This is a genomic window from Carnobacterium sp. 1290_CSPC (assembly GCF_001053265.1).
Taxonomy (GTDB): Bacteria; Bacillota; Bacilli; order Lactobacillales; family Aerococcaceae; genus Aerococcus; species Aerococcus urinaeequi.
Window position 1 is genome coordinate 1 of the sequence record NZ_JVVG01000068.1, and the last position, 44,353, is coordinate 44,353.

Here is a 44,353-nt window from a genome sequence, read left to right on the forward strand (position 1 = left end):
AAAATAAACGAAAGTGGGACTACTTTTTTCGCAAAAGTAGTTTTGTCCCAGCCTCTTTTTTACACTTCTATTCATTGTACTAGAGGTAATTTAAATGTAATATACAAACAAATATTTAATTATAGTCATAACTTAAGACTAATGATCAAGGATTAATAAACATTACCTAATCACTTTTTGCCATATTCATTTCTTATAACTATAGGTTGCAACATAAATCTTAACGAAAGATATGGGCTTGACTGAACTTGTAAAAGAAGCACTTTAAAAACAATTAAAATTAGTGGGCATTAATAAGGGATTTATAGGTGATCTAAAGGATAATTTGTTGTCTTTGGTTTCTAAATTAATCTACGTGTTTATTATGGAATCGCTTTTTAAATATTGATGAGATAATAAAAACAACGATAAGTCTTCATTTGTAATTGATAAAAATCAAAGTGTTTGACAATGATAAGGGGTAATTATAAACTACATGTAAGTTCATTCAGCTACATTTGTAGATAAAGGTGGTATCACCAAAAGGAGAGAAATCGTGTGAAAAAAACAATTATAAGTAGTCTTTTATCTGTAGCATTATTAAGTTCTTATCCACTAGTGAATAAGGTAGGCGCGAATACACTTGATGATGCAGATAATGCTGCTCAAACTGGCTCGAAAACGGTGGCTAGCAAAACAACGGATAAATCTCAAACAGGCCACGAAGGTATGGAACATGGTGAATCTGGGGAAGAAGTACAAGACTCAAGCCAATTTTGGAGAGCGCGTACAGTAGAAGAAGTACAAGCAGATGTTTCCCAATACGATACATTAGAAGAACTTCAAAATTACGAAGTGGTTTGGGGAGATACTCTCTGGGCGATTTCTCAAAGTACTAATTTTTCAGTAGACGATTTAACTGAAGCATTTAATATTAAAAACGCTGATTTAATATTTGCTAACTACACACTTGAAAATCAACCATCATTAGAAGATAGCTATGAGAACCAGATAATTAGCGAGTCCAAAAAAACAAGAGATATGGATAATATGGGAGATATGAAGCATGATGAGTCGGGAGAAATTCCAGAAGGCTTGGAAGAAGCTGAAAATCCGATGTACGAAGTAGGAGAATCTGTTATTCTTCAGCGCGATCATATGCCTGGAATGGAAGGTGCCGAAGCAACTGTTTCTGGCGTATTTGCTACGACGGCTTATGAAGTTTCTTTCAATCCAACCAATGGTGGAGAACGAGAGGAAAATCATCGCTGGGTTATCCACGAAGACATTTCTGAGTCAACCAAAGGCGCATTTGAACCTGGAGAAGAAGTGACATTAGAAGCCGACCATATGGAAGGTATGGAAGGAGCAACTGCAATAATTGATGACGCTGTAACTACGAATGTTTATATGGTGGATTACCAACCAACAGATGGCGGAGCAGTTGTTCGTAATCATAAATGGTTTGTTGAAGAAGAATTAGCTCAATAATCACTAGTGGTACATTAAAATACCTACCAAACTTAAAGTTTAAGAAATACTAAAAAAGGACGGATACTTATGAATAAATACCTAAAATTTGCCCTCATGATTTTAACTTCAACAGTCATTATGTACTTTCTAATGTTTGTGAATGTCAATGAATTTGCGCACATTTACTTTAGTCAAACCCGTGTTTATATGGCTATTTTTATGGGCGCAGTCATGGCTATCATTATGATGGGTTTTATGTGGAAAATGTATGATAATAAAAAATTAAACGCCGTTATAATGGGGCTTTCAGTCTTACTCGTGCTGGGATCGTTTGGGCTTATTCAAAACCAAGTTGGCGTAGACGATACTGCTTGGATGAGAGCCATGATTCCACACCACTCTACCGCTATTATGACTAGTGAAAATGCCAATCTCACAGATCCACGAGTACAGCAATTAAGCGAAGAAATTATACAAGCACAAGAAGAAGAAATTGTTAAGATGGAACAATTAATTGAAGATATAGAAGAAAACGGAGAAGAATAAACATTCAATAAATTTAAAAAGTAAAAAGATCCCTATACACAAGAAGTCTATGGTAACTTCAATGTGTATAGGGATTTTATGTTCCTTATTAAATTAAAATAATAGGTAATAAATCAATAACAATATCAGAAGGAATTATTATAATTCACTTGTTCATTTATATAACTTATATCAGATATTTTAAGAATCTCGAAAACTTGTCAGAGTAAGATCATAAAAAAATGCTATTTCAAAAAAACTCTTGACAATAAGAGTTTACTAATGTAGACTCAAGTCAGCTCATGGTTTACACGCGTAGACGTAGAGGAGGGGTTAATGTTAAACTTTGGCTGCTAATTAAGGATAACCAGCACATATTCATTAAGAAAAATAGTACATAATTAAAAAATTAAATGGAGGAATATAATGACTACTAAAATAGCAATTAATGGATTTGGTCGTATTGGACGCTTAGCATTTCGCCGTATTAAAGAGTTGAGGGACTCAGAACTACAGGTTGTTGCAGTAAATGATTTAACAAATAATGAGGATTTAGCCTACTCTTTAAAATACGATACTGCATATGGGATTTTCCCTTATGATATCGAGGCAAGAGGCGATTCAATTCTGGTTGATGGCAAAGAAGTTAAAACATTCGAAGAAAAGGATGCCAAAAAACTACCATGGTCCGATTTGGACATTGATATCGTTTTGGAATGTACAGGCTTTTACACAACTAATGAAAAAGCACAGGCACACATAGACGCTGGAGCTAAAAAAGTAATTATTTCAGCACCAACTAAAGATGAAGAAACGAAAGTTGTTGTCTTTGGTGTCAACCAAGAAATTTTGAGTCCAAGTGACAAAATTATTTCCGCCGCTTCCTGTACGACAAATGGTTTAGCCTTAATGACAAAAGTATTAGTGGACGAGTTTGGGATTCAACGAGGCCTGATGACAGGATCGCGTGCCTATACAGCGACACAAAACTTGCAAGATGCTCCCGGGGGACGTAAAAGTCGCGCAGGTGCTCAAAATGTTATTCCTGTTACGACTGGCGCTGCCAACGCATTAGGAAAAGTCATTCCAGAGGTTAAAGGGATCATTACGGGTACCACCACACGGGTTCCTGTCATTACTGCGGGCTTTGTAGAACTGTTCTCGGTGTTGGATAGAGAGGTAACCGTTGATCAGATTAACGAAGTGATGAAGGCAGCCGCGAATGATTCATATGGGTACACTGAGGATGAAATTGTTTCCTCCGATGTCGTGGGGGTTACACATGGATCCGTTTTTGATGCAACGTTAACAGAAGTATTAGATGCAAATGGGGGACAATTGGTTAAAACAGTTGCTTGGTACGATAACGAATATGGTTTTGTTTCTAATTTGGTGCGTTTAACAGAATATGTTTCTCGATTAAATAAATAATTAAAAAATATGCATAAGGCTCAAATTTGTAATAAAAATGAAATCGGCGGTATAGGGTGAAAATTTTTAATAAACTAATTAGTGAAGGATAACTATGGGAATTTCAGAAAATCTATGGAGGGGAATTTATCAATGAATCAAGAACATTTTGATACTATAAAGAATAAAGACGGCTTTATCGCGGCACTTGATCAAAGCGGTGGTAGTACACCAAAAGCTCTGAATGCTTATGGGGTCAGTGAAGACCAGTATTCAAATGACGATGAAATGTTTGATCTTGTTCACAAAATGCGTACACGAATCATCACATCTCCATCTTTTACTCCGGATAAAATTATTGGCGCGATTTTATTTGAACATACGATGAATAATAGGATAGAAGGTCAGTATGCTGGAGATTATTTAAGCGATAAAGGAATTGTTCCGTTTATTAAAATAGATCAAGGACTTGCAGATGAAGAACATGGCGTACAATTAATGAAGCCAATTCCAGGACTTAATAATTTACTTAAACAAGCAAAAAAACAAAATATGTTTGGTACAAAAATGCGTTCAAACATTCTTTCATATAATGAAAAAGGCATCGATGATGTAGTCACCCAGCAGTTTCAAGTTGCTCAAGAAATAATTGATGCTGGCTTAGTTCCTATCGTTGAACCTGAAGTGAATATTCATTCTGAAGATAAAGAACAAATTGAGGAATATTTAAACCAATCCATTAAAAACCATTTAGATGCATTAGCTACTGATGATTATGTGATGTTGAAATTAACTATCCCAACGAAAGCTAATTTATATCAAGAATTAGCCGATCATTCACAAGTTTTACGTGTTGTTGCTTTATCAGGTGGTTATGAAACAGACGAAGCGAACGAAATACTTAGTCAAAATGACAATGTTATAGCAAGTTTTTCACGGGCGCTTACGCAGGACTTATCTGTTAATCAAAGTGATGCAGACTTTGATGCAAAACTAAAAGAAGCAGTGGATTCTATTTATGAAGCTTCTGTTGTAAAAAACTAAATCTTTGCAAAAAAACTTCCAATATTCATATACCAGAACTTACATTCGAGTTATAGTATAGACAGAGAGTAGCATATCATTCTCCTAGATTTTAAGATGGTACTCCCCAATGAGCTACTCATACAATTATAGTCCGATAAAGACGCAAAAAGGCAGGGCTCTCACCTTGCTTTTTTTGTGTTTAAAGCTGAAATAGTTTGTAGATGAATAATTTGCGATGCTGTGACCCCTTGAGCCTGTTAGGCTCAAATTTGTAATCAAAATGAAATCGGGGGATAGAAAACCCGTACAGTGGGATGTCTATCCGCCGACATTCTAAAAAAGCTTATTTTCGGTGTTTTTTTAAAAGAGAAGTGTCCGACGAACCAATCCCTAATTAATGAACTAAAACACAATCCATATTTTCGTCAGGCGTGTCTCATCGAAACGAAAGTTAAAAAGTTATAAAAAATAATACATCACAAATTATTCATTTACATAAACTCTTGACAATAATCGTTTACTAGTGTAAACTATATTTAGTATTAATGCTTACGCGCGTAAACGAAAGGGGGAGAGAATATGAGTACTATAGCTGTAGACCCTCATATAACCGATGCTGAATGGGAAGTTATGCGAGTAGTCTGGGCGAATGGTCGAGTGACTAGTAAAGAAGTCATCTCCATATTGAAAGAAAAAATGGACTGGAAACAAGCCACTATCAAAACGCTCTTAGGTCGACTGGTTGAAAAAGGCGCACTGAATACAGAACAAGAAGGTAGAAAATATATTTATTCGACAAATATCGAAGAGAAAGAAGCGGTAAGAAGTTTTACAAACGATATTTTCGATCGTATTTGTCGAAAGAATGTCGGGAATGTAGTAGGGAGTATCATTGAAGATCATGTCTTAAGCTTCGATGATATCCAGCGACTAGAAGAAATATTAGAGATGAAAAAAGCTTTCGCAGTAGAAGAAGTGGATTGTCAGTGTACAGAAGGGCAATGCGAGTGCCATTTACATCATCATGGAGAATAAGGAGCGAAAAAATTGGAGAATAAATCGTTTGCCATAGAAGGTATGACCTGTGCGTCTTGTGCGCAGACAGTAGAAAAAGCGGCAAAAAAGGTACGTGGGGTCACACAGGCTTCCGTGAACCTAGCAACAGAGAAGTTAAGTATAGAGTACGATGAACCAACTTTTTCAGTAGAAAATCTACAAAAAGCAGTGGATAATTCAGGGTATGAACTGATTGCCCAAGAAGGAACGACGCAAACCTTTGCAATTGAAGGTATGACCTGCGCATCCTGTGCACAGACAATTGAAAAAGCCGTCGGAAAGTTGTCGGGCGTAGATAAAGCTTCCGTCAATTTAGCGACAGAAAAAATGCAAGTTTCCTATAACCCGTCAGCAATTTCAGTATCTGATGTGACTGGTGCTGTATCCAATAGTGGTTATGCAGCCGTATTAGAAACAACTGAGACTCAAGATAATTCACGAGCAGAGAAGCGTGAGAAAAAAGAAAAAAGAATGAAGCAACTTTCAAATCGTTTTGGGATATCCATTATATTTACAATCCCTTTACTAATTATATCCATGGGTCCAATGGTCGGTATGCCTCTACCAAATATCGTTGACCCAATGATAAATGCATTTAATTTTTCTCTTTTACAACTTATTCTGACTTTGCCGATAATGGTAGTAAGCTGGGAATATTTCCAGAAGGGATTCAAAACCTTATTTAAAGGTCACCCAAATATGGATTCCCTGATTGCCCTTGGTACCGCGGCCGCTTTTGTATACAGTCTGGCAGCGACGATCGGGGCTGGCTTAGGTTACGGGAACTTTTCAGATTTACTTTACTATGAAGTGACTGGAGTTATCTTAACTCTTCATACGTTAGGGTTATTTTTAGAAGAGCGATCAAAGGGGCAAATGTCCTCAGCGATTGAAAAATTAGTCAACTTGGTTCCTAAAACAGCTCGAGTGATACGTAATGGTGTGGAACAAGAGATTACTGTGGATGAAGTCGCTTTAGGAGATGTTATTCGAGTTCGTCCGGGAGAAAGTATGCCTGTAGATGGTGTTGTTGTTGAGGGACGCACTTCAGTCGATGAATCAATGCTGACAGGAGAAAGTATCCCCGTGGAAAAGGAAAGTGGAGACGAGGTTATTGGGGCTAGTATCAATAAAAATGGTTCCATTGATTACCGCGCGACTCGAGTGGGAAGTGATACAACTCTATCTCAAATCATAAAATTAGTAGAAGATGCTCAAGGGTCTAAAGCACCCATTGCTCGAATGGCCGATATCATTACCAGATATTTCGTACCGATTGTTATAGCATTAGCCGTTTTAGCAGGGATTGCTTGGTTAATTGCAGGTCAATCTGGAATATTTATTTTATCCGTTATCATAACAACCCTTGTCATTGCTTGTCCATGTGCCTTAGGTTTGGCGACTCCAACAAGTATTATGGTTGGAACCGGAAAAGGGGCAGAACATGGTGTCTTGATAAAAAGTGGTGAGGCGTTAGAAACCACTCATAATTTAGACACGATTGTATTTGATAAAACAGGGACACTGACAGAAGGTAAACCTATCGTGACGGATATTTTGGTAACTCCTCTTATTACTAAAGAAAATCTTTTATATTATGCAGCTTCTGGTGAAACAGGTTCTGAACACCCATTAGGCGAAGCCATCGTACAAAAATCAAAAGAAGAGAACATGACATTAGCTAAACCAGATCATTTTGAAGCGATTCCTGGACACGGGATTCGAGTTGAAATTGAGGGCAAAGATATGTACATTGGAAACCGTAAACTGATGCTAGAGCAAAAAATTGATTTATCAAGTGTGGAAAAAGAATCCGATCGTTTAGCAGACGAAGGAAAAACACCGATGTATCTCTCTGTTGATGGAGAACTAGCTGGAATTATCGCAGTAGCTGACACACTCAAGGAAAATAGTATGAAGGCTGTTAAAGAACTTAGAAGACGCGGTGTTGAAGTAATCATGATTACTGGAGATAACAAACGTACAGCCAAAGCGATTGCTAAGCAAGTGGGTATAGACAGTGTATTAAGTGAAGTATTACCTGAAGATAAAGCAGAGGAAGTCAAAAAACTACAAGAGGCAGGCAAGAAGGTAGCGATGGTTGGAGACGGCATTAACGATGCACCCGCATTAGCTCAAGCAGATATCGGTATTGCAGTTGGATCAGGTGCAGACGTGGCGATTGAATCGGCTGATATTGTCCTTATGCGTAATGATTTAACCGCTGTATTGACTGCGATTGATTTAAGTCATGCAACGCTACGAAACATTAAACAAAACTTGTTCTGGGCTTTTGCTTACAACCTTGTAGGTATTCCAGTTGCGATGGGTCTCTTGCATATTTTTGGCGGACCATTGATGAGTCCAATGTTTGCGGCAGTCGCCATGAGTTTCAGCTCCGTATCGGTCTTGCTCAATGCTTTACGGTTAAGACGATTCAAACCAGCAGTTGTTTAGAAAACACGTAGCTTATCTGGGATTTAAACTTCTTCCTATTCTATATACTATTCTATATAATAGGAGAAGATAAAAAAAAAAAAGGGGAATAAAATAATGAAAAAAGAAGTTTTATTAGATGGCGTAAAATGTGCAGGTTGTGCGAATACGGTACAAGAAAGATTTTCAGCTATTGAAGGGGTTGAATCTGTAGAGGTTGATTTAGCGACTAAAAAAGCAGTACTTGAAAGTCAAACAGAGATTGATACCGAAACGCTCAATGCTGCTTTAGCAGAAACTAACTATTCAGTATTAAGTGCATAAAGTACGAATACCATTTATTCATAGATAGTAGATAGAGATAAAGTATAGAACCCTTTTCATGAGAATTATATGCAGTGTTAGATGAGAAAGTTCTAAAACTTTAAAATCAGTCTCTAATATAATAAGGAGGAATTAAAAATGAAGAATAACAAAAAACATTCGTCACATAGTCATCATAATCACGGCGACATGGATCACAGCAAGATGGACCATAGTCAGATGGATCACAGCAAGATGGACCATAGTCAGATGGATCACAGCAAGATGGACCATAGTGCGATGGATCACAGTGAAATGGATCATGGCGCAATGGGAGGGCATGCCCACCACCATCACGGTAGCTTTAAGGAGATTTTCTTGAAGTCACTCCCATTAGGAATTGCAATCTTACTCATTACTCCTATGATGGATATTCAGTTGCCTTTCCAAATTATCTTTCCTTATGCAGACGTTGTAGCAGCTGTATTGGCAACAATTCTATACATTTATGGCGGAAAACCATTCTACATGGGTGCGAAAGATGAGTTTAATTCAAAAGCTCCAGGCATGATGTCCTTGATTACTTTGGGAATAACGGTTTCTTATGTCTATAGTGTTTACGCAGTGGCCGCTCGATATGTAACTGGAGAACATGTCATGGACTTCTTCTTTGAGTTTGCAACGTTAATTTTAATCATGTTATTAGGACACTGGATTGAAATGAAGGCATTGGGTGAAGCAGGGGACGCGCAAAAAGCATTGGCTGAGTTGGTGCCGAAAGATGCTCATGTTGTTTTAGAAGACGATTCGATTGAGACTCGCCCTGTGTCTGAACTTCAGATTGGAGATGTTATCCGTGTTCAAGCAGGAGAAAATGTTCCAGCAGATGGAACGATCCAGCGTGGCGAATCACGTGTAAACGAAGCGCTTGTGACTGGGGAATCGAAACCAATTGAAAAAAATCCCGGAGATGAGGTCATCGGTGGATCAACCAATGGTGGCGGAGTCCTCTATGTGGAAATAAAGCAGACGGGCGATAAGTCCTTCATTTCTCAGGTTCAGGCATTAATCAGTCAAGCTCAAGGCCAATCTTCTCGAGCAGAAAATCTTGCGCAAAAAGTTGCAGGATGGCTCTTTTATATTGCGGTTATTGTAGCGCTTATTGCCCTTGTCATATGGATGGTTATAGCTGATGTACCAACGGCAGTTATTTTTACAGTCACCACATTAGTTATTGCTTGTCCGCATGCCCTGGGTCTGGCTATTCCATTGGTGACTGCTCGTAGTACCAGCTTAGGGGCCAGTCGGGGATTATTAGTGAAAGACCGGGACGCTTTGGAGTTGACTACAAACGCAGATGTTATAGTTTTAGATAAAACGGGAACTTTAACAACTGGTGAGTTTAAAGTATTAGATGTTGAACTCTTTAATGATAAATATACGAAAGATGAAATCGTTGCCTTATTGTCAGGTATCGAAGGCGGATCTAGTCACCCTATCGCTCAGTCAATTATTAGTTACGCAGAACAGCAAGGGATACGTCCAGTAAGTTTTGATTCGATTGATGTTATTTCTGGCGCTGGTGTAGAAGGTCAAGCTAACGGACATCGTTATCAATTAATCAGTCAAAAATCATATGGACGTAATCTGGATATGGATATTCCAAAAGGAGCAACCCTCAGTGTCTTAGTAGAAAACGACGAAGCAATCGGTGCTGTAGCTTTAGGAGATGAATTAAAACCGACTAGTAAAGACTTAATACAAGCCCTTAAAAAGAACAAGATTCAGCCGATTATGGCAACGGGTGACAATGAAAAAGCGGCTCAAGGAGCTGCAGAAATTTTAGGTATTGATTATCTAGCTAATCAATCTCCTCAAGACAAATATGAATTAATTGAAAAACTTAAAGCAGAAGGAAAGAAAGTTATCATGGTCGGTGACGGGGTCAACGATGCACCTTCTCTTGCATTAGCAGACGTTGGTATAGCTGTTGGTGCCGGAACTCAAGTAGCATTGGATTCAGCCGATGTCATCTTGACACAGTCAGACCCTGGCGACATTGAATCCTTTATCGAGTTGGCTCAGAAGACCACACGTAAGATGAAAGAAAATCTTATTTGGGGAGCAGGGTATAACTTTATCGCGATCCCAATAGCTGCAGGAATACTAGCACCAATTGGCATAACATTAAGTCCAGCATTCGGTGCCGTCTTGATGTCACTTTCGACTGTAATTGTTGCCATCAATGCTATGACATTGAAATTAGAGCCGAAATAAAAGGAAGCAGGAACGAAAAAAGCACTGCCTGGTTTGACCCCCTTCCAGAATCGGGTCAGACCAGCCAGTATGCTGTATAAGGAAAATTATATTGGTGTCTTTTAACGCCTAAATTATTTGTGATTTAATGATATAAAATCCTGATTATTCTAAAAAAGGGACAGTGATAGAAAAATGGCTATATCTATTAAAGTGGATGAGGCAGTACAGGAATGGATGAAGAAGAAAGGTCGTACGATAATAACTGTTTCACTTAGAGCAACTCGCACTTGTTGCGTGGGTGCAGTAGATGTGGATATTTCATATAAAAACCCTCAAAATAACAACTACATGTTGATTCAACACAATGGCCTTTTTATTTATCTTGATAAACGCTTACCTTTGAGGAAGAACGAGCTACATTTATCTATGATGGGCAAATCTATTTTTTCCTCTATACATATAGAGGGCTTAATGGTTCAGTGATACTTTACTGATATCCAGCGATGCAAAAATAATATGTAGAGGCTATTCCATCTAAGTGAATCCACGACTTTTAAATCACTAACAAATACGCTTGGAAAATAAGTAATAAGTTTTCAAAATTTGAAATTTTGATGATACGACTGAGTACATCTTGTTTCTTCTTAATGTTGGTTTTGACACTACAATTATAGAGTGATTTCTAGGTGTAATCTTTTTGTTTAATCAACTTAATAGCACAATTAATTCTTTTGATAAAAATACTTGTAATAAATTCGTACGCAGAGAAACCAGTGTAAAAGACTCCTTGATATATTCAAGGAGTCTTTTTTTCGTATTTTACCCATTGTTTCTTTGAAATGAAATACCCTATTATAAACAAAAATTCGATTACTCCAAATGCCAATATAAAACTATGCATAAAGAATGCTTCGGGTAAAGCTAATATAATCGGATCGGTGCTAGGATTGAATAACCAAGCATCATTGTTAAAGAATACCTGATGGAATAGCACAAACAGCACATCAAAGTTGATCAATAGAGCCAAAACAACACCCAGCGGAAGCAAGATTCCCCACTGGAAGTATCGAAGAAGTCGCCAGTATTGCCCTTCTCTGTTTAGATACTGCATAAACCAGAAGGAGCCTATCCCTGAAGTAATCAGAATCAGGTAGTCCAGCATAAACAACTTCTTCACTTCAGTGAAGTGGAATAACCCGCTAACTGAGCTAGGGAAATCCGGCATATCCAGTTTCGCTATCCATGGGGTATTCAGGTAATCTAGCAGAATACGATAGTTCATTAAGATTTGCTCTTTCGGCATGCCTACATATTCCGATATATTCAAGTAACCAATATCAAACGAGTAGAGGAAGGTAAAGTTGATGGTTGCTGCGACCGAAAGGGATAAGATGAAAAAGGTAATGAAAATAAACCCTGAAATTTGAATGATTTTCTGCTTCAATGTGGAATTGCCCTCACAATTCATTTTGATTTATTTTTGATTTTACTACGTTCAATTCCTCTTTTAACCGTTTGTTTTCAATTTCCAACTTTTTCTTATCTTCCGATTCGGGATCCGCGTGACCATGTCCTTTATGGTTATGACCGCCATGCATACCAGGCATGAGAAACATCATGAGCATGTGTCCAACCACCATCAGTACCACAAATATAATTGTTTCCATCTTCAACACTCCTCTTTTATTTTTATGCCAATGCTACAAACGAAATAGATTGTGAATGGCAAACCCTGAAACAAGTAAAAATCAAACCAAATGAGTGATAACAAAGATTATTTCTCATCTTCTAGATAAGAATAACAAAAAATTATGTGATTCTTATGGAGATGGGGCAACTCCATAAAATCTACATAATTCATTGGTATAGTCAATAAAAGTAAGAAAGGAGGTTCCTGTCTCATATAGTTGTAACGGTATAATGATTGAAATAACAGGCAACATTCGTTAACATTCGTCACCTGGCCTGAAACTAGGAGGACACATGGACAGAAAGCAGCTTGTCAAATTTATAAGTATCCCACTCTTATCGAGTTTGCTCATTCTTCCTATGGATGTAAATGCACGAAGTATTGAAGACCTGACACAAGAGAAAGATCAGCTTGAGAAGCAACTGCAGGAATTAGATGGAGAAAGCACCAGCCAACAAGTAAAGTTGGATGGTTTAGAAGCAAGGAAGGAGCAGTTGCGAACAGGGACCATCGCACTTCAAGAAAAAATTGATGCGCTCACCTTACAAATAGCAGGGCAACAAGTGACCCAGGGGCAAAAACTGGGCATCATGGGAACCACCGGAGATTCTACGGGCGTCCATCTTCACTTTGAAGTATACGAAAACGGAATCCAGGTCGATCCAGCGCCTTATTTGGGCTTATAACTATCGAACGGGATACAGAATGAAAATCAGTAAGGAGTAAGTTATGAAATCAATTGTCGGAACAATCGACCGCGTCGCGTTTTCCTTTGGCCCATTCACCGTCTACTGGTATGGGATTATCATTGGGGCTGCTATGTTGCTTGCCATCACACTTGCCTCTAAGGAAGGAAAGAAAAGAGGCTTGGGCGAAGAGGACATTACAGATATGGCAATGTGGGCTATCCCCCTTGGACTTATCGGAGCAAGAATTTATTACGTTCTTTTTCAATGGGAGTATTATATCAAGAAACCGCTTGAAATCATCGCCATTTGGCAAGGCGGCATCGCCATTTATGGCGGTTTGATTGCAGGGGGGCTGGCCGTGTACTGGTTCACGAAGAAAAAAGGGATCCCTTTTTCATTGATGCTCGATATACTGGCGCCCTATGTTCTGTTGGCGCAGTCCATTGGCCGATGGGGGAACTTTATCAACCAGGAGGCCCATGGGGAAGTAGTGACCCGCACCTTTTTGGAGAACCTTTACCTGCCAAAGTTTATTATTGATCAAATGCAAATTAATGGCACCTACTACCATCCGACATTCCTGTACGAGTCCTTGTGGAGCCTCTTAGGCTTTGTCATCATTATCATGTTGAGGAATCGGAAAAACTTGTTGCGACGAGGCGAAGTGGCCCTCAGCTATGTTATTTGGTATTCGGTGGGGCGCTTCTTTATCGAAGGTATGCGCACCGACAGTTTATGGATGGGTGATTTTTTAAGGGTGTCCCAAGGGTTGTCCCTCCTCTTGTTCGTTGGCGCCATCGCCATTTGGATTTACCGTAGACGGGATTATCCGCCAAAAGCCTACTATCTAGAAGGATGGAAGCTGAAGGAAGAGCACTAAATCACATGGGCCACGTCTAAAATATAGAGAGGAGCGTTTTTATCATGATGGAATATTGGAACAGCTTGACATGGGGCGGAATGGGGTACATGATGTTTATGGGAATATTTTGGATCATCCTAGTGATTATTGTGGTGTATCTTTTCATTAAACTTGTTTCCGATAAGGGGAATCGGACGGTTGAAAAAGAAACGCCTTTGGAGGTCCTACAAAAAGAGTTTGCCAAAGGAAACCTGACAGAAGAGGAATACCTGAAGCGTAAAAAGCACTTGGAGTAAACTGCTGACGAGAAGATAAATAAAAAAAGGAGGAAAAATAATGATAACGAAGTACATAAGAATGGTAAAACCCTTTGATGTCGTTATTATCTTCCCCCTTATTGTTTTGTCTTTTTTACCGACGGCTATCTTTGCAGTCCAACAGACGAATAATGATAATAACAATGTTTACGCGGTTATCTCGATTAATGGCGAAGAGGTAGATCGTTTCCTACTGACAGGAAATGAGGAACACAGACTCATTACCTACTATCCGGCACCCGGTAAATACAATATTGTCTAGATAGACGGCGAACGGATTCGAAATAAGGAAGACAACAGTCCGTACCAGATTGCGGTGCGAAGAGATTGGATTCAATCTCCTGGGGAGACGAGTCTCAATCTACCTCACCGATTATTAATTGAAATTGTAACTGAAAATCCAGAAGAGTCAGACATAGATGTGATGGCTCAGTGAAAAAAGCAGAACCTTGCCAAACAAAATGTATCAAACTGCCAACAAATAGGGAAAAAAGAGGCACTCCACCATAATGGGAGTGCCTCTTTTATGCTTTTATGTGGCTTTCTAGCGGAAGACTGACAACAAAAGTCGTCCCTTTTCCGTATGTGCTTTCGACAGAGATGGTCCCATGGTGGGCGTTCACAATTCCTTTAACAATCGATAAACCAATCCCTTGGCCACCCAGTTTCCTGTTCCTAGAGGGTTCAGCCATATAGAACCTTTCAAAAACTTGATTGATTTCATTTGGAGGGATTCCTTGACCGGTATCGGTTATCTTAAAGGAAGCTACGCCACTAATTTGGGAAACCTGAAGATTAATGTGGCCACCGGAAGGGGTAAATTTAATTGCATTGTACAAGAGATTAGTTACCACTTGATGAATCTTATCTCGATCAGCAGAAATTAAAACCGCTTCTCCGTTAATGGCACATTCAATGCCCTTCTCAATCAACAAAGCTTGAAAGGTGCCGGCAACTTGTTGCGTAAGTTCTAGCAAATCAAAGGATGACTTCTGCAGCTGGCTTTCATGGCTTTCAATTTCATTGATCCGATCAATTTGTCCGATCAGGCGGGCAATGCGGTTGACTTCCTCGTAACAGTGGTAGAGGCGTTCTTCCGATACTTCCCAGACCCCGTCAATCATGGCCTCAATATTGCCTTTCAAAGTCGTCAATGGTGTCCTGATTTCATGTGCGATGTCAGAGGAAAGGCGGTTACGAATCTCTTGTTGGCGTTGGAGTTGCCCAGACAATTCATCCACGGAATCCAAGAGGCTGTCAATTTCCTGAATCCCTGTTTCCTCAATCGCCAGGTGACTGTAGTGACCCTTCGCAATTTCCGTCGTAAAATTCTGTATTCTGACGATTGGTGAACTCAATTTTTTGGCAATCAATAACGCGAAAAAAAAGGAGATAATTAGGGACCCAATCGCTACAAAAATCAAGTTGTTCCTCATATCGGCAAGGAATAACGCATCATGTTCCGTGTAAGCGAAAGGTCCAACGGATTGCACTTCGAGAGAACCGATTGGGTCTGTTTCGCTACCGAGGGGAACGATTGTCTGCACGTAGCCACTCTCTATATCGCCCATTATCTGCTCCATATTTAGGAGGTGGGTTTGAATCCTATTTTTTGACTCTTCTTCCTCTGAGGGAGAGGGGCCCCATACTTGGTTGCCAGCATGGTCATATACTTTTAGGATAATGCCTTTCTGGAGAGCATCGCGTCCAATATTTTGGATTGTTGGAGGGGCATCTGCCCAAGTACCCGTTTTCCGATAGAAGTTTTCTAACTCAGTCTGGTATGCTGTTAACTCTGATTCTTGCCTTTCGCGCACATAGTCTTCGAAGTGGCTTTCCATTAAGTTTAGTGTTATCCAGCTGAGGGTCCCCACTAAGATAAAGGACAGAGAAACAAACGAGAGCAAGAGTTGCCATTTAATGGTTCGCTTCATTTTTGACCACCAAATCGATACCCCGTTCCATATGCGGTTAAGATGAAGTAGGGGTTGCGCGTGTCGTCCTCAATTTTTTGACGGATATTTTTGATGTGGGTATCGATCACCCGATCCGTTCCATCAAAATCGAGTCCTTTCACAGCGTCCAGCAGCTGTTCCCGTGAAAATAGGCGCTTTGGATGTGAGGCCAGAAGGGCTAATAAAGCATACTCGGTCGGGGTCAAAATGATTTCTTCAGCTTGTTTGAATACTTGTTTTCGATCCGGGTAGATAACCAGCAAACCTTCTTCGAAAGACCACTTTTCTTCTCGGTATTCTGGTTGGACACGGCGTAAAACGGTTTCGACCCGAGCAACCAGCTCTTTCGGGCTGAATGGTTTTGTGATGTAGTCATCAGCCCCCAGGCTTAACCCTTCCAAGATATCTTTTTCGGCTGTTTTCGCAGTCAACATGATAATCGGTACAGTGGAGGAGTCCCTTATTTTTTTACAGACTTCGAGGCCAGATAAACCAGGCAGCATGAGATCCAACACAATCAAGTCAGGTTGGACAACATCAACCTTTGTTAAAGCCTCGTTTCCGCTCAAAGCGCGAAACACTTGATAGCCTTTTGCACTCAAATAGGCTTCCACGATATCCAGAATGCTTGCTTCGTCGTCCACAATTAAAATCTTCACGTAATCTTTCTCCTCCAATTTCGTTGGTATCTTCATTCTACTAAAACTTGACCCATCATGCCATTGTCTTCGTGCTCTAGGATATGGCAATGGTAAATAAAAAATCCCCTTTTCTGGGAATGTGACTTCAATCCTAACGCTATCGCCTGGATAAAGTGCGATGGTGTCTTTCCAACCTTGTTCATTGGCTGGTGGGGCGTTGCCATTCCGGATTATCACCTTGAACTGGACGCCATGCAGGTGGAAAGGATGGATCATGCCACCCATCATGTCCCGTGTGTTTTTAATCTCCCAAACTTCCTTTTCCCCGACCTTAGCGCGTAAATCGATCCGGTCCATGTCGAACTGTTTGCCGTCAATGGCGACCATGTTCCCCATGCTACTAAAGGTCATCACTTTGTCAGGCGTAGTAGAATCTTCTGCTTTTGGGATGTTGTCTAAAGTCTTAACTTATGAATACGTTTTTTTATTTTTAGATATTTTTATAGTTGTCACTTTAGGAGTTATCTTGCATCTGTTTTAAGCGTTATCTTGCACTATAAGTTAATATTGCAATTTACGAATATAAAAAAAGCCCAATTTCTCAGCATTAAAATGAGAAATTGGGCTTTGCTCGTTACTCCGAAAGCGTCCTCTAATGGAATAATAAATACAATCAAATGGTCATTTGACTATAATGTTTGAGTAGATCACAATAATAACCAAGTGGAGTTGATAGGCTCCCTTAAAGTACAAGCAAGACACTTGAAGAAGAAAAATGTATTATACTTGACCGCGTACTATGGTACGCGGTTTATTATTATTTAGGGGTGAACTATGTGAGTTATCGTATTACTGCATTTGCAGAAAAATGTGGGGTAAATAAAGAGACGATTAGATATTACGAACAAAAAAATTTATTACAAGAACCTTCCCGAACGAAAGCTGGTTATCGGATATATTCATATGATGACGTTAAGCGTGTTGGGTTTATTAAACGAATACAGAGACTTGGATTTTCTTTAAACGAGATTTATAAATTATTTGGTGTTGTAGATAAAGTTGAAGTTCGTTGTCAAGATATGTTCGAATTTGTTTCTAAAAAACAAAAGGAAGTTCAAAAACAAATAGAGGATTTAAAACGAATTGAAACTATGTTAGACGACTTAAAACAACGATGTCCAGATGAAAAAAGTTTACATGCTTGTCCGATAATTGAAACCCTAATTGAGGAAGAATGAAAGGAATTTTGAAATGAAACATAAAAAGACCTTTATTGCAGGGCTTATAGGTACATTTTTGGTTTTGTTATGTTGGGCTACGCCTATTTTAGTTATTTTATTAGGTACGCTTGGATTAGGTGCAATAACAGGCTATTTAGATTTTGTTCTGATTCCTGTTTTAGCTGTTTTTCTTGGTTTAACTTTTTATGCTTATTCTAAATATGAAAAATCATATAAAAATAAGAAGATGTAAAAAATGAAAGAAAGAGTTGTTGCAATTGCTTCGATGTTTTCAGCTTTTTTAGCAAGTCTTTGTTGAATTGGCTTAGCGATCTTAATACCACTTGGTCTAAGTGGTTTAGCTGGAACACTTGCCGTTACGTTTGCGCCATATCGAATTTGGTTTATTGTTATCACTGTTATTATGCTTTCTTTTGCTCATTTACTTGTATGGAAACAAAAAAATAGTTCAAAGAAAACGAAGAAGTTGTTATGGGTTAGTACAATCGTTTCTGGGGTAATGCTTATCTATACATTGTTCAGTCAGGGGATATAAGGCATGATGAAATATTTAATATATCTATTCATTATATTTGGATTGGTTGTTGTCCTTTCTGGGTGTGGTCAAAAAGCAGTTGAAGAAGGTTCAAAAACAAGTGAGGTTCCATCAGAAAACTTAGAATCTGTTTCGTTTAAAATAGATGGTTTTACTTGAGTATCTTGCGCTTTTACGGTGAGTTCCGCCGTTTCTAATTTAGAGGGTATTCAAGATATAGAAGTTGAAGGATCAGGAGAAACCTAACTTACATTTGATAAATCGAAAACTAGTTTAGAAGAAATTGAAGAAATAATTACTGATTTAGGGTATGAAATAAGGAAATAGGAAAATTTAAGATAAAACAGGAGGTTGAGTTAATGAATAAATTAAAGATAAATATTCAAGGAATGACTTGTACAGGTTGTGAAGAACATGTAGCCGTAGCACTTGAAAATGTGGGAGCTAAGAACATTGAAGCTAGTTTTCGTCGTGGTGAAGCAGTATTTGAATTACCCGATGATATTGGAGTGGAAAGTGCAAAAAAGGCAATTGATGAAGCAAAATACCAGCCTGGAGAAATAGAAGAAGTACAATCTGAAGAAAAAATAGTTTTAGGTGATGAGGGAGACTATGACTTACTTATCATTGGTTCTGGCGGGGCTGCTTTTTCGGCTGCGATTAAATCGGTTGAATATGGGGCAAAAGTAGCTATGATTGAGCGTGGAACCGTTGGGGGAACATGTGTAAATATTGGTTGTGTGCCATCAAAAACACTTCTTAGAGCTGGGGAAATCAATCATTTGGCAAAAGTCAACCCATTTATAGGTTTACAAACATCTGCTGGAAAAGTGGAATTAGCTCCTTTAGTAAAGCATAAAGATGAGTTAGTAAGCGAACTTCGGAATCAAAAATATGTCAATTTAATTGATGAATATGGCTTTGAGTTAATTGAAGGTGAAGCAATATTTGTTGATGAAAATACAGTTGAAGTTAACGGGAAGAAACTTTCTGCAAAGCGTTTCTTAATTGCAACGGGCGTTTCTCCTTCCTTACCGCCGATTTCAGGACTTGAAAAAGTGGATTATCTAACAAGTACAACATTACTTGAATTAAAAACGGTACCAAAACGATTAACGGTTATTGGTTCAGGATATATCGGAATGGAACTTGGGCAATTGTTTCATAATTTAGGTTCAGAAGTCACGCTTATGCAAAGAAGTGAGCGACTTTTAAAAGAATATGATCAAGAAATTTCAGAAGCCGTAGAAAAAGCGTTAATTGAACAAGGTATTAACCTTGTAAAAGGGGCAACTTTTGAGCGTGTAGAACAAGAGGGGCAAATCAAAAAGGTTCATGTAACAGTAGATGGTAAGAAAAAAGTGGTGGAATCAGAGCAGTTACTTGTTGCAACAGGAAGAAAACCAAATACAGATGCTTTGAAATTAAGTGCCGCAGGGGTTGAAGTTGGAAAACGAAAAGAAATCCTGATAAATGACTACGCTAGGACAAGTAATGAAAAGATTTATGCTGCAGGCGATGTAACATTAGGACCTCAATTCGTTTATGTAGCAGCATATGAAGGTGGAATTGTTGCCGATAATGCGATTGGCGGATTAAATAAAAAATTAGATTTATCCGTTGTTCCTGGCGTAATTTTTACAAATCCTTCGATTGCAACGGTTGGTTTAACAGAAGAACAAGCAAAAGAAAAAGGCTATGAAGTAAAAAAATCTGTATTGCCTTTAGATGCAGTTCCAAGAGCAATAGTAAATCGTGAAACAACAGGCGTTTTTAAGCTTGTTGCCGATGCAAAAACTTCAAAATTACTAGGGGTTCATATCGTATCTGAAAATGCAGGAGATGTGATATATGCGGCGACATTAGCCGTTAAGTTTGGATTAACAGTCGAGGATTTAAAAGACAGCCTTGCACCATATTTAACAATGGCAGAAGGATTAAAATTAGCTGCTCTTACCTTTGATAAGGATGTTTCGAAATTATCTTGTTGTGCAGGGTAAGCTCTTATTTATAGTAGCTTAACTATGTGAAGAAAATACACTCAAACTATCCGGTGGCTATAATTGAGAAAGCCAATCTAAAAAAGTCGGTTCCTTAGCGTACAGGAATTCGACTTTTTTAGGTTGAAATTCCCTTAACGTACAAAATTTCCGAAATGTTGGCGGTACCCCTAACTATAGGTTGCAATATAAATCTTAACGAAAGATATGGGTAAAAATACTTTTTAGCTCAGTAACGTGAATAAGTGACTCACTTTTAAATATGAAATTGGCTCAAAATGCGTTATTTTTTCTTACTCTTTATATATCGATAGAGAGTAGCTTTACTGATACCAGTCATTTCTGTAATCTCTTTGCCACTATACGCTTTGCTCTCATACAGTTTCACGGCTCGTTCAATATCACGTTTGTTCACACGTGGTCTTCCGCCTATCCGACCTCGGGCACGGGCACTCTGGAGCCCCTCTTTCGTCCGCTCCACAATCAAATCACGCTCGAATTGGCTGAAGGCCTGGAAAACGGTCATCATGAGCCTCCCCTGCGGGGTGGTTGTATCGAAGTTCTCCTTCAGGCTGACCAGCTTCACGTCCTGCTCCTCGAAGTAGGTGACCAGGTCAATCAGATCCTTGGTGCTTCGTCCCAAGCGGGAGAAGCTCTCCACCACCACCGTGTCCCCAGGTCGCAATTTATCCTTTAGACGGTTCAACTCAGGACGATTGCTCTTCGTCCCTGTCATTTTCTCCGTCAAGATTTCGTTGCAATTTTGTTTCGCTAGCAAGTCTAGCTGCCGATTCAGATCCTGGTGTTGCGTGCTGACGCGCGCGTATCCGTAGATATATCCGCTCACAGTTCTAACCCCCTTTGTTACCCTCATTGTATCACAAAGGGTTGTTAAAGATACATAGATATTGATACAACTTTTGAGACTAAAAAAGAGCGCTTTTAGAGAAGAAAGAGTCGCTTCTCAAAACAGTCTCATAATCGATTGTTTTTGAGACAAAGTAATTTATAAAAAATATGCCTCTAACGTTTTTAGAACGTTAAAGGCATATTAACTTCAGACAGTTATTACTATACCCTAGCTTTATGGGTTTTGATAGAATTAATTAGATTTTAATAAACGAAGTCCATTCAGAATAACGACCAACGTACTTCCTTCATGAATAATGACACTAATTGCAATATCCGTCAAACCTAAGAAACTAGCAATAATTAAAAAGGCTACGACTGCCATTGAAAAAAGGATGTTTTGCCATATGACACGATTCATTTTAGAAGAAATTCCATGAGCTTTAACCAATTTAGATAAGTCATCCTGCATTAAAACTAAATCAGACACCTCTACTGCTACATCGGTTCCGTCTCCCATGGCAATCCCTACATTTGCATTCACAAGGGCTGGGGCATCATTTACACCATCACCCACCATTGCTGTTACGCCGTATTTCTCTTTTTGCTCGTCTATAATTCGAGATTTATCTTCTGGCATGACATTCGCGATTACTTCATCTATTCCTAATTGTTCAGCAACTGCTTTTCCTGTCATTTCTGAGTCGCCAGTGATTAGAGTGGTGTGTATGCCTTGTTCTTTAAAGTATTTAATAGTTTCCTTTGCATGTTCACTTGGAACGTCCATGAGAGCTATAAGTCCAATGACATTCTCATCTTCTGCTACATATACGACTGTCTTACCTTCTGATGCCCACTCATTATTTAAACGAATATATTCATTTGCAACCTCGTCAAATGAAGTTGGTTTTCCGATCCGATAATTTTTGCCGTTGTAATCTCCTGTCAACCCTTTACCAATCTGATTTTCTACTTCAATAGTCAGTTGATTTTTTTGTTCAAACTTTCTTAGAATGGCATCTGCTAAGGGGTGATTGGATTCTTTTTCAAGAGCTACCACGATATCAATCATATTTTCTTCGTTCACGGAATCAGCAAAATAATAATTGGTTACTTCAGGTTTTCCTTTGGTCAAAGTTCCGGTCTTATCAAATGCAATGGCTTGAGTATCGGCTAATTGAGACAGGTAAGAACTACCTTTTGAAAGGACGCCTTTTTTGGCCAAGTTAGAAGTCGTCGATAAAGTTACCGATACAGTAGCTGCTGCTAAAGCACAGGGTGAAGCTGCCACTAAAAGGACCAATCCTCTATAGATACTTTGTGACCATGTCCAGTCTAGGAGAAAAGGAGCCAATAACATGAATAACGGAATGGCAATTAAAACAACTGTAACGTATTTCGGTTCAAATTTTTGGATTATACTCGCAGCTTTTGTTTGGTTGTCTTGGTTCTGGTTTACTAACTGTAAAATTTTTGAAAATACTGTATCTTTATTTTCTTTAGTGACTTCCATTGTGAAAGTACCTGTTCCATTGATTGTACTTCCGAAAACGTCGTCTCCTTTGGACTTCTCTTTTGGGATACTTTCTCCATTAATAGACGACTCATCAATGGACGTAGAGCCTGACAAAATGACGCCATCAATGGGGACTTGATCGCCATTCAATACTTGAAGTTGATCTCCCACTTTTAATTCACTGACGTCAACATTTTTTGTACTGCCATCAGGCTGGATTAACCGGGCAGTCGTTGGATTCATTTCGAGTAATTTCGTGATTTCTCGTTTACTTCTTCCTTCAGCGTAATCTTCCAGGAAATGTGCGCCTGAAAAAATGAGAATCAACAACGTTCCTTCCCAAAAATTCCCTATCGCTGAAGCTCCTATAGCCGCTAATCCCATTAAAATATGAGAATTAGGCGTAAACTTATTATTTGCTTTTGTATTCTCAATTGTCTCTCCAAGACCTTCCAGAACAATGACATGATAGCCCGCACTAATTGTGGCGAGTGAGAACATGATGTTTTTAATTAATTGATATTCTCCACTTAAGAACAATGCAACAATTGCCAATGCCAAACCAATAAAGTATAAAACGATTGGCATTTTCCCGTGATCATGGTCGTGGTTGTGATTATGTTTTTCTTGAGATTGTTGTTCTTCGATAGTTTCCATTTTTATCACCTTCCTATATAATTCCTTTGATTTCCATTCATTTACTTATTAAATCACACAAATTCCCACTAAAAGAAGAGAAGTATTCATGTAATTTCCATTGTCTCTGACTCCTTTCAGTTGTCCCATATGTAAATCGGAATCTTTACGTTTTACATATGAATAACAAATCATATGTCTATGCGTTCATTTTATAGTGCTCTATAAGTTTTGTCAAGACAAGATGCTTCTTATTCAAATGGACTACTATTGCTGATACAAAAGTCTTAATTTTGTCTATAAACAAAAAACTAGCATCGTTTTACTCATGTGGTATTATATATATGAATGGAAAATCATGTGAGAGGAATAAGAGCATATGGATACATCAACAACTTCGCCAATCAATAAAGAGAAGATCCAATCAATAAGCAAAGTATTCAAAGTGATTAGTGACCCTACACGCTTGTCAATTCTCTTTCTTTTACAGAAAGAAGAGCTCAGTGTTGGAAACATTGTGCTTGCATTGGATATGGAACAGTCCGCGATTTCACACCAACTAAAAATATTGAAAGATTCACGTTTAGTGAAGGCAAGAAGAGAAGGGAAAAGCATGGTTTACAGTCTTGATGATCTTCATGTTTTCAGTATTCTCGAACAAGTCTTAACTCATATCAATGAACAAGAACAATAAAAGCTAATAAGGTATAAAACTAAATGGAGGTTTTTAAAATTTCAAAGTCAGAGAAACAAGAAAATCACTCGCACCAAAATCAACCGAATAAGAATATTAAAATTGCTTTTTTCACCAACTTTATTTTTTCCATGATTGAATTTTTCTTTGGGGCTCTTTTCAATAGTGTGTCAATTATGTCCGACGCCGTTCATGATTTAGGAGATTCCATTTCTATTGGATTCGCTTGGTTTTTCCAGGGGTACTCAGAAAAGCAGCAAGATGAACAGTTCACTTTTGGTTATAACCGCTTTTCATTATTAGGGGCGTTGATAACTGGAGTAGTACTGATCGGCGGCTCATTTTTTATGATTTACCGAAGTATCCCACGTTTGATTGATCCGCAACCGGTTAATTACAGTGGCATGTTTTGGCTTTCACTCGTGGCTATTGGATTGAATGGATATGCGGCTTGGATTCTAAGCAAAGGGTCATCTAAAAACGAAGGCATGTTGAACCTGCATATGCTAGAAGATGTATTAGGGTGGATTGGGGTCTTGGTTGTGAGTATCGTAATGAACTTTACCGAGGCTTATCGATTGGATCCAATCTTATCGATTTTGATAGCACTCTATATCCTCTATAAAACTGTACCTGAATTTTTCAGTACAATGAAAATTTTATTGAACGGTTCGCCGGAAAATGTAAACGTAGAGAACCTGGCGAACTCCATTAACAATATTCCTGCTGTAAAGGACCTCTCTCATTTTCACATTTGGTCACTGGACGGAGAAGAAAATGCCCTTATCGTTACGGTTCTTATAGACTCTTCCGATATAAACAAGACTAGGGAAATCAAAGAAGAAATTGCAGAGCTTGCCCATACATCGGGTGTAAAGGATCATATCACAATAGAAATAACTACAAGTAAAGACGAACTGGAAAAAGGGTATGCTTATGGCAGTTAAAGTATTTATATATTGAAAAAAGGACTATTTTAAATCGAGTAGGAGACTAGCCAATTAATGGCTAGTCTCCTACTCGATTTATTAGTGCAAAGCACCCCTTAAATTTAATGCAAAATAAAATTACAATTTACACTTAATTGGCTTTTTTTACTTAATTTATCGGTTTCATAACTTATAGTTTTAGAAACCTTTCAAAGGATAAAATAATGAATTTTATTTCTGAGATACCTAAAATGGATAAAGAAGTTGCAATGAGCATATGATATGAATAATTAAGATATAATGATTTAAATATCCGTTCTTTAATGTTTTGTTAATAAAACCCTTGACTTCTTTTTGCCTGTCCCGTTATACTCTAGTTAATCGAATAACAACTTTAAACCAATGAAGTGGAGATAACGTTGTAACGTGCAGTTACAGGGAGTGGGGATTACTGAGAGCCTCGCACAACGCAGTGCATCAAATGGACCACGGAGGGCGCAGTTAAAGGAAGTGTATTTGGAGATAAACTTCTGATTATTCTGCGACGTGACGCATACGTCAGTTGCGAGGGATATGTTAGTATCCTGCAGAGTGTACAGGCGTAGTGTCTGTAAATTTAAGGTGGTACCGCGGATGTTTTTAGAGCACCCGTCCTTGACTTGTATTAGTCATGGATGGGTGCTTTTTCTGTTGTTTTCGCCCCAATCGTCATGACTAGCCGTAATTTTATGATTTCAATAATGAATTAAAAGGAGCGTACGACAATGATTAAACCAAGTTTAGAAGAGGCGAGACAGTTAGGGAAAGACCATACGATTATTCCAATTGCTTTAGAAATTTTTTCCGATGTAGCCACCTCAATCGAAGTGCTGAGAATGATCAGCAAACAATCCGACCACTTTTACCTACTGGAGAGTGTGGTGAATAAGGATAACTGGAGTCGTTATTCTTTTCTTGGCTATAAACCAAACTTGTCGATCTACTCAACAGACGGTCAAGTAACCGTGCAAGAGGGCAAGCATGAAGAAAGCTTCCAAGCAGATGATCCACTAGCACCCTTGAACGATATCCTTGACCGTTATAAGAGTCCAAGTATTGATTATTTACCGCCTTTTACAGGAGGTTTGGTTGGTTACTTGTCTTATGACTGCATCAAATATACGGAACCATCTCTACAGTTAACGAAAAATAACCCAGAAAATTTCCGGGACTACCATTTCATGTTGATGGATAAGGTCATTGCCTTTGACCACTTCCGCCAAAAGATTGTCTTAATCGTCAATATTGAAACCAACAAATTAGAAGAAAACTACATCCAAGGGGCTACAGACTTGAAGGATATGGAGCAGATGATTATGCGTCCAGGCCCAGTTCGCGAGGAGGACTTGACCCAAGAGGTTGGCGACTTTGAAGCTTTATTTAGCCAAGAAGATTACGAGCGTATCGTGGAGAAAATCCAACACCATATTGTGGAGGGTGACATCTTCCAAGCGGTGGTATCCAACCGGTTTAAGGCCCCATTTTCCGGGTCATTACTACAAACTTATCGCCTGCTTCGGACGATTAATCCGTCACCTTACATGGTCTACATGCATTTCGATGACTTAGAAATCGCGTGTGCATCACCGGAAACCCTGGTCTCTGTTCGTAACGGTGTCGCTTCATCCTTCCCATTAGCCGGTACTGTACCGCGCGGGGCAACGGATGCGGAAGATAGAGCATTAGTTGAAGGTCTCTTGCAAAATGAAAAAGAGTTGGCCGAACATGACATGCTTGTTGACTTAGCCCGCAACGATATCGGAAAGGTCGCTGAATTCGGTACGCTAGAAGTCAGTGAATATAGAGCTATCAAGCAGTTTTCACACGTCAGCCACATTTCATCCAAGGTAACGGCAAAAGTCAGACCGGACGCAACTTGTTTAGATGTCTTAAAATCGGCACTACCAGCGGGTACTTTATCCGGTGCTCCTAAGATTCGGGCCTGCCAATTGATTGATGAAATTGAAGATACCAAACGAGGCCCATATGGCGGTGCTTTGGGCTATATCGACTTTGCCGGAAACATGGACATGTGTATCGGCATCCGGATGTCTGTCTTGAAGAATGACCAAGTCTTTGTCCAATCTGGCGCTGGGATTGTGGCAGATTCAGATCCTGAAAAAGAATACTTAGAAACGAAGAACAAGGCCAAAGCCATGATGACAGCATTAGGACACGAGGAGGCGTAACCATGATTTTACTGATTGATAACTACGACAGCTTTACCTACAATCTCTACCAATTGATCGGCAAGAATACGGATGAAGCCATCCAAGTTGTACGAAATGACCAAGTCACCATCGATGAAATTATTGATTTAAATCCTTCACATATTGTGATCTCTCCTGGTCCAGGACGACCGGAGGATGCAGGCGTAACAGTGGCTGTCACCAAAGAATTGGCTGACCATTTTCCAATTTTAGGGGTTTGTCTAGGTCTTCAAGCGATGTGTCTAGCTTACGGGGCGGATATTGTTCATGCCCAACCGGCTGTTCACGGGAAACAGTCGACCATTCATGTGGCGAGTGGGAGTGAGATTTTTAGAGGGTTACCACCAGTTGTGCCAGTAGCTCGCTACCATTCACTAATTGCGGACCGACAAAGTATGCCGGATGAGCTATTGGTGATTGCCGAATCGGACAAGGGTGAGGTGATGGCTGTCCGTCACCGTAAACACCCAATGTTTGGCGTCCAGTTCCATCCCGAGTCGATACTGACACCTTCAGGCGAAACGATGATTCAGAATTTTCTTAAAGTAGGAGGAAATACACATGATTAACAAGGCGATTAATGAATTATTCTTAGGCAATGATTTATCTAAAGAAACGGCAGGCCAAGTCATGAATCAGATGATGGAAGGGGAAGCTACTGACAGTCAAATGGGTGCTTACCTTGCAGCTTTGCGGATGAAGGGTGAAACAATTGACGAAATTACTGCTTCAGCTGAAGTCATGCGTGATAAGGGACTTAAATTATCCGCGAAAAAGGACGTCCTTGATATTGTTGGGACGGGTGGGGATGAGCTAAACTCCTTCAATATTTCAACCATTTCTGCCTTTGTCGTTGCGGCTGCTGGTGTTGCTGTAGCTAAACATGGTAACCGGTCAGTATCGAGTAAATGTGGGTCAGCGGATGTATTGGAAGCCTTGGGCGCAAATATTTTCCTAACGGCGGACCAAAGTGCACAAATCTTAGAGGAAACAGACTTCTGCTTTATGATCGCCCAAACTTACCATTCAGCCATGAAACATGTGGCGCCTGTCCGTAAACAATTAGGAGCCCGTACCATGTTCAATATTTTAGGTCCCTTAGCCAATCCAGCTGGTGCAACCAAACAGTTATTGGGTGTATACGACGAGAAATTAGTGGAACCACTTGCTCAAGTATTAAACCAATTGAATGTGAAACGGGCTATGGTGGTTCACGGTCATGACGGCTTGGACGAAATTACAATTACTGATACCACAACTATTTGTGAAGTCAATGATGGTAAGGTGACTAGCTACTTTATTACCCCAGAACAATTCGGCCTTGAACGTGGTCAATTGAGCGAGCTAATCGGTGGAGACCCAGAAGAGAATGCTCAGATTGCTTTAGATATCTTAAACGGTGAACAAGGCGCCCGCCGCAATATCGTTGTCATGAACGCGGCTTGCTGCCTGTACATGGGTAAAGATGAATTGTCTTTACGAGACTGTGTCCGTCTAGCTGAAGAAATGCTTGATTCAGGAAAGGCTAAAGCCAAATTGGATGAATTTATTGCCGCAACAAAGCGTATTGGTCAGGAGGTCATTGCATGAGCATCTTAGATGAAATCGTCCTTTCCCGGGGGAAAAGGGTAGCCGAGGACAAGCTGAAAACACCTTTGGAAGAATTGTTGGTGACTTTTCCAGACCGTCATTTGCCACCATTTGCTTTTGAACAAGCCTTGAAAGAAGGGGACATGTCCTTTATATGCGAAGTGAAAAAAGCCTCGCCATCAAAGGGTTTAATTGCTAAAGAGTTCCCTTATGTGGACATTGCCAAAGATTACCAAGCGGCTGGGGCGACGGCCTTGTCGGTTTTAACAGAAGAAGATTATTTCCAAGGGCGCAACCAATACTTACAGGAAATTAGCCAAGCAGTGGCTATTCCCATTTTGCGGAAAGACTTTGTGATCGACCCTTATCAAATCTACCAAGCTCGGGCAATCGGGGCGGACGCTATACTATTGATTTGTGCAATCCTAAGTCCAGACCAGTTGGCCGCATACATTGCCTTAGCGGACGAATTGGGCTTGTCGGTTTTAGTGGAAGCCCATGATGCGGATGAAATTGCTATGGCCATTGAAGCTGGTAGCCGAATTCTCGGGGTCAACAACCGGAATTTACATAACTTTGAAGTGGACTTCCAAAATTCGATTCGCTTGAGAAATCTGACGCCGGATGACACGGTATTTGTTGCTGAGAGTGGGGTTAAGACAGCAGCGGATATCAAATTATTGCATGACAACCGAGTGGACGCGGTTTTAATCGGTGAATCTATGATGTTGGCTGAGGATAAGCAAGCGAAATTAAGTGAACTTAAAGGGGCCTTGTAATGGTTAAAGTGAAAATTTGTGGCTTGAGACGGCCGGAAGATATTGAGGCAGCAAATGCGGCTAAACCAGATTATGTGGGTTTTATCTTTGTACCAGAAACCAAGCGGTATGTGGCGCCTGACTTAGCGGCAAGTTTTAGACGTGATTTAGCGGCGGATATTCAAACGGTGGGCGTTTTTGTAAATGCCCCAATTGAAGAGATTGTGGCGATTTGTCAGGCGGGGACTATTGATTTAGTCCAGTTACACGGCGAAGAAGACCAGGCTTATATTGCACATTTGAAGGGTCAAGTTGACCAACACATTATCAAATCGGTTGCGGTTGGGGATGAATTGGTGGTAGATCCAAATCAAGCTGACTATTTATTATTCGACAGCTTGAGTCCTAGCCGCGGTGGTTCAGGGAAGATATTTGATTGGCAAATGGTGTCAGCATACCAAGAGAAGCCCTTTTTTCTGGCTGGAGGTCTAGGGATTGGAAATATTGAAGAGGCCTTAAAAGTGGTTCGGCCTTATGCGGTAGACGCATCGTCGTCACTTGAAACAGATGGGGTCAAAGATCCAGTGAAAATGCAGGAATTCGTAGCGAAAATACGGGAGGTAACACATGACTAATGGTAGATTTGGCGACTTTGGTGGCCAGTATATTCCAGAAACCTTGATGGCGGAAGTGCAACGGGTGGAGGAAGCCTACAATTTTTATAAAAATGATCCAGACTTTCAGAGAGAATTGACTGCTCTATTGAATGATTATGCGGGTCGTCCGTCGCGTTTGTATTATGCAGAGAATATGACGGCTGATTTAGGCGGGGCTAAGGTCTATCTAAAAAGAGAAGACCTGAACCATACCGGGTCGCACAAAATTAATAACGTCCTAGGGCAAGCCTTGTTGGCGAAAAAAATGGGGAAAGCCCGTTTAATTGCAGAAACTGGGGCTGGTCAGCACGGGGTGGCGACAGCAACTGCTGCAGCTTTATTGAAGATGGAATGTGAAATTTTTATGGGGCAAGAAGATACAGACCGCCAAGCTTTGAATGTCTTTCGGATGGAATTGTTAGGGGCTAAGGTGAACAGCGTGGCTAAGGGAACCAAAACCTTGAAGGATGCGGTAAACGAAACGATGCGGGAGTGGAGTAACCGGGTGGAAGATACGCATTATGTACTAGGCTCTGTCATGGGGCCTCATCCATATCCAACTATGGTGCGGGACTTCCAAAGTGTGATTTCTCGTGAAATTAAAGATGAATTCCAGAAAAGTCATGGGCAATTGCCGGATGCGGTCATTGCTTGTGTGGGTGGTGGGTCTAATGCTATCGGGACTTTCTACCACTTTATTGAAGACGAAGGTGTTCGTTTAATTGGTTGTGAGGCGGCTGGAAAAGGGATTCATACCACTCAACATGCAGCGACTATTGCTAAGGGGACGAGAGGTGTTTTCCACGGTATGAAGAGCTTGTTTTGCCAAGATGAATACGGTCAAATTGCACCAGTTTATTCTATTTCAGCGGGGCTTGACTACCCAGGGATTGGGCCAGAACATGCCCGTTTAAATGAAGTTGGCCGTGCGGAATACGTACCAGTAACAGATGATGAAGCGGTGGCAGCTTTTGAATACCTATCTAAGATGGAAGGGATTATTCCAGCAATTGAATCTGCCCACGCTGTGGCTTACGCCCAAAAATTGGCCCCAACCATGTCACCAGACCAAAGCATCGTGATCTGTTTATCAGGACGCGGGGACAAGGATGTGGCAGCCATTGCCCGTTATAAAGGAGAAGAGATTTATGAGTAAAATAGCTGAAGCATTCCAAGATAAAAAAGCCTTTATTACCTACTTAATGGCCGGCGATCCCGATCTAGACCAATCAGCTGAAAATATCCTAGCTGCCCAAGAAGCAGGGGCTGACTTGATTGAAATCGGGATTCCTTTTTCAGATCCTATTGCTGAAGGGCCAGTCGTAGAAAATGCGAGTGTTCGGGCCTTATCAGCAGGGGTGCGCTTGAATAATGTCTTTGACATGGTAGGTAATTTAAAAGATAAAATGCATGTACCTTTAGTTTTTATGACTTATTTAAACCCGGTTTTTGTATACGGTTATGACAATTTCTTTGCCAAGTGTCGGGAGATTGGGATTTCAGGTATTATTATTCCCGATTTACCTTTTGAGGAACAGGAGGAAGTGAAGGTTGTCGCAAGTCATTATGGTATTGAAGTTATTACCTTGATTGCCCCGACTTCTAAAGACCGGATTAAGGAAATTGCCAAAAAAGCTCAAGGCTTCATCTATCTAGTGTCGTCTATGGGTGTTACTGGTGTGCGGTCTAATATCACGACGGATATATCAGCGATGGTTGCTGAAATTCGCGCAGTTTCAGATATTCCAGTAGCAGTCGGTTTCGGGATTAACCAGCCAAGCCAAGTGAAAGATATATCAGCCAAAGCAGATGGCGTCATTGTAGGGAGCGGGATTGTGCGTCTAGTTGAAGCTCACGGTGAAGAAGCGAAGTCTTACATTTATGACTACGTTCATGAGATGCAAGCAGTCCTAAGATAGAAAGTTCTAGGAAATATTGGTACTAGTTGATGTTTTTGAAGAAAATACCGCTACTCCACCATGAACAATGCAAGTAGGCTAGAACCATCTTCTCAATCTATAAAGAGAGCATATATACAATTTTTTTCACGAGTAGGTAACCCTTATTACACTACATTTATACATATCTTGAAGCGCACGAAATGGGTATTTCAATAGGCGTGAAAGCATAATAAAAAGGCGTTACCCTAGCGAGTGATATGCTCCCCCTAAAGTAGACACTTAAAAAAGAAAAATTACTTTAGGGGGATTTTTATGCGTTCAAACAGTAAACATACAACTGAAGAAATCGAAAGATATATTTTGATGTATCTGAATGAAGGAATCAGTTTCAAAGAATTAAAAGAAGCCTATGGTTTATTAATTAATTGGACGTCCTTTTGGGATAAAGTCTTAAGATACCAAGAGCATGGAATTAGTGGGATTCAAGTTAAATCTAAGTACAATAAATATAGCAAAGAATTTAAGGACTTAGTCGTGAAAGAATATTTAGAAGATAGATTACCTATAGGTCAGCTAGCTGTTAAATATAATATCCCAAAAGTTGATACTGTCAGGAGCTGGATAAACAAGTATACTAAAGGGGAAGAAATGAGGAGCTATTCTCCAAAATCCGAGGTGTATACGATGACAGATAAAAAATCAACACAAGAAGAAAAAATCAAAATAGTCCAAGACTGCCTAGCTAATAGTTTATCTTATAAAAAAACTGCTGAGAAGTATCAGGTATCCTACAATAACGTGTATTCATGGGTTCAAAAATATAAGAAGCATGGTCCTGACGGACTAGTAGATGGACGAGGTCGCGGCAAACCAAACTCTGTTCAAACGGAAGAAGAAAGAATCCGGGCTGAAAATGCAGCTTTAAGAGCACGAAATGAGTATCTAGAAACGGAGAACGTAGCGTTAAAAAAGTTAGAAGAAGTGGAAAGAGAGTTGATGTCACGCAAACGAGGTATGAAGCGGAATACCAAACGATCAAGAAACTACAAAAAGAAGGATACAAAGTAATCCATCTCTGTGATGCTTTGGGTGTGAGCAGAGCGGGTTATTATAAGTGGTTGAAACGCAAGCCGACTGCGTCGGAAAAACGGCTTCGAAAGCTTGTTGAATTAATCCTTCAAGTCTATGAAAAGCATAAAGGTATTTATGGCTATCGTCGAATAACTATCTATCTGAACTACTTCATGAACGCTAAAGTAAACCATAAGTGTGTCTATCGTTTGATGAAATTACTGAACTTGAAAGCTGTTATCCGTCGGAAACGATATCGTTACAAGCCCCACAATCCTGCACATATCGCCGATAATGTCCTCAATAGAGAATTCCGAAAGGACTATCAATCGATGGAAGTCTTATTAACCGATGTGACTGAATTTAAGTATGGAGAGAACGCCAAAGCTTATCTTAGTGCCATATTGGATTATGGCGAAAATAAGATCGTAGCCTTTAAACTATCGAAACGTAATGATAATGCCTTAGTTCGTGATACAGTTCGCCAAATTGAAGACAAGATTATATCAACCCAAACGCTTATTCATAGCGATCGGGGATATCAATACACGTCATACGACTTTAATAATTTTGTGAAGAAACATCAACTCACCCACAGTATGTCTCGTGTGGGGAAATGCATTGATAACGGTCCAATGGAGAACTTTTGGGGAATTATTAAAGAAGAAATGTATCGGCTGAAGACTTATGTGAGCTTTGAAGAATTAGAGAATGATATTAAACAATATATTGGGTTTTATAACACTCAACGGGTGACGTTAAAAATGGGCTTAAGCATTCCGGCATAAAAAAAGCCATGGATGAAAAGTATCATACATGGCACAAAAATTTTGTTTATTTACCTGTCTACTTGACAGGGTGCAGTTCAGAGTAAACTAGGGTAGCGCCTTTTATTTTATTGGAATGGGTGATTATTTTTGACGTTTAACTTCGATACGATAACCATCTGGGTCAGTGACGAAGAAGTATGATGGTGTGCCACCTGAAAGGCCTTTTAAGTCACCAGTTTCATAAGCAGATGCTTTACAAATTTCATGCATAGCTTCTAAATCATCAACAGTAACACCTAAATGACTAAAGCCGTCTCCAATAGTATATGGCTCTGCATCATAGTTGTAAGTCAATTCGATTTGGACATTTGAACCTGGTGAGTTTAAGTAGATTAAATCAAATTTATTCTCCGGAAACTCTCTGCGGCTAGCTACCTCAAAATCAAATAGATTTGTATAGAAGTCTAAAGTCGCATCAATATCTCTAACACGTAAACAAATTTCAACAAGAACTTGGCTCATTCTAAATACCTCCGTTATTTTTGATTAATTTCATCATAACATAAAAGATAATAGCGGTCGCATGATATGAATTGACTGAAAAAGGTAGGATGTGATTGTATTCCCTGTAACTTTTAATATAATATATATAATTAAACAGTTTGGGAGACGATTGATATGACGGAGAACACACCATCAAAGAATAATGAAGTTACTGTTATGGTTGATTCCTCAGGAAATGAGCTACAATTTGAGAACGCGTCAGAAGGCAAAATCAGTTTCGGTAAAAAATTTAAAGAAGTTAATTTAGGTACTACTTCATTAATAGGGGGAAGTTTAGTAGATGCGGGAGTATTTTTTAAGACCAACAGTATGGCATTTGAACAAATCTTAGAAGCTTATCCAAATGGCTTATATACAGCTACAGTAAGTCCTGAAAAATTATCTCATTTTAAAGTTGATAATACCTTTACGACTATGGTGAGAGACAGCGAAAATCATTTAATTGGTCATGCTGGGTTTTCTGAAATAAATATGCCAAACTCTATTAACCCTGCAATGGTTTTAGGAATCGGTATGCAAGTCATGGCTTTTGCTTCAAGTACCTATTATCTTAATGAAATTAATAGTCAAATTTCTGCTATTGATGAAAAATTAGACGTGCTTTTTAATATGCATGAAGATGAAATTATAGGCAAGATAATATCTGCAAGTAAAGGTTTACTAGAAATTGCTAAGCGTAAAATGGTAGATCAAGCGGATATCGGTCAAATCAGACATCTTAAAATTGAAATTACGAGTATCTATGAACAGTTCCAGCAAAGATTGAAACGATATGAACAAGAGTTACTGGAGAAGAATAATCAAAAAACAGAAGACAAATTGATAAGTGATATTAACTATGCAATAAAATATGCCTTTGAAGCAGATAAATTATCCTTATATGCTGATTTAATAGAAATTAGTGTTCGAATAAAATTGGGTAATTCAAATGAATTAATTAAAGCGCGAGCTGAAGAACTTAAAGAAAAATTTGCGGATAGTTTCTATTTAAATTATGAAACGAAACTACAAGAGATCTATGATGTCATCGTTCAACAAAAAAATGAAGAGTTGGCCCATAAAACGAATCGACTAGAGGGATCTGAGAAATTTCTGGAAAGTTTTAGCGAAAAGTCTAGCAACTTACCGTTTTTGAAAAAGGATAAGAATGAAGACAAAGCTAAGAAAAAGGGATTAAAATTACCTGGACAAGTCGAGAAGTTTTCTGGGTCTGTTGGACAGTTTTCAAAAAATATTGGTGAGGCGTCAAGTAAGGGGCTTAAGTCCGTCGTAACAGGTTTGCCTAAGCGAGAAGTGGCCAAAGTTGAAGAAAGACTAATCGATATAAATCAGAAATTATTGACTACTACTGAAGCTTTATCTCGTAATAGAGACATCGATGAAATGATAAATGAAGTCATCTCTTTGCCTAATCAAGATCAAGAGTTGCTATATATCGTAACAGAAGATAATGAGCAACGATTATTCATACCTGAAAGGGTCTAATGATACGGAAAATAAAACGTACATTTGAATCTGGCGTGTAAGTATAAATAGTCCAAGCAGTTTAAAATAAATTGCTTGGACTATTTTTTCATGTTATTCCCTTCATATCCTAACTGTTAGGATGCGAGTTCGACGGCTTTTTTCAGGTCTTGGGTGTAGTTTTTGAGTATTTCTTTGTTTACCCGTGATAAGGGGCCAACAATAGACTAAGCAACTTGTTTGAAAAAGCTGACGTACATCTCTTAGCCTGAGCAGCGCTGATTGAAGCCCACCACGCCCAAACTGCTTTGTTAACCCAAGAAGCAAGTGGCGATCCAGTTGCCTTGTCGTTACTGATGGTACACGGGCAAAATCACTTATTTACCGCCATCACCTTTAAAGATATGGCTAATGAAATCATTGATATTTATCAAAAATTGGAGGTGAAATAAATGGTAGATACAACAATTATGTTAGTCTGTACTTCAGGAATGAGCACGAGTTTACTTGATTCAAAAATGAAGAAAGTAGCCGAAGATAAGGGAATAGACGTAGAAATCTTTGCGGCCTCAGCCTCAGATGCCGACAAAAATATTGACGTCTTAATGCTTGACCCACAAGTCAAATATATGGAAAAAGAATTCGCTGGTAAGTTAGCTGACTCACTTACTAACTTAGCCGTCATCAACATGCAAGATTACGGCAAGATGAAGGGTGAAAAAGTCCTTAACGAAGTACTAACAATGTTAGGACAATAGCTATCAAATCAAAAATGACCCCTAACTCGAGGTTCGAGCTAGGGGTCATTTCCTTTTTAACTATGTATTCAACCTATAAGTAGCGTTCAATAACTGGTTTTAACCGGATACTGATTGGAATAGCGATCAAGACCCCTACACCAGATTGTAGAATGTTAGTGAACAAGCCAGCAATCGCTGCAGCAGCCGTTCCATATAAAATCCAGCTAGCAATCGCATAACCGACAATCATCACAACTGCGGATAAGACTAAGTATAATACTTTTTCTTTACGGCCTTTATCTTTAGCTAAACCAGCAATATACCCTTGCGCACCATGGATAAGTGCTGAGAAGATAATCCACTGTGCATATCCTGAGAGTAAGTCAATTAAACCACCACTCATAGCACCGACGACTAAGCCCCCTATTGGCCCAAACACCAGTGAAGCTGTAACGATACCTACATCGGCAAATGTGAAGAATCCATTTGATGCAGGAATAGGAATAATGATAAATAAAGAAATGGCTACAACTAATGCCGCCGTAACAGCATAAAATGCATATTGTTTTTTCATATAAATTTCCTCCCTAACCATATTAAATTAAAAACTTCTATATAAATAAAATTTTTATTAGATAATATGTATGATTTTAATCCAATATTTACCTTATCATTTGCTGAGAAATAAAGAAAGATGAATAAAACGTTTTCATTTTTATCGTAGAAAAAAATATAATAGCGGTAACTGGATGAAATTTATTCTTAAAGGATTAGCTATTATCGATTGCTTATCATAGATTATTCAATAACTCAAAAAGCCAAAGAATGCAATAAAATGTCAAGGGTTCTTATAAAGCAAAACATATTGCTGTAGCTATGTTATAAAGATGACATAATTTTAAGGCTACTATAAAGAGATGTATCTAACACTAATATTGAAGAACCAAATATGTACTGGTAATGGGTCTTTCTAAACACCGTCAGCATGAGCTTCTACTACTTTATAATATGTAAAATTACCGATTGTTATTTATAAAAAATCTATCTAAGTTAGGGAAAGCTAACACGATATGCTATGGTGGGACCATTATGTTTGTAAAGGAGTAGAAGCAATGGATGTACCAATATTATATGAGGATAATCATTTATTGTTGGTTCAAAAACCAGTAAATATACCAGTTCAAGAAGACCAAAGTGGAGATAAGGATTTATTAACTTATCTCAAAGAGGATATTAAATACCGTTATCAAAAACCGGGCAATGTCTATTTAGGTTTAGTACACCGTCTAGACCGCCCGGTTGGTGGCGCGATGGTATTCGCCAAAACTTCAAAAGCAGCGTCAAGATTATCTGACCAAGTACGGCGTAATGATATGGGTCGAACTTATTATGCAGTAGTTCATGGCATACCTAAGCAAGCTAGTAATCGGTTGGTCGATTATCTATATAAGAATCGCCAGAAGAATATCGTATCCATTGTTTCAAAAAACCACAAAGAGGGAAAAAGGCTGTCCTAGATTATAGTGTTATCGCATCTAAAGACGGACTCAGTCTAGTTAGTGTGCAATTACAGACCGGTCGCCCCCATCAAATTCGGGTCCAACTGGCAGGTATGGGGACGCCCATTTGGGGAGATCAAAAATACGGTCAACATTATAGCCATGTAGGTCAGCAGATTGCCTTGTGGGCACAAAGTCTAACATTAGAGCATCCGGTTAAAAAAGTACCACTCACTGTTGAGTCACCACTACCAGAAGCCTACCCTTGGGCTATTTGGTAGCATAGCGCAACTTGTTAAACAATTTTTTCTTATAATTTAAAAGGAATAAAAGTTTAACTACTCGCAAGTGATAAATGAACTTAACATGGCGAAGTCTAGCGTAATCAGCTAAACTAATGACATAGATTTAAAAGTAAGGACGAGTGAACATGAAAATTATTTTTTCCCCAGCCAAAGAAATGAAGCTAGATCAAATATCAATAGATCAACCTATGTATTCAAATACCACCGAAGCTATTATCCAAACCTTACAAACTTTGTCAGATGAACAATTAAAAAAGCTTTACAAAATTTCAGACCAACAAGTGTCACAAGTTAAAGATTATATACGACATTTAAATGAGGGTGATGCATACCCAGCCTTATCTCTATACAACGGTCTAGCCTTTCGCCAAATTGATGTGAATACAGGTGATCCCGCGATTGCGGAATATTTAGACCAACACTTGCGTATCCTATCTGCCTTGTATGGACCTTTAAAAGCTTTCGAACCTATCCGACCTTATAGACTTGATTTCAACACTTCGCTAAAAATTGGTGGCCAAAACCTGCGTCAAATATGGGGTAGTGAGTTTAATCATTTTTTTGAAAAAGAGGAGATTATTTTAAATCTGGCTAGCCAAGAGTTTTCAGCTATGCTGGAGAAAGAACGCTACATTTGGATTGATTTTGAATTCTATGAATGTGATGCGACAAAAGCGAGTGGTGTAAAAAAACATGCTACTATTTCAAAAAAAGGACGAGGGAAGATGCTGCAATTCTTAGCGGAAAATCAAATTAGAGATATAGCAGCTATTAAAGAATTTTGCTCAGACGGTTATCAATTCGACTCAGAACGCTCAAATGATAGAAGAATCGTCTTTATGAAATTAAAAAACTAAATATTAGGTGATTATATGATAAAATGATGAAACATATTAAAAAATACTGAAAGGTCTAATTGGGAGGATCAAGTTGAAAGTAATTTTTAAAGTGACACGTCATAAATTTGACTGGAAGTCAGCACTTGGTTGGGCAGGTATTATTGGGTTGATCATTAAATGTCTATTTTTCTAGCTTTAGAAGTTAGCTTATTTCCAAGCAAAAATTCAATTGTTGTTGGAATGGCAAATTAGGTATTTAAGTGAGTAGATATTATTGAGGAAAAGTTTTGGGAGGATATTTCATTGAAGAAGGTATTGAGCGCATTATTAATATTCCTATCATTTATATTGGCGGGGGCTATCGTTGCAGTAGTATATTTTAGCGTCAGTGATGCAGAAACTGGGAGTTCATCTGCTTCAACCAGTTCAGTAGCATCATCATCAAGTTCGCAATCATCAGCTTCTAGTTCGGCGGAGAGTAGCTCATCTGAATCACAAGAGAGGGAATCTTCTGGATCAGATGATAGTGTGGCGTCAGAGATTCAACAGGCACTGGCTTCAGAAGCAGAAACAAAGGTTTTATTAGGAAGAGAATTATATGATAGTTGGATCTATCTAGATATCACGGAAGAAAGTACTTTCTTAACGGCTATTCACTTTATGACACATCAAAAAGTTTTAGCTGATTCAAAGCAAGGTGCTTTAGAAATTACCCCAGAAAGAATTTCTATCATGCTTCAACAAGCTGAGGCATTTAGCGAATCTGTCCACTATCCATTCTTCATTGAAATTTTGAGTGCTTGGGATGCAGGTGACTTTTCTAATGCCGTTTATGCCCATAACTATGTGTGGAACGCGCAAGATGGTAATATTGGAGAAGCATATGGCTTATTTGATGAAAGTCAGGAAGCTGAGTTTGTTCAAGCAAACTTTAGAGATATAGCGTATTAATTATGTTGAAAGCCTATGTTGACAGAAATGTGGCATAGGCTTTTATCATGCAATCAGTTAACTTACTCAAGTCGATTTATTTTACATATTCTATAAATTCTTTATGATTTAAAGCAGAAGATGACAATAAACAGCTAAAAGGAGCTATAAGTATGACGAATAAACTAACCGACAAAGTAACCCTACGTCACGGAGCCGTTTTAAATAACCGGGTAGCCATGTCACCCATGCAATCCCAATCCGGTAAACGCAACGGATTTGTGAGCGACGATACCTTGAAATATTACGGTGCCCGGTCACAAGCAGGAGGCTTAATCGTCACTGAATTTCATTATGTGAGTGAAAATGGTGGGCCAGCTTACCATCCAGGGTATCCTGAACAATTAGCCGCTTATTCTGATGCGCACCTGGACGGTTTAACTAAATTAGCCACTACTATGAAAAAAGATGGTAACAAAGCTATTTTACAAATTCATCATGCTGGTCGAGCGGCTGTTGGACAAGCCCTTTCAGGACAAGATGTTGTTGCACCTTCAGCTATCGACTTTGATTTCTTGTCCTACCCAATCCGCGCATTAACCGGACAAGAAATTGAAGATATTATCCAAGACTTTGGCCGTGCTACGTCACGAGCAATTAAAGCAGGTTTTGATGGAGTGGAAATACATGGTGCTAATCATTATTTAATTCAGCAATTCTTCTCAGCACTGTCGAACCACCGTACTGACAAATGGGGTGGAAGTTTTGAAAAACGTATGGCCTTTCCATTAGCAGTTGTGAAAGAAGTGAAACGAGTAGTAGCAGAAGAAGCGCCAAGTAATTTTATTATTGGTTATCGACTTACCCCTGAAGAAATTCATGGTTCAGAAGTAGGCTATGACTACAAAGAAGCGACAGCTTTAGTAACTGAAATCGTTAAAAATGAGCTAGACTATATTCACTTATCTTTATGGGGTGGTTATGCATCTACACCAAGTGGAGTTGACCAATCCTACGCTGCATTATTCAAAAACGTCTTAGACGATGAAACCAAATTATTGGCTGTGGGTGGTGTCTTTGACGAAGAAAGTGCTAAAGATGCGATAGAAAATTATACTGATATTGTTGTTGTTGGCCGTGGTACGCTAATAGATCCACAACTTGGACTTAAGATACAAGAAGGACGTGGAAATGAAATTTTCCATGAAATTAGCCCAGAAAATATGGCATATGTCTCATGGACAGAGGGACTAAAAGAAGCATTTACTAAAGAAGATTCATTAGGTTTACCTCCACTACCAGGTGGTGAAACGATAAGACACTTACATACAGGTCGCTACGATATGTTAGGGAAATAAATGATAGTATTTTAGAAGCGTTCATATGAACGCTTTTTGTACATGATTGTTCTTTTTGAAAATAATCACGTGCATCTATAAGTTAGGTAAATACATATTAATCAAGGCATTATATAAGACAAATGTTTTTTATTAGTTTAAAATAAGCAAAATTTTTGAGTGGGTTTCTAGCTAGTGTTACCCTTAAAGGAACAAAAATAGGAGGTTTTATTTTGAATAATCCAATGTCTAAAAACGGACTAGTAAAAAATAGTGTAAGTCGAAACCAAGTGGTCCCTGGTAACCCTGCAATGCATACTGATGAAGGGGCACCGGTGATTAATAATGATGATACCATGACAGCTGGCCGTCGTGGACCAAGCGTATTACAAGATACTTGGCTACAAGAAAAGCTAGCGAATTTCTCTCGGGAAGTTATTCCAGAAAGACGTATGCATGCAAAAGGTTCTGGTGCATTTGGTACATTTACGGTAACAAATGATGTAACAAAATATACTAAAGCGAAGGTTTTCTCTGAAGTGGGTAAACAGACAGAAATGTTTGCACGATTTTCTGAGGTAGCAGCTGAACGCGGTGGTGCGGATGCAGAACGTGATATTCGCGGATTTGCGCTTAAGTTCTATACAGAAGAAGGTAACTGGGATATGGTTGGGAATAATACACCAGTCTTTTTCTTACGAGATCCTAAACACTTTATTGATTTGAACCGTGCAATTAAACGTGATCCAAAAACAAATATGCGTAGTTCTAATACGAATTGGGATTTTTGGACATCACTACCAGAATCACTGCACCAAGTGACGATTACAATGAGTGACCGTGGTATCCCATCTTCTTATCGATTTATGCATGGTTTTTCTTCGCATACTTATAGTTTAATTAACGCGAATAATGAACGTGTATGGGTGAAATTCTTCTTCCGTTCTCAACAAGGTATTCAAAACTTAACTGACCAAGAGGCAGCCCAAGTTATTGCAGAAGATAGAGAGTCACATCAACGCGACTTATTTGATGCGATTGAATTTGGCCAATATCCAAAATGGACATTGTATTTCCAAATTATGACTGAAGAAGAAGCTAAACAAGTAGATTTTAATCCGTTTGACTTAACGAAAGTATGGCCAAAAGAAGACTTCCCGTTTGTTGAAGTAGGGGAAATGGAATTAAATAAAAACCCTGAAAACTATTTCCAAGACGTTGAAGAAGCTTCATTTAACCCTGCTGCTTTAGTTCCAGGTATCGGTGTTTCACCAGATAGAATGCTACAGGCACGTTTATTCTCATATCCGGATGCACAACGTTACAGAATAGGTGTTAATTATCATCAAATCCCAGTGAACTATCCGCGTGGTGTAAAAGATTTCCACCCGTATAGTCGTGATGGTCAAGGTCGTATGGATGGAAATGGTGGTGGACAAATCCATGTTGAGCCAAATTCATATGGTAACTGGAAAGATCATAAAGATATGGCTGAACCACCAATGGATGCAGGTGATGTAGATTATTACGATTTCCGCGGGGATGATAATGACTATTACACTCAACCAGGCATTTTATTTAACCGAATGACTGCAGAACAACAGTTAGTTTTATTTGAAAATACAGCACGTGCAATGGGTGATGCTACGTTACAAATTAAGCACCGTCATATCAACAATTGTTATCAAGCAGATCCAAAATATGGTGAAGGAGTAGCAAAAGCACTGGGCATTGACATCAATGACGTTGACCTAACCCCAACGCCAAGAGACTCAGACCAAGCTAACCGTGAAGCCAATGCACGTGGTGCGGAAAACCTAAATGTGCCAACTGAACCTGCACAGCCAGCATCAGTCAATGATTTACCAGAAGAAGGTCGTGATACCAACGTTCAAGAACCAACAAGCTTAACAGGTATTATGGACGACCCGTTCGTCTTGTAATCTGCAACAGTTACTTGCTAGATATTTTTTAGGAGGAAATTATGATGAAAAAAGGACTTTACCCCGTAGTCGGCATGGGTATATTTGCCACATTAGTAGCCAGCTTACTTGGCACAACAACCATTTCAATGGGACTAGTTATGGGTTTGATGGTATTCGCCCTAATGGTTGCGAGTACCTTGCAAGCTATCTTGACCAAAGAATATGACGCTCAGGTACAAGCAGCATCAACAACTATTATCGGTTTAGTGATGGCCATTCTTGGTCACGTCGCCCTATCATTCACAGGTTTAGGTAACTTGTTAGCTGGATCAGCCGTAGCCATCACCGGTTTCGTTGCTGTAATTGGTGTTGTGACTTATACGGTAGCCACACTTGTTGGTCAAACTGCTTCTGGCAAAATGACAGCTAAACGCCAATCTGCCTTCAGCAAATGGACAAAAGGCCTACTTGCAGTGAGCACAACTGCTACACTTGTACACATGATGGCCTTTGACTTCTTGCGTGAAAATGCTGTCTTCATGAGCTTAGTTACTTTTTATGTCGTACTAACGATAGTTGCATTCGTGTATACCAACAGTAGACAAACTGTAAATGTGTAAAAAATGAAAAGAAATCTCCAAGAATTAACTAAATGGTTAATTCTTGGAGATTTTGGTTCTTTTACAAATAGTGTTGGTAAATAATTTCAAATATCGCGAATACGTTATTTAGTA

General features: G+C 39.1%; 43 protein-coding genes and 5 pseudogenes. 39 read left to right on the forward strand and 9 right to left on the reverse strand.

Features of this window, described 5'->3' with window-relative positions; translation table 11 throughout:
• The first annotated feature begins 597 nt into the window (after window positions 1–597).
• The 9 genes from AC973_RS05805 (at window position 598) to AC973_RS05845 (ending at window position 10,950) form a co-directional block, all read left to right on the forward strand.
• Window positions 598–1,470: a DUF1541 domain-containing protein gene (locus AC973_RS05805; RefSeq protein WP_192828986.1), complete on the forward strand. Its 873-nt coding sequence runs from the start codon at window positions 598–600 to the stop codon at window positions 1,468–1,470.
• A gap of 69 nt (window positions 1,471–1,539) precedes the next feature.
• Complete coding sequence (locus AC973_RS05810) at window positions 1,540–1,998, forward strand: DUF305 domain-containing protein (protein WP_048728481.1); 459 nt, start codon at window positions 1,540–1,542, stop codon at window positions 1,996–1,998.
• Between the two features lie 405 nt (window positions 1,999–2,403).
• The gene (gene gap, locus AC973_RS05815; RefSeq protein ID WP_048728484.1) at window positions 2,404–3,408 is read left to right on the forward strand and encodes a type I glyceraldehyde-3-phosphate dehydrogenase; all 1,005 of its coding nucleotides are present in this window, start codon (window positions 2,404–2,406) and stop codon (window positions 3,406–3,408) included.
• A gap of 132 nt (window positions 3,409–3,540) precedes the next feature.
• Window positions 3,541–4,431 (forward strand): fructose bisphosphate aldolase, encoded by an 891-nt coding sequence (locus AC973_RS05820; protein WP_048728485.1) that lies wholly within the window; start codon window positions 3,541–3,543, stop codon window positions 4,429–4,431.
• A gap of 561 nt (window positions 4,432–4,992) precedes the next feature.
• The gene (tcrY, locus tag AC973_RS05825; RefSeq protein WP_048728488.1) at window positions 4,993–5,448 is read left to right on the forward strand and encodes a copper-responsive transcriptional repressor TcrY; all 456 of its coding nucleotides are present in this window, start codon (window positions 4,993–4,995) and stop codon (window positions 5,446–5,448) included.
• A 12-nt stretch (window positions 5,449–5,460) separates the two neighbouring features.
• Window positions 5,461–7,926 (forward strand): heavy metal translocating P-type ATPase, encoded by a 2,466-nt coding sequence (locus AC973_RS05830; RefSeq protein WP_082148248.1) that lies wholly within the window; start codon window positions 5,461–5,463, stop codon window positions 7,924–7,926.
• 96 nt (window positions 7,927–8,022) lie between these two features.
• A complete protein-coding gene (tcrZ, locus tag AC973_RS05835; RefSeq protein WP_002294571.1) occupies window positions 8,023–8,229 on the forward strand; it encodes a copper chaperone TcrZ in 207 nt (68 codons plus the stop codon).
• Between the two features lie 138 nt (window positions 8,230–8,367).
• Window positions 8,368–10,485, forward strand: a complete 2,118-nt coding sequence (gene tcrB / locus AC973_RS05840) for a copper-translocating P-type ATPase TcrB (protein WP_048728502.1) — start codon at window positions 8,368–8,370, stop codon at window positions 10,483–10,485.
• 192 nt (window positions 10,486–10,677) lie between these two features.
• Window positions 10,678–10,950 (forward strand): hypothetical protein, encoded by a 273-nt coding sequence (locus AC973_RS05845; RefSeq protein ID WP_225968939.1) that lies wholly within the window; start codon window positions 10,678–10,680, stop codon window positions 10,948–10,950.
• Window positions 10,951–11,263: 313 nt separating this feature from the next.
• Here the strand turns inward: AC973_RS05845 and AC973_RS05850 are convergent, their stop codons facing one another.
• Window positions 11,264–11,911, reverse strand: a complete 648-nt coding sequence (locus AC973_RS05850; protein ID WP_094518308.1) for a TIGR01906 family membrane protein — start codon at window positions 11,909–11,911, stop codon at window positions 11,264–11,266.
• A gap of 13 nt (window positions 11,912–11,924) precedes the next feature.
• Window positions 11,925–12,134, reverse strand: a complete 210-nt coding sequence (locus tag AC973_RS05855; protein ID WP_048728507.1) for a hypothetical protein — start codon at window positions 12,132–12,134, stop codon at window positions 11,925–11,927.
• Window positions 12,135–12,450: 316 nt separating this feature from the next.
• Between AC973_RS05855 and AC973_RS09680 the strand changes: the two genes are divergently transcribed.
• From AC973_RS09680 to AC973_RS10155, 4 genes and pseudogenes are all read left to right on the forward strand, one after another.
• Window positions 12,451–12,843, forward strand: a complete 393-nt coding sequence (locus AC973_RS09680; RefSeq protein ID WP_082148250.1) for a M23 family metallopeptidase — start codon at window positions 12,451–12,453, stop codon at window positions 12,841–12,843.
• 43 nt (window positions 12,844–12,886) lie between these two features.
• Entirely contained in the window at window positions 12,887–13,726 is an 840-nt protein-coding gene (lgt, locus tag AC973_RS05865) for a prolipoprotein diacylglyceryl transferase (RefSeq protein WP_048728509.1), read from the forward strand.
• Between the two features lie 44 nt (window positions 13,727–13,770).
• Entirely contained in the window at window positions 13,771–14,004 is a 234-nt protein-coding gene (locus tag AC973_RS05870; protein ID WP_002328833.1) for an SHOCT domain-containing protein, read from the forward strand.
• A gap of 40 nt (window positions 14,005–14,044) precedes the next feature.
• Window positions 14,045–14,461 (forward strand): annotated as a pseudogene (locus tag AC973_RS10155) (NusG domain II-containing protein).
• Between the two features lie 88 nt (window positions 14,462–14,549).
• Here AC973_RS10155 and AC973_RS05880 read toward each other — a convergent pair.
• From AC973_RS05880 to AC973_RS10040, 3 genes and pseudogenes are all read right to left on the reverse strand, one after another.
• A complete protein-coding gene (locus tag AC973_RS05880) occupies window positions 14,550–15,959 on the reverse strand; it encodes a sensor histidine kinase (protein ID WP_048728514.1) in 1,410 nt (469 codons plus the stop codon).
• Entirely contained in the window at window positions 15,956–16,639 is a 684-nt protein-coding gene (locus tag AC973_RS10035) for a response regulator transcription factor (RefSeq protein ID WP_048728602.1), read from the reverse strand. Before AC973_RS10035 ends, AC973_RS05880 begins: the two co-directional genes overlap by 4 nt.
• Window positions 16,640–16,795: 156 nt before the next feature.
• Window positions 16,796–17,032, reverse strand: a pseudogene (locus AC973_RS10040) (multicopper oxidase domain-containing protein); the annotation flags it as partial.
• Window positions 17,033–17,457: 425 nt separating this feature from the next.
• On the opposite strand from AC973_RS10040, the gene merR reads away from it, so the two are divergent.
• The 5 genes from merR (at window position 17,458) to merA (ending at window position 20,397) form a co-directional block, all read left to right on the forward strand.
• Complete coding sequence (merR, locus tag AC973_RS05890; RefSeq protein WP_048728516.1) at window positions 17,458–17,859, forward strand: Hg(II)-responsive transcriptional regulator; 402 nt, start codon at window positions 17,458–17,460, stop codon at window positions 17,857–17,859.
• Between the two features lie 13 nt (window positions 17,860–17,872).
• Window positions 17,873–18,094, forward strand: a complete 222-nt coding sequence (merF, locus tag AC973_RS05895) for a mercury resistance system transport protein MerF (RefSeq protein ID WP_048728520.1) — start codon at window positions 17,873–17,875, stop codon at window positions 18,092–18,094.
• 3 nt (window positions 18,095–18,097) lie between these two features.
• Window positions 18,098–18,397, forward strand: a complete 300-nt coding sequence (locus tag AC973_RS10135) for a mercuric transporter MerT family protein (RefSeq protein ID WP_250634606.1) — start codon at window positions 18,098–18,100, stop codon at window positions 18,395–18,397.
• Between the two features lie 3 nt (window positions 18,398–18,400).
• Window positions 18,401–18,556 (forward strand): hypothetical protein, encoded by a 156-nt coding sequence (locus AC973_RS09965; protein ID WP_002360746.1) that lies wholly within the window; start codon window positions 18,401–18,403, stop codon window positions 18,554–18,556.
• Window positions 18,557–18,756: 200 nt separating this feature from the next.
• A complete protein-coding gene (gene merA, locus AC973_RS05900) occupies window positions 18,757–20,397 on the forward strand; it encodes a mercury(II) reductase (RefSeq protein ID WP_048728523.1) in 1,641 nt (546 codons plus the stop codon).
• Window positions 20,398–20,680: 283 nt separating this feature from the next.
• On the opposite strand, the gene AC973_RS05905 is transcribed toward merA, so the two are convergent.
• Together AC973_RS05905 and AC973_RS05910 are read right to left on the reverse strand one after the other, a co-directional pair.
• Window positions 20,681–21,244, reverse strand: a complete 564-nt coding sequence (locus AC973_RS05905; RefSeq protein WP_048728526.1) for a recombinase family protein — start codon at window positions 21,242–21,244, stop codon at window positions 20,681–20,683.
• Between the two features lie 255 nt (window positions 21,245–21,499).
• Window positions 21,500–23,419, reverse strand: a complete 1,920-nt coding sequence (locus tag AC973_RS05910) for a heavy metal translocating P-type ATPase (protein WP_048728529.1) — start codon at window positions 23,417–23,419, stop codon at window positions 21,500–21,502.
• A gap of 358 nt (window positions 23,420–23,777) precedes the next feature.
• Between AC973_RS05910 and AC973_RS05915 the strand changes: the two genes are divergently transcribed.
• The 11 genes and pseudogenes from AC973_RS05915 to AC973_RS05965 form a co-directional block, all read left to right on the forward strand.
• The gene (locus AC973_RS05915) at window positions 23,778–24,092 is read left to right on the forward strand and encodes an ArsR/SmtB family transcription factor (RefSeq protein ID WP_048728532.1); all 315 of its coding nucleotides are present in this window, start codon (window positions 23,778–23,780) and stop codon (window positions 24,090–24,092) included.
• A gap of 23 nt (window positions 24,093–24,115) precedes the next feature.
• Window positions 24,116–25,039 (forward strand): cation diffusion facilitator family transporter, encoded by a 924-nt coding sequence (locus AC973_RS05920; protein WP_048728535.1) that lies wholly within the window; start codon window positions 24,116–24,118, stop codon window positions 25,037–25,039.
• A 746-nt stretch (window positions 25,040–25,785) separates the two neighbouring features.
• Window positions 25,786–27,249 carry an anthranilate synthase component I family protein gene (locus AC973_RS05925; protein WP_048728538.1) on the forward strand — a complete coding sequence of 488 codons (1,464 nt, stop codon included), beginning with the start codon at window positions 25,786–25,788 and terminating at the stop codon, window positions 27,247–27,249.
• Between the two features lie 2 nt (window positions 27,250–27,251).
• Window positions 27,252–27,839 (forward strand): anthranilate synthase component II, encoded by a 588-nt coding sequence (locus AC973_RS05930; RefSeq protein ID WP_048728540.1) that lies wholly within the window; start codon window positions 27,252–27,254, stop codon window positions 27,837–27,839.
• The gene (gene trpD, locus AC973_RS05935; RefSeq protein WP_048728544.1) at window positions 27,832–28,860 is read left to right on the forward strand and encodes an anthranilate phosphoribosyltransferase; all 1,029 of its coding nucleotides are present in this window, start codon (window positions 27,832–27,834) and stop codon (window positions 28,858–28,860) included. The genes AC973_RS05930 and trpD overlap by 8 nt, the downstream gene beginning before the upstream one ends.
• Complete coding sequence (gene trpC / locus AC973_RS05940; protein ID WP_048728546.1) at window positions 28,857–29,639, forward strand: indole-3-glycerol phosphate synthase TrpC; 783 nt, start codon at window positions 28,857–28,859, stop codon at window positions 29,637–29,639. Before trpD ends, trpC begins: the two co-directional genes overlap by 4 nt.
• Window positions 29,639–30,253, forward strand: a complete 615-nt coding sequence (locus AC973_RS05945; RefSeq protein ID WP_048728549.1) for a phosphoribosylanthranilate isomerase — start codon at window positions 29,639–29,641, stop codon at window positions 30,251–30,253. The genes trpC and AC973_RS05945 overlap by 1 nt, the downstream gene beginning before the upstream one ends.
• Window positions 30,246–31,430, forward strand: coding sequence for a tryptophan synthase subunit beta (trpB, locus tag AC973_RS05950; protein WP_048728552.1), 1,185 nt, complete (start codon window positions 30,246–30,248; stop codon window positions 31,428–31,430). Before AC973_RS05945 ends, trpB begins: the two co-directional genes overlap by 8 nt.
• Window positions 31,423–32,193 (forward strand): tryptophan synthase subunit alpha, encoded by a 771-nt coding sequence (gene trpA, locus AC973_RS05955; protein WP_048728555.1) that lies wholly within the window; start codon window positions 31,423–31,425, stop codon window positions 32,191–32,193. The genes trpB and trpA overlap by 8 nt, the downstream gene beginning before the upstream one ends.
• 666 nt (window positions 32,194–32,859) lie before the next feature.
• Window positions 32,860–33,243, forward strand: coding sequence for a helix-turn-helix domain-containing protein (locus tag AC973_RS10045; RefSeq protein WP_172545084.1), 384 nt, complete (start codon window positions 32,860–32,862; stop codon window positions 33,241–33,243).
• A pseudogene (locus AC973_RS05965) lies at window positions 33,201–34,034 on the forward strand (IS3 family transposase); the annotation flags it as partial. The gene AC973_RS10045 and the pseudogene AC973_RS05965, both read left to right, overlap by 43 nt.
• A gap of 123 nt (window positions 34,035–34,157) precedes the next feature.
• Here AC973_RS05965 and AC973_RS05970 read toward each other — a convergent pair.
• Window positions 34,158–34,538: a VOC family protein gene (locus AC973_RS05970; RefSeq protein WP_048728562.1), complete on the reverse strand. Its 381-nt coding sequence runs from the start codon at window positions 34,536–34,538 to the stop codon at window positions 34,158–34,160.
• Window positions 34,539–34,694: 156 nt separating this feature from the next.
• Between AC973_RS05970 and AC973_RS05975 the strand changes: the two genes are divergently transcribed.
• From AC973_RS05975 to AC973_RS05985, 3 genes and pseudogenes are all read left to right on the forward strand, one after another.
• Window positions 34,695–36,065, forward strand: a complete 1,371-nt coding sequence (locus AC973_RS05975) for a hypothetical protein (RefSeq protein ID WP_048728567.1) — start codon at window positions 34,695–34,697, stop codon at window positions 36,063–36,065.
• Window positions 36,066–36,319: 254 nt separating this feature from the next.
• A pseudogene (locus AC973_RS09695) lies at window positions 36,320–36,496 on the forward strand (PTS lactose/cellobiose transporter subunit IIA); the annotation flags it as partial.
• Window positions 36,497–36,802, forward strand: coding sequence for a PTS sugar transporter subunit IIB (locus AC973_RS05985; protein WP_048728570.1), 306 nt, complete (start codon window positions 36,497–36,499; stop codon window positions 36,800–36,802).
• Window positions 36,803–36,875: 73 nt separating this feature from the next.
• Here AC973_RS05985 and AC973_RS05990 read toward each other — a convergent pair whose 3' ends face one another.
• Window positions 36,876–37,358 carry an ECF transporter S component gene (locus AC973_RS05990; RefSeq protein WP_048728572.1) on the reverse strand — a complete coding sequence of 161 codons (483 nt, stop codon included), beginning with the start codon at window positions 37,356–37,358 and terminating at the stop codon, window positions 36,876–36,878.
• Window positions 37,359–37,896: 538 nt separating this feature from the next.
• Here AC973_RS05990 and AC973_RS05995 point away from each other — a divergent pair.
• From AC973_RS05995 to AC973_RS06020, 7 genes and pseudogenes are all read left to right on the forward strand, one after another.
• A pseudogene (locus AC973_RS05995) lies at window positions 37,897–38,333 on the forward strand (pseudouridine synthase); the annotation flags it as partial.
• Between the two features lie 12 nt (window positions 38,334–38,345).
• A complete protein-coding gene (locus AC973_RS10140; protein ID WP_286131764.1) occupies window positions 38,346–38,564 on the forward strand; it encodes a hypothetical protein in 219 nt (72 codons plus the stop codon).
• A gap of 149 nt (window positions 38,565–38,713) precedes the next feature.
• Complete coding sequence (gene yaaA / locus AC973_RS06000) at window positions 38,714–39,445, forward strand: peroxide stress protein YaaA (protein ID WP_048728575.1); 732 nt, start codon at window positions 38,714–38,716, stop codon at window positions 39,443–39,445.
• A gap of 285 nt (window positions 39,446–39,730) precedes the next feature.
• Window positions 39,731–40,378 carry a DUF6241 domain-containing protein gene (locus tag AC973_RS06005; RefSeq protein WP_048728578.1) on the forward strand — a complete coding sequence of 216 codons (648 nt, stop codon included), beginning with the start codon at window positions 39,731–39,733 and terminating at the stop codon, window positions 40,376–40,378.
• Window positions 40,379–40,530: 152 nt separating this feature from the next.
• Window positions 40,531–41,715: an NADH-dependent flavin oxidoreductase gene (locus AC973_RS06010; protein ID WP_048728579.1), complete on the forward strand. Its 1,185-nt coding sequence runs from the start codon at window positions 40,531–40,533 to the stop codon at window positions 41,713–41,715.
• Window positions 41,716–41,939: 224 nt separating this feature from the next.
• On the forward strand, window positions 41,940–43,637 hold the full coding sequence (locus AC973_RS06015; RefSeq protein ID WP_048728606.1) for a catalase: 1,698 nt from the start codon (window positions 41,940–41,942) through the stop codon (window positions 43,635–43,637).
• A gap of 41 nt (window positions 43,638–43,678) precedes the next feature.
• Complete coding sequence (locus tag AC973_RS06020; protein ID WP_157850743.1) at window positions 43,679–44,239, forward strand: hypothetical protein; 561 nt, start codon at window positions 43,679–43,681, stop codon at window positions 44,237–44,239.
• The last annotated feature ends 114 nt before the right edge of the window (window positions 44,240–44,353 follow it).

What these genes read in the sequence shown, in the direction of transcription:
- AC973_RS05985 (WP_048728570.1), top strand. Translation starts at nt 36,497, where the DNA reads ATGGTAGATACAACAATTATGTTAGTCTGTACTTCAGGAATGAGCACG.
- AC973_RS09680 (WP_082148250.1), top strand. Translation starts at nt 12,451, where the DNA reads ATGGACAGAAAGCAGCTTGTCAAATTTATAAGTATCCCACTCTTATCG.
- AC973_RS05870 (WP_002328833.1), top strand. Translation starts at nt 13,771, where the DNA reads ATGATGGAATATTGGAACAGCTTGACATGGGGCGGAATGGGGTACATG.
- trpD (WP_048728544.1), top strand. Translation starts at nt 27,832, where the DNA reads ATGATTAACAAGGCGATTAATGAATTATTCTTAGGCAATGATTTATCT.
- AC973_RS10045 (WP_172545084.1), top strand. Translation starts at nt 32,860, where the DNA reads ATGACAGATAAAAAATCAACACAAGAAGAAAAAATCAAAATAGTCCAA.
- gap (WP_048728484.1), top strand. Translation starts at nt 2,404, where the DNA reads ATGACTACTAAAATAGCAATTAATGGATTTGGTCGTATTGGACGCTTA.
- tcrB (WP_048728502.1), top strand. Translation starts at nt 8,368, where the DNA reads ATGAAGAATAACAAAAAACATTCGTCACATAGTCATCATAATCACGGC.
- AC973_RS05820 (WP_048728485.1), top strand. Translation starts at nt 3,541, where the DNA reads ATGAATCAAGAACATTTTGATACTATAAAGAATAAAGACGGCTTTATC.
- trpA (WP_048728555.1), top strand. Translation starts at nt 31,423, where the DNA reads ATGAGTAAAATAGCTGAAGCATTCCAAGATAAAAAAGCCTTTATTACC.
- trpC (WP_048728546.1), top strand. Translation starts at nt 28,857, where the DNA reads ATGAGCATCTTAGATGAAATCGTCCTTTCCCGGGGGAAAAGGGTAGCC.
- AC973_RS05930 (WP_048728540.1), top strand. Translation starts at nt 27,252, where the DNA reads ATGATTTTACTGATTGATAACTACGACAGCTTTACCTACAATCTCTAC.
- AC973_RS09965 (WP_002360746.1), top strand. Translation starts at nt 18,401, where the DNA reads ATGATGAAATATTTAATATATCTATTCATTATATTTGGATTGGTTGTT.
- AC973_RS06015 (WP_048728606.1), top strand. Translation starts at nt 41,940, where the DNA reads ATGTCTAAAAACGGACTAGTAAAAAATAGTGTAAGTCGAAACCAAGTG.
- AC973_RS05945 (WP_048728549.1), top strand. Translation starts at nt 29,639, where the DNA reads ATGGTTAAAGTGAAAATTTGTGGCTTGAGACGGCCGGAAGATATTGAG.
- AC973_RS05970 (WP_048728562.1), bottom strand. Translation starts at nt 34,538, where the DNA reads ATGAGCCAAGTTCTTGTTGAAATTTGTTTACGTGTTAGAGATATTGAT.
- AC973_RS05910 (WP_048728529.1), bottom strand. Translation starts at nt 23,419, where the DNA reads ATGGAAACTATCGAAGAACAACAATCTCAAGAAAAACATAATCACAAC.
- AC973_RS05855 (WP_048728507.1), bottom strand. Translation starts at nt 12,134, where the DNA reads ATGGAAACAATTATATTTGTGGTACTGATGGTGGTTGGACACATGCTC.
- AC973_RS05810 (WP_048728481.1), top strand. Translation starts at nt 1,540, where the DNA reads ATGAATAAATACCTAAAATTTGCCCTCATGATTTTAACTTCAACAGTC.
- AC973_RS06010 (WP_048728579.1), top strand. Translation starts at nt 40,531, where the DNA reads ATGACGAATAAACTAACCGACAAAGTAACCCTACGTCACGGAGCCGTT.
- AC973_RS05990 (WP_048728572.1), bottom strand. Translation starts at nt 37,358, where the DNA reads ATGAAAAAACAATATGCATTTTATGCTGTTACGGCGGCATTAGTTGTA.
- tcrY (WP_048728488.1), top strand. Translation starts at nt 4,993, where the DNA reads ATGAGTACTATAGCTGTAGACCCTCATATAACCGATGCTGAATGGGAA.
- AC973_RS05925 (WP_048728538.1), top strand. Translation starts at nt 25,786, where the DNA reads ATGATTAAACCAAGTTTAGAAGAGGCGAGACAGTTAGGGAAAGACCAT.
- AC973_RS05920 (WP_048728535.1), top strand. Translation starts at nt 24,116, where the DNA reads ATGGAGGTTTTTAAAATTTCAAAGTCAGAGAAACAAGAAAATCACTCG.
- AC973_RS05915 (WP_048728532.1), top strand. Translation starts at nt 23,778, where the DNA reads ATGGATACATCAACAACTTCGCCAATCAATAAAGAGAAGATCCAATCA.
- lgt (WP_048728509.1), top strand. Translation starts at nt 12,887, where the DNA reads ATGAAATCAATTGTCGGAACAATCGACCGCGTCGCGTTTTCCTTTGGC.
- trpB (WP_048728552.1), top strand. Translation starts at nt 30,246, where the DNA reads ATGACTAATGGTAGATTTGGCGACTTTGGTGGCCAGTATATTCCAGAA.
- tcrZ (WP_002294571.1), top strand. Translation starts at nt 8,023, where the DNA reads ATGAAAAAAGAAGTTTTATTAGATGGCGTAAAATGTGCAGGTTGTGCG.
- AC973_RS05880 (WP_048728514.1), bottom strand. Translation starts at nt 15,959, where the DNA reads ATGAAGCGAACCATTAAATGGCAACTCTTGCTCTCGTTTGTTTCTCTG.
- yaaA (WP_048728575.1), top strand. Translation starts at nt 38,714, where the DNA reads ATGAAAATTATTTTTTCCCCAGCCAAAGAAATGAAGCTAGATCAAATA.
- AC973_RS06020 (WP_157850743.1), top strand. Translation starts at nt 43,679, where the DNA reads ATGATGAAAAAAGGACTTTACCCCGTAGTCGGCATGGGTATATTTGCC.
- merA (WP_048728523.1), top strand. Translation starts at nt 18,757, where the DNA reads ATGAATAAATTAAAGATAAATATTCAAGGAATGACTTGTACAGGTTGT.
- merF (WP_048728520.1), top strand. Translation starts at nt 17,873, where the DNA reads ATGAAACATAAAAAGACCTTTATTGCAGGGCTTATAGGTACATTTTTG.
- AC973_RS05975 (WP_048728567.1), top strand. Translation starts at nt 34,695, where the DNA reads ATGACGGAGAACACACCATCAAAGAATAATGAAGTTACTGTTATGGTT.